The sequence below is a fragment of the Microtetraspora malaysiensis genome (assembly GCF_001528665.1).
In the GTDB taxonomy this organism is placed as follows: Bacteria; Actinomycetota; Actinomycetes; order Streptosporangiales; family Streptosporangiaceae; genus Microtetraspora_A; species Microtetraspora_A malaysiensis.
Genome location: NZ_BBYJ01000005.1, coordinates 335,917 through 391,198, shown reverse-complemented (window position 1 = coordinate 391,198; position 55,282 = coordinate 335,917). Strand labels below are relative to the sequence as shown.

The window sequence follows — 55,282 nt, the reverse complement described above, 5'->3', positions numbered from 1 at the left end:
CGACGGTGAAGTTCAACTTCGGCTCCAGCGCCACGCTGGCCCAGCAGATCACCCAGGACGCCCCCGCCGACGTGTTCGCCGCCGCCAGCCCGGCGACGATGAAGACCGTCACCGACGCCTCCCTGGCCGGCCAACCGACCACGTTCGTCCGCAACAGGCTGGAGATCGCCGTACCGGCCGGCAACCCGGCCAAGGTGAACGGGCTGAAGGACCTGGCCGACCCGAAGACCAAGGTCGCGCTCTGCGCGGAGCAGGTCCCGTGCGGAGCGGCCGCCGTCAAGGCGCTGGACGCGGCCGGGCTCACGGTCACCCCCGTCACGCTGGAGCAGGACGTCAAGGCCACGCTGACCAAGGTCGAGCTGGGCGAGGTCGACGCCGCCCTCGTCTACAAGACCGACGTGATCGCGGCCGGGGACAAGGTCCAGGGCATCTCCTTCCCCGAGGCAGAGAAGGCGATCAACGACTACCCGATCGCGGCGCTGACCAAGGCGCCCGCCGGCGACCTGGCCAAGGAGTTCGTCGACCTGGTGCTGTCGCCGCAGGGCAGGGACGTGCTGACCAAGGCCGGGTTCGACGCCCCCTGAGAACGCCGTGACACTGTCCACCCGGTCCACCCCGCCGACCGCTCAGGGCGAAGCCCGTCGCCGTCCCGGGCGGTCCGGCGTGTCCGGGCGTGTGCCGTGGATGCTGCTGGTTCCCGCCGTCGTCGGCATGGCCTTCCTGGTGCTGCCGCTCGCCGGGCTGCTGGCACGCGCCCCCTGGGCCACGCTGGCCCGGCGGCTGGCCGAGCCGCAGGTGCTCGAAGCCCTGCGGCTGTCGCTGCTCACCGCCACCGCCGCGACGGCCGTGTGTCTGCTCCTCGGCGTGCCGCTGGCCTGGCTGCTCGCCCGCGTCGACTTCCCCGGCCGCCGCCTGGTCCGCGCGCTGGTCACCGTCCCTCTCGTGCTGCCGCCGGTGGTGGGCGGCGTCGCGCTGCTGCTGGTGCTCGGACGGCGCGGCCTGATCGGCCAGTGGCTCGACGACGCCTTCGGCGTCACGCTGCCCTTCACCACCGCGGGGGTCGTCGTCGCCGAGGCGTTCGTCGCGATGCCGTTCCTCGTCATCAGCGTCGAGGGCGCGCTGCGCGCGGCCGACCGGCGGTTCGAGGAGGCGGCCGCCACCCTCGGCGCCTCGCGCTGGACCGCGTTCCGCCGGGTCACCCTGCCCCTCATCGCCCCGGGTGTCGTGGCCGGAGGCGTCCTGTGCTGGGCCCGCGCGCTGGGCGAGTTCGGGGCCACCATCACCTTCGCCGGCAACTTCCCCGGCAGGACCCAGACCATGCCGCTCGCCGTCTATCTCGCCCTGGAGACCGAACCCGAGGCCGCCATCGTCCTCAGCCTCGTACTGCTCGCCGTCTCCGTGATCATCCTGGCCTGCCTGCGCGACAAGTGGGTGAACAGCCCGTGACCCGGCCCACCGCACTCGACGCGCGCCTTGTCGTCGCCCGGCCCGGCTTCACCCTCGACCTCGACCTCCAGGTCGCCGCCGGCGAGGTCGTCGCCCTGCTCGGCCCGAACGGCGCGGGCAAGACCACCGCGCTGCGCGCCCTCGCCGGGCTCACGCCGCTGGCCGAAGGGGGCCGCATCAGCCTCGACGGCCACCCTACGCACACCCTTCCGGCCGAGCGACGGCCCGTCGGCATGGTCTTCCAGGACTACCTGCTCTTCCCGCACCTGTCCGCGCTGGACAACGTCGCCTTCGGGCCGCGCTGCCAGGGCGCGGGACGCGCCGAGGCCCGCCGCGCCGCCGCCACGTGGCTGGAGCGCGTCGGCCTGACCGACCACGCCTCCGCCAAGCCCCGGCACCTCTCCGGCGGCCAGGCCCAGCGGGTCGCCCTGGCCAGGGCGCTCGCCGTACGGCCCCGCCTGCTGCTGCTGGACGAGCCGCTGGCCGCGCTGGACGCGCACACGCGGCTGGAGATCCGCTCCCAGCTCCGCCGCCACCTGTCCGACTTCGACGGCGCGACCGTCCTGGTCACCCACGATCCGCTGGACGCCATGGTCCTGGCCGACCGGCTGGTCGTCATCGAGAACGGATCCGTCGTCCAGCAGGGGACGCCGGGCGAGGTGGGCCGCCGCCCGCGCACCGACTACGTCGCCCGCCTGGTCGGGCTCAACCTTTACCGAGGCCACGCCGACGGCCCGCGGGTCACGGTCGAGGGCGTCCAGTTCAGCGTCGCCGAACGCCTCGACGGCCCCGCCTTCGTCGCCTTCGCGCCCTCCGCCGTCGCGCTCTACCGCTCCCGGCCGGACGGCAGCCCGCGTAACCTCTGGGAGGCCGTGATCGACGGCGTCGAACGCCACGGGGACAACATCCGCATCCACCTCGACGGGCCGATCAGCGCCTTCGCCGACGTCACCCCCGCCGCCGTCGCCGACCTGGACCTGGCCCCCGGCCGGCGTGTCTGGGCGTCCGTCAAGGCCACCGAGACCCACGCCTACCCGGCCTGACCCGGCCCTATCGCCCGGGTCGCGGCGGGCATGGATGAGGCCGCCGCCCCGCGGAGCACCGCAGGACGACGGCCCCGGTCTCAGGTTGTGGACCGCGCGCCCCGGATCGGCGCGTCACGGTCCGCGGTCATGCGCGGCTACCACCGCCAGTGGCGGAAGCGCCAGCCGCCATCCCAGTGACGGTGCCCGCCCCAGTGGCGGTGACGCCAGCCGCCGTCCCAGTGACGGTGCCAACGCCAGTGCCGGAACCCATGGCACCGGCCGTGCCAGCACGGGCTCCCGTGCGTGGCGGATGTCGTGGTCATCGTGGTGGACGCGGGCACCGCCGACGTGGTGGCGACCGTCGCCGCGGGTGCCGCGCTCACCGGTTGCGCGGGCAGCGTCACGGGGACGACGAGAGCGGAAGCCGCCATCGCCCCCGCGGCCAAAGCGTGCCTCATCATGAGCGATCACCCCGTGTCGTGATGGTTTCGGCTGCCAGACCCGGCCTGGCTACGGAGCGTCGATTCGGTCGTACGGGAGCCGTACGAAAGTCGCCGAAACGGCGTGCCCATCACTTTCACGCTAGGCACGCCGGACGGCCGGGCGCATCCAAGGGAGGCAAAACCCCTGTCGAGAGTGGTTGCCCCAAAGCCGGAGAACCGTGCTTGACGCAGGACGCCCTTTCGGCCCGCGTTCCGGAGCGATCAGGCGAGCGTGAGCTGGCGGGCGGGGGAGCGGCGCCGCCGCCAGCGGCGGTCGCCCCGGCCGATGCCGTACGTCTCGGCGAGGCCGCGCACCTGGGCGGCGATCCGCGCCCGATAGCCGGCTTCCGCGGTGGAGCCCCTGCCGTACAGGGCCTGGTAGCGCGGCAGGAGGCCCGGGTGCTCGCGCTCCAGCCAGGACAGGTACCACTCGCGGGTGCCCGACGGCAGCCGCAGCACCATCGGCGTCACGCTCACCGCCCCGGCTTCCGCCGCCCGGCGCACCGTGGAGCGCAGGTGATCGGGGGAGTCGGTGATCAGGGGGAGGATCGGCGCCATCAGCACCCCGCACGGGATGCCCGCCTCGTTGAGCGCGGCGCACACCTCCAGGCGACGCTGCGGCGTCGCGGCGCCCGGCTCGACCGAGCGGCGCACCCGGTCGTCCACGAAACCGACGGGGACCGTCGCGCGCACCGGCGCGACCTTGGCCGCCTCCCGCAGCAGGTCGAGGTCGCGCAGCACGAGCGGGCTCTTGGTCATCACGGTGAACGGGTTCCCCGCGTCGGCGAGCGCGCGCAGGATCGGCGGCATCAGCCGGTAGACCTCCTCCACCGGCTGGTAGCAGTCGCCGGCCGCGCCGAGCACGACGGGCTCGGCCTCCCACCGCGGTGACGCCAGCTCACGCCGGAGCCGGTCGGCCAGGCCGGTCTTCACCACGATCGTGGAGGCGAACCCAGCGCCCGCGTCCAGGCCGATCCCGCGGTGGTCGCGGCGGGCCGCGCAGTACGCGCACGCGCCCTCGCACCCCCGGTAGGGGCTCACGCCCCACCGGTACGGCAGCTCCGCCGCCCCCGGGACCCGCTCGACGGCCGTCCGCGCCGCCACCTCATGGCAGGTGACGCCGCCGATGGCCCGGGTGACCGCCTGCCGCTCGATCCGGGGGCGTTCGACCGGTGGGGACGCGCTCCCGGCGTCGAGGAGCGACTCCTGCACCGCTCGCATGAGGTTCAGTAGAACACGCATTCGACGGCTTTGCCAGGCGAATCGGCGGTCCCGGCCCCTACGAGGCCATGGAGATGTTCCAGAGATCGGCGTACCGGCCAGCGTGGCGCAGCAGCCGTGCCGCGGATCCCATCCCGAAATCGGCATCCGGGTGGCGGATGAGGATCGCCCTCTCCGGTCGTCCGCACCGAAGATCACCAGCAGCGACCTCACCTGGAGCTCCCACGCCGCCTCGGCACGAGAGCCGATTCCCGGCGACCTGGTTGGGCCAAATACGCTGCGGACCATGGACTTCCATGTGAGCCTCGCGGGCCGGGGTGACCTCTCCGCCCGGATCTACCGGCAGATCGTGGACGCCATCCTCGACGGGCGCCTCCGGCCGGGCGAGCGACTGCCGCCGTCCCGCGAGCTGGCCGGGCGGCTGGAGGTGTCGCGCAACACGGTGGCCCTGGCGTACGAGCGGATGGCCGCCGAGGGCTTTCTCGAAGGCCGGGCCGGGGCGGGGACCTTCGTCACCCAAAAGGCGCTGCCCGGCCGCCCGGCCGCGTACGGCGGGGCATCGCCGCGACGGCGGAAGGCGGGCGCGGTGGCGCCGCGCCGGCTGTGGCAGGAGCTCACGACCCCGGTCGGCGGGGACGGCGGCGCCCCGCCCGGCTACGACTTCCGGGTGGGCGCGCCCGACCCGCGGCTGTTCCCGCTCGCGACCTGGCGGCGCCTGGTGGCCGGCGAGCTGCGCCCCTCCGTCGTCCACGCCGCCGCCTACGGCGACCCGTCCGGGCACCCGGGACTGCGCGCCGCCATATCCCGCTATATCGGGATATCGCGTTCGGTGCGGGCCGAGCCCGACGACATGCTGGTCACCCAGGGGGCCCAGCAGGCGCTCGACCTCGTCGGCCGGGTGCTGATCGAGCCGGGGGACCACGTGGCCGTCGAGGAGCCCGGCTATCCCCCCGCCCGCCTGCTGTTCCGCTCCCTCGGCGCGCGCGTGACCGGGGTCCCGGTGGACGCGGAGGGCCTGGACGTCGCCGCCATCCCGGCCACCGCGCGCCTCGTCTACGTGACGCCGTCCCACCAGTTCCCGCTGGGCACGCCGATGTCGCCCGAACGCCGGGCCGCCCTGCTCGACTGGGCGGAACGACGCGGCGCCACCGTGATCGAGGACGACTACGACAGCGAGTTCCGGTTCGGGGGACGGCCGCTCGAACCACTGCACAGCCTTGACCGCGCCGGCCGCGTCGTCTACATCGGATCGTTCTCCAAGACCCTGCTGCCGACGCTGCGCGCCGGCTTCCTGGTCGCGCCCGCGTCGCTGCTGCCCGCGCTGCGGCGCGCCCGGCAGCTCGCCGACTGGCACGGCGACGTCGTCACCCAGTCAGCGCTGGCCCGGTTCATCGACGAGGGGATGCTCGGCCGGCAGATCCGCAAGGCCACCCGCGAGTACGCCGTCCGCCGCGACCTGATCCTCACGACGCTCCGGCGTGACTTCGCCGGCCTGCTCCAGGTGATGCCGTCCGCGGCCGGCCTGCACCTGTGCGCCCGGCTCGTCCCGTACGCCGACGAGGACGCGGACCTCGGCGCGGTGATCGCCCGCGCCCGGGAGGCGGGCGTCGCCGTGGAGAACCTCGCCGCCTACTGCGGGGAGCGTCCGGCGCGCCACGGGCTCGTCCTCGGCTACGGCGGGATCCCGGCCGAGCGCGTCGAGGAGGGCCTGCGCCGGCTCCTGGCCTGCTTCCCACCCCGGCGGACCCGCCCGGAGCCGTCCGCCGGTCGCGACGCGGATATCCGGCCCACGTGAACGGGGTTGCCGTCGTGCTCGCCGACACGCCTCAGCCGCTCGGCTGCGTGCCGCCGGTCTGGCCGCCGAAGGAGCGGCGGTAGGCGGCCGGCGTGGCGTGCACCATGGCGTGGAAGCGTCTGCGGAGGTTGGCCGCAGAGGACAGGCCGACCCTGGTGGCGATCGTCTCCACGGGGAGGTCCGTCTCCTCCAGGAGGGCGCGAGCCGCCATCACACGCTGCTGGAGCAACCATCGGCCGGGGCTGGTGCCGAGCTGGTCGGCGAATCTCCGGGCGAGGGTTCGCGGTGAGATGTTGGCCTGGGTGGCGAGGTCGCTGACGGTGACGGGCTCGTGCAGCCGCTCGGTGGCCCAGTCGAGGACAGGGGCCAGGGACTCCGTCGGGCGGTCGGCATGAGGTGGAGCGGCGTACTGCAGCTGCCCGCCCTCGCGATGCGGCGGCATGACCATGTGCCGGGCGATCTGCGCGGCGTGGGCTGCGCCGTGATCGGTTCGGGCCAGGTGCAGGCACAGGTCGATGCCGGCGGCGGTGCCCGCGCTGGTGGCGATGTCACCCAGGTCGATGTAGAGCGCGTCCGGCTCGACCTGGATGTCGGGGAAGCGGGTGGCGATTTCGGCGGTCATCCGCCAGTGGGTTGTCGCCCTGCGGTGGTCCAGCAGTCCTGCCTGGGCGAGGAGGAAGGCGCCGGAGCAGATCGCAACGAGGCGGGCGCCGCGCCGGTGTGCCTGCCGTACCGCGTCGATCACGGTGGGCGGGGCGGGTTGTTCGCGGTGCTGCCAGCCGGGGATCACCACCGTGTCCGCGACCTCGAGGGCCGACAGTCCGTGGCTCACCGCCATGTCGTAGCCGGCCAGGGTCGGCACGGCGCCCGGGCGCTCCGCGCACACGTCGAACGCGTAGCGGGAGGGTAGACCGGGCCGACTCATGCCGAAGACCTCGGCGGCACACGCCAGCTCGAACGTGGACTGCGGTGGCAGGACCAGGGCGACCACGCGGTGAACACTCATGGCAGAAAAGTATCTGCCGGCGTCATTCCTGACGCTGGTGCGGAGCGAGACCTCCCGTGACGATTGGCTTCATGACGCAAGAGTTCAGTGATGTCCAGGTCCTGCACGTTGACGAGGTCGAACCGGTGGAGGTCGTTCCCGGGATCGTTCGGCGGCGCTTGCCGGCCACCGAGTGGGCTCGCGGGTGGATGTACGACTTCGCTCCAGGGACGGAGTGGCCCGAGGTGGACGTCCACGAGGGCGAGGAACGCTATTACGTGGTGTCGGGGGAGTTCATCGACCGAGGGCGGCGCCTCGGGCCGGGCAGTTATGTGGTGTTCGCGCCCGGCAGCACGCACCGCCCGCGTACGGAGACCGGCGCACGCATGATCGGAATCAGCATCCTCACCCGCTAGGAACCGCGTCCCGATTAGCGAAGCAGCAGACCGTGGGGACTGTCTGATCATTCCTGCCATCGTCGGCTAGACCCGCCGCATGACGTGCAGCAGGTATTCCTTACGGTTGATCGGATTGAGATCCGACCGCGGTCGGCTCGGAGGCGCGCCACGGACCGGTTCGTAGTGGTCGAAGGCGAATTCCAGCACACCTTCACCGCGCGTCAGCGCGTACAGCTGTCGCTGCAGCTCGTGCACCCGAGCCGCCGGGATCTCACCTTCGAGCACGCACGCCGGACCCCGTATTTCCGGAACTCGTGGAACGGCACGCAACCGTGCGAGCACGGGCAGGATCGCTCCGACCGTGTCTGCCGGGACATCGAGGTGGAAGCGGTGGACCGGCTCGCACACGACGGTTCCGGCCTGCTGCAACGCGCTCATCAGCACCAGCGGCGTCAGGAGGCGGAAGTCCCTCGCGGTGCTCTCCGGGGACGTGTAGCCGGACTGCGTTATGGTGACCGTGCAGTCGGCGACCTGCCATCCCCGGAGGCCTTGGCGCAGGGTTTCCCGCACCGTGTTCTCGATCGCCTTCTGGAATTCCTCGACCGCCTTGTAGATGAAGAGCGGAATCGACCCGACCTTCACTTCCAGCTTGACGCCCACGCCGGAACCCGCGGCGGCCGGTTCGATCCGCAGCCCGACCGTGGCCAGGAACGGGTTGGGCTCCTTGCCGAGTACTTCGACGGCCATCCCGGTGCCGATCGGCCGTTCGACGCAGATCGTCGTCGTTTCGCGGAAATCGACGTCGATGCCGAAGTCGGTCGCCAGTGTCTCCTGGATGACCTCCTTCTGCACTTCGCCGTAGAGCGAGAGGAACAGCTCCTGCCGGAGGTCGTCCTGCCGCAGGTTGATCAGCGGGTCCTGTTCGGCGAGCTGGGTGAGCGCGACGTGCAACGCCCCCTTCTCCTCGGGGCGTCGGGGAACGACGGCCGTTTCCAGCGTGGGCGGGGCGAACCGGTGGCACTCCGCGGCCGTACGCGATGTGCCGATCGCGTCGCCGACCCGGACATCGGCAAGTCCCCAGAGTTTTCCGATCTCTCCCGCGGTGACCGACGCACGCGTGACGGCCGACCCGCGATCGAAGACATGGACCGCGGTGACCTTCCCCTCGTTGTCCCCGCGGAGTCGCAGTCGATCTCGCGTTCGGACGGTCCCCGAGAACACGCGGACGTAGGCGATCTTCTCGCCGGCTGGACCCCGCTCGACCTTGAACACGGTGGCGGAAACAGGTCCGTCGACGTCGCCTTCGGCTGCGGGCAGAAGCTCAGTGATACCGGTGATCAGCGCGTCCACGCCCGCACCCGTGATCGCCGAACCGAAGAACACCGGATGCGCCAGGGCCCGCTTGGTCTGCGCCGCGAGCTCGTCCCGGAGCCGGTCGTACGGAACCGCCGTCTCGTCGTTGACGTACGTGGCCACGATCGCATCGTCGTGGCCGGCCAGTAGATCGGTCAGCGCGGTGGTGAAGGCGTCGTCGGCCGCGCCGTACGTTGTGAAGCCGGCGGCGCGCGCGCCGAGGTCGCGGACCGATCCCATCGGCATGATGGCAGGCGTCAGTTTCGCTGAGATGTCCCGCAGGACGCGTTCATCTTGGGCGCCGCCGCGGTCGATCTTGTTCACGAAGATCAGGGTGGGGATGCGCAGCCGCCGCAGCGTCCGCATCAACACCCGGGTCTGCGCCTGCACCCCTTCAACGGCGGAGATCACTAGTACGGCGCCGTCAAGCACGCTCAACACTCGCTCCACCTCGGCGATGAAATCCGGGTGGCCGGGCGTGTCGATCAGGTTGACCGTGACGCCATCGATGGCGAAGGACACGACGGCGGACTTGATCGTGATGCCGCGTTGCCGTTCCAGCGCCATGGAGTCGGTCTGGGTGCTGCCGTCATCGACGCTGCCGATCTCGTCGATGACACCGGCGGCGAAGAGCAGCCGCTCGGTCAGGCTTGTCTTACCGGCGTCTACATGCGCCAAAATCCCTAAGTTCAGCGTTTGCACGAAGCGTCATGCCCTCTGGATCGGTGGAAGCTCTCTTCTGGGTGGACATGAACGCTTCGCGCATTTCCGGCTCCTCGCTCGATCGGCTGTTCGTCGGGAGTACAACAGACGGCGCCCCGGGGGGCAACCCATTTGCTGGTCATCTCAGCGGCCACCGTCACAGCCCGGTCAGCCCGCTGACCTGCGCCGTTCTAGGAGACGCGGGTGGAGGCCATGATCCAGTTGGTCTCCCAGGACTGCCCGCCGTCGTAGGAGAACGCCTGCTCCCACCGGCATGAATCCGGCGTGATCCGGGACCAGAGGAACCGCACGCGGATCGGGCGGCCGTCGTCGGTGTCGTCGGCGTAGAAGGTGCCGACCCCGTCGACGAACCGGCCGACGACCGGAACCGGATCGAGGCCGCGCGTGCTGTTGATCCAGTGGATGGACCACTCGTCCCGCTCGGCGTCGTACAGGCGGATCGTCGCGCCGTCGAAATCCTTGGTGGGGAAGGTGATCTCGTCGAAGTTGCCCGCGCCGCCGAACACGCTGTGCGCGACAGACCTTCCGGGAAACTCCTCCCACTCGCTGCTGCCGGCGCCTCGCTTCACCAGCCTGCGGTTGGCCACGTTCCAGGTGCCGATGTAGAAGTCGAAGTCGTTCACAGACCCACCGGTCCTTCCGGGCGCGTGTTGGCGAGCAGGCAGGCGCCGGTGTCCGCGCCCCTGTGGAGGACGACCCAGCCGGCGGGGGAGTCGTCGGCAGGCGGAGGCACGAGTCGCGGCGGGAACACGTCCGCCTTCTCGACCTCGGGCTCGGTCTCGTGGCCGGGCCGGTCGACGTGGTCGCGCTCGTAGGTGCGGCCGCCGACGATAACGGGGTCGAGCGGCCGCATGGTCTTCTCGATGAATGCCATGAAGCGGACCGTATGAGACCTCCACTGACACGTATTGTCAGTGGATTCGAGCTTCTCGTCGAGCCGCTACACGCCGCTGGCATCCCCCTGTACGGCGACGCCGGACACCATGGCGGCTACCGGCTTCTCGACGGCTTCAGCGCCCGAGAGGAATGGCTTCCCTCTTCGTGGTTTTATCGTTACGGTTCGTGTTGCGGTGGCGGGACTGAACGCACCCGGTATGCCGGGGAACGGCTCTCTGGTCTGTTATCGACATCGCAACGCGGCGTGGTTCGCCACGCTGGGCAGTGAGTCACGCTGCCGTACGCGGCCTGAACCGTCGAATCCATCGATGGCGAGGAGCTGCAAGCTCGGTCGTTTACGGCCGAGAAGCTGACTGTCCGGGAAAGTGCGTCAGGGAGTTGAGGACCGGGACGAGGTAGTGCTCCTCGCGGTCGAGGTGAGTGATGAGCTCGACCGACAGGCGTTCCAGATCCGTATGGAAGTCGGGGGCGGAGGGGGTTGCGGAGACCTTGCGGAGATCGGCCAGGAGGGACGCCATGATGCGGTGATCTGAGGTCAGGCGATCCAGCACCTCGGACAGTTCGGGATGCTCCTGGGCCAGGAAGGGGAAGACCGACCGGCCCTCGGTGGTGTGGTGAGCGTCCAGGGCCTCGCTGCCTCGTCCACACGGCCGGGCCTTGGGATGACCCGGCCGTGGCGACCTCAGGAGGTCAGGGCGCGGCGCAGTGCCGCGGCGAGGTCGGCGATCTGCCGCTGAGACACCTCGGCGGACAGGATCGCCTGTGACCCGTGGAAGGTGCCGGGCCACTGGTGCAGCTCGACCGACACGCCCGCCTGCAGCAGGCGCAGCGCGTAGCCGATGCCTTCGTCGCGGACCGGGTCGAACTCCGCGGTGGCGATGTAAGCGGGCGGCAGGCCGGACAGGTCAGCGGCCCGTGCCGGCGCGGCGTACGGCGTGGCGGGCGCCGAGCCCAGGTAGTGCCGCCACGCCGTGGTGATCTTGTCGCGATCATGCCAGGGCGTATCGGTGAAGTGCCGCTGCGACCACGTCTCCTGCCGGTCGTCGAGCCCAGGCTCGTTGAGCAGTTGGAAGCGAATCGGCGGCCCCTGCTCAGCACGCGCCCGCAACGCCACCGCGGCCGCGAGGCCCGCGCCGGCACTGTGACCTCCGACCGCGATCCGTTCCGGGTCGATGCCGAGCTCTGCGGCGTGCTCGGCCGTCCAGCTCAGCGCGGCGTAGGCGTCGTCCAGGGCGGCCGGGAACCGATGCTCGGGGGCCCGGCGGTAGTCCACCGAGATCACCATCGCGCCGGAGCCGTCGGCGATCCGGGCGGCCCACGGGTGCTCGGTGTCCAGGTCACCGAAGACCATTCCGCCGCCGTGCAACCAGACGATGGCGCCCTGGGCCTGGCGCGGGCGATAGATGCGCACCGCCACATCCGGATCGGCGGGCACCGTACGGTCCTCGATCTCCATGTCCGCGGTGTCCGGCGCCGGCCTCGCGGCGGCGCGCTCGGCGAAGTTCTTGCGCGCGGTGACCGGGTCGGTCAGGTCGGTTTTCGGGAGAAATGGGATGAATGCTTCCAATTCGGGATCCATGCCATCCATCCTCATGACCGCCCCCTCCGAGATCATCCGCCATCCGTCGGACATCTCATCCCGATCACGCACCGATCGGCGCTTATCCTCCAGCCGTGGAGGCCCTATCCTCCTGCCATGCAGGCCCTGGTCGAACATCTGCCGCACCTGGATTCGCACGTCCAAGGCACGATTCGCGTCGTCGCGTTCTACGACACACTGATGCGCCGACGAGTGGATCTGCCGGCGCTCGCCCGGGCCTCAGCGGGCCTGGCCGAGTGCGCGGTCGGGATTCGGCTCCACGGCACGGGGCGGATGATCCGCATGGCGCCTGATGGCAGACAAGCAACCGCTCCACCGCCACCCCCGTCCACGACGGCGCCGATCACGCTCGATGAGGAGGAGATCGGCACGGTGTGGCTGGAACGCCCCGGCCCGTCGAGCCCGCTCGACGAAGTGCTGCTGGACCGGCTCGCCATCGCCGCCGCGGCGGTCGTGGAGAGGTACGGCCCGGCCCGCACCACCATGGCCGACCCCGCCCTGGTCGAACTGGTGATCAGCTCCGAAAGCGACGAGGCGGCCAGAGCTCGGGCGCTGCGGCTCCTGGGTTTCGCCGCCGACCTGCCGATCCACGTCGTGGCCGTACGGTCACAGCTTCCGCTCGATCAGGTCGGCGGCCTGATCTGCCCGGTCCGCCTGGTCAAGGCGGCGCCACTCGCCGACATGGGCGTCATCCTGGCCACCACCGTGGACCCGGCGCGGTTTCCGGCAGGCGTACGCGCGGGCCTCGGCGCCGCCGCGAGCCCCGACCGATCCTGGCAGCAGGCCCGCACCGCCCTCCGCTTCACCACCCCACGCCAGCCAGTCGTCCACTACGACAGTCTGGGCGCGATAGCGCTCCTGGCCGAGATACCCGCCGACGCCGCGCGCGGCAACGCCGACGTGGCCGCGATCGCCCGAATCGCCGGCAACCCAGAAGATCTGGAGACGCTGGACGCCTACTGCGAGACCGGCTCCCTACGCCGGGCCGCTGACCTTCTCCACCTGCACCACAGCAGCGTCGCCCGCCGACTCGACCAGATCGGAAAGACCCTGGGTATCGAGCTCACCGAGCCCACCGGACTGACACGGGCCAGGCTCGCCCTCACCGCACGACGACTGCTCAACGACTGAGGCGGAACGCAGGGCGGCCCACTCGCCCCTGTCCCGGGTCAGCGTGAAGAAGAGATGCAGCAGTGCTGTGCCGCCACGCCGCCGGCGAATCCGGCGAACAGAAACGGCGGGGCGGCCCCGGCCTGTACTCGCAGTCTGCCCCTGGAAGGCCTGTGCGGGCCTGTCACGCGCCCTAATTAATCACGATATTTCCACTAAAGTGGGACGAGCGTACCGTTTTTGTGGAGGTTCCCCCATGGCCTGGCTCCTGCTCGCCGCCGCGATCGCCTCGGAGGTCGTCGCGACCACCGCGCTCAAATTCAGCGACGGGCTGAGCCACAAGGGGTGGAGCGTCGTGATGATGGTGGGCTACATCGCCTCGTTCGTGTTCCTGGCCAGAGCCCTCAAGCTGCAGATGCCGCTCGGCGTGGCGTACGCGGTGTGGTCCGGAGTCGGCACCGCGGTGATCGCCGTGATCGGCATGCTGTTCCTGGGCGAGAACATGAATCTCGCCAAGATCGGAGGCATCCTGCTGATCATCGGCGGCGTCGTGCTGCTGAACCTGGCGGGTGCCCATTGACCGGCTCGACCCCGAGCGGGGATGGCGCGAAGGCGCGGCGCAAGCCCCAGGAGAGGGCGCTGCGCCGCAAGGAGGCACTGGTCGAGGCGGCCGTCACGCTGCTCGGCGAGGGCGGCTTCACCGCGGTGACCCACCGGGCGGTCGCCGAGCGGGCGGGCATCCCGCTCGCGGCGACCAGCTACTACTTCACGTCCCGCGACGAGCTGGTGGCGCGGGCCTTCGCCGTGCTCGTCGAACGCGATCTGCGGCTGATGCGGGCCTCACTCACCGAGGAGGCGGCCACCGGCTCCCTGGTCGAGCTGGCGCAGGCGTTCCTACGCGCGTACGCGTCGGACCGGGGCCGCCAGCTCGGGCTCTGGGAGCTGTACCTGCAGGCGGGCCGCGAACCCGCCCTCCAGGACATCGCCCGGAACTGGACGGACGGATGGCACGACATCGTGCGGACGCTGCTGGAGCGGGCCGGGTACCCCTGCGGCGCCTCCGAGGTCCACTTCCTCGCGACGCTGGTGTCCGGACTGTGGCTGGAGCTCCTGGTCGAGGACCGGCCCGGAGCCCTGGACCGGGCCGGGGAGATGGTCGCCCGCGGCCTGCGCGCGATCTCCGCCTGACGGACGCCCGCGGGCCGGTCCCGGCTTACCCGAGCAGCGCCCGGCGCGAGCTCCCGCCACGTCTCCGTGGGCGGCGTCGCCGGATCCGCGGACAGCATCCGCGGCACACATGGCCGGCGCCCACATCTCCGGAGAACCTCTCCGGTTGACTGTCGCAAAGGGCGACGCCCCACCCGAGATGACCGAGAATGGGACGATGACAGCGGACGGCCTGATCAGCGCGCGGCGGCGCTCGGACGCGCGGAGAAACCACGACCTCATCATCACCGCGGCGCGGGAGACGTTCGCCCAGTCGGGGCCCGACGCCTCCCTCAACGAGATCGCCCGCCGGGCCGGCGTGGGGCCGGGCACCCTCTACCGTCACTTCCCCAACCGCTCCGCCCTGCTGACGGCGGTGCTCCAGGACCGGATCGACACCCTGCGCGAGCACGCGCGACGGCTGCTGTCCGCGGAATCCGCCGACGAGGCGCTGGCCGAATGGCTCCGCGCGTTCCTGGACCACGCCCGGGTCAACCAGGGCCTCGCCTGCACCCTCATGCTCGAGGAGCGGGACGCGCCGGGCCTGGACTGCCAGCGCGTGATCGAGGAGGCCGCGGCGGCCCTGCTCTCCCGGGCCCAGCGGGACGGCGCCGCCCGCCCCGACCTGACGCCCGGCGACCTCGTTCAGCTCGTCGTCGGCATCGCCCTGTCCACCGCCAGGAACGACGACGACCCCGGCCGGGCCGACCGCCTCCTCGCGCTCGTCCTCGACGCCGTACACGCGCGCCCGCAGCGCGAGGCCGACGCGTAAACCGGGGGTCAGCGCCCCAGCTCGGCGATCAGCTTCCGATACCGGCGAAGGCCGACTTGGGCGTGTAGTCGTCGGACATGAGGCCGAACCGGTGGAACAGTCCCGGCTGGGAGCTGTCGGCGTCACGCAGCGCGAAGTGGGGGTAACCGCCGACGTTGGCCTCATCTCGGCAGCCGTTGATCGCACGGACGACGGTCGCCACACCCGCGCCTGCCGTTCCGGCGTACGCTCCGGGCCGGTGGGCCAGCCGTTCCCGGTGACGTGCAGCGGAACGGCGGGATCGATGCCCGCCGGGGTGAGACGCTCGGACCGGTGCAGACGGAGTAGGCCGGTGACGGCGTGGTGCAGCCGGTCGGCGGGCACCGGCATGCAGACATCCGGGAAGTCGACCGGCTGGCGTACGGTTCACCGAGGAGCGCCGGGCTCGCGCTGGATGTGCCACAGCGCCACCAGGGGACCGCCGCCAGGAGAACCAGGCCTACCGGGGGTACGGGGGCTGGTCGGTGGCGCAGTAGCGGCACTTCGACGCCGCCACCGGCAAGTCGTCCGACAGGCACGCGGGGCAGGTCTTCGCCGGCTTCGGGTCGCCGAACACCGTGACGCCGCGCCGGGCCTGGACGCGCTTGTAGGGGATGACGATCAGGAAGTAGACGACCGCCATGAAGAGGACGAAGTAGATCATCGCGGAGATTAACGCGCCGATGTTCAGGTAGGTGGCCGGGTTGCCGGACTTGCCCAGCTGCCAGCCCAGCGCCGGCGCGTTGCCGCCCTGCGCGACCGTGATGATCGGATTGATCACGTTGTCCGTGAACGCCTTGATCAAGGTACTGAACGCCAACGCCGTAATCAGGCCGACCGCGACCACGATCACATCGCCGCGCATCAGGAAATTCTTGAAACCCCGCAACACCGAGCCACCCTCACTCTCGCCGACGATCATCCGGGTATGCCCAGCCCACGCGGGCACGCCCACCACCAGGACGACCTCAGAACCCCCTGGTCCTGGCCGTACCCGCCCTGTCGGCCGCCACTCTGCGTGATGGTGCCATCGCACGCCATGCCTATGAGCAGAACGGCGGCGTCGATTCGGCCCGCCCCTCGGGTGCGCTGGCCGACTTCCGCCGCCACCTGAAGCCATACTGGGACATCCCGGCCGCCCGGGAGTTCCTCGAGCACACCGCCTGAGCGCGGCTGGCCCAGGACTACCGGAGAGCCATCGCAGGAGTCTTCACCGGCGGCTTCGGCCCTGACCTGTCCTTCTCGAGGCGGGAGGACCCGACCGCTCTGGTAGTGTTGCCGTCCCCAGCGACGATCCCGAACGCGAGGAGGTGAGCCCCATTCCGCTGTACCAGGCAGGGTGCTCCCTTCTCACCGCCGTCCGGCTCGTCTGACCGGGCACGCGGGAGCGCCCCTCGGCTTCCGAAAGGCTCCCATGTCGGCTTCGCCGTCGCTTTCCTCCATGTCACACATTGTCACCACCCTCCGCTCCGCGGGATGCGTCTTCGCCGAGGACGAGGCACGGCTCCTCGTCTCGGCGGCACCCACCCCGGCCGATCTCGCCGCCATGGTCGACCGGCGGGTCCGCGGCCTGCCCCTCGAACACGTCCTCGGCTGGGCCGACTTCTGCGGCGTGCGCATCGCGGTGGACCCGGGCGTCTTCGTCCCCCGCCCGCGCACCCAGTTCCTCGTCGGTCAGGCGATCGCCCTCGCCCGGCCGGGCGCGGTCGTCGTCGACCTGTGCTGCGGCACGGGCGCGATGGGCGTCGCCCTGGCCGCCGCCGTGGACGGCGTCGAACTGCACGCCGTCGACATCGACCCCGCCGCCGTGCGCTGCGCCCGGCGCAACCTCGCCGCCGCCGGCGGCCACGTCCACGAAGGCGACCTGTACGCGCCGCTGCCCGCCACCCTGCGCGGACGGGTCGACCTCCTGATCGCCAGCGCCCCGTATGTGCCGACCGAAGCGATCGGGCTGCTGCCGCCGGAGGCCCGCGTCCACGAGCCGAGGGTGGCGCTCGACGGCGGCGCGGACGGCCTCGACGTCGTTCGGCGGGTGATCGCCGACGCGGCGCGGTGGCTCGCCCCGGACGGTCACCTCCTGGTCGAGACGAGCGGACGCCAGGCCGCGCCGACCGCGCAGGCCGTGGCCCGCGCCGGACTGGTCCCGCGCGTGGCCGCCTGCGAGGAACTGGACGCGACGGCCGTCATCGGCGCCCGCCGCGGGTGAACCTCACCGGCCGAGCGCGGCCCGGCTCGGGGCGCCGACACGGGAGCCGCCCAGATCGGCGCGATCCCCGGCGGCCCGGCCCCCGGCCCAGCCCGACCAGTCGCTCATCGTGCGCCGCCCGGCGCGGCGCACATGGGGGAACATCCGCTCGTACTCCCGACGCACCTCGGCGACCCGGTCGCGCAGCACCAGCTCGGTCGAGCGCCCGCCGCCCGGCGCCCCCGCCCGGTCGGCGTCCATAGCGGCCGCCTTCTCGGCCGCGCGCAGCCGCTCACAGACCCGGTTGGCGTATCCGGCCATCCAGCTCTTCCGGAAGCTGATCGTGGTGTGCCCGGACGGCACCGGCTCACGCACGACGGCGGAGGCCATCTGCAGGCAGAGGGAGGTGAAGAGCATCTCCACCAGGTCGAGATCGGACCGGAAGCCGATGACCTGAACTCGCGACACCGCCCCGACCTTGCTGTAGATCGTGCGGCAGCGCAGCGCGGAGGCCACGCCCGCGAGCAGGGAGCGCCGATCCGGCTGGTACGGATTGCCGATCTCGACGGTCAACTGATCGACCTCGTCGCGCACCTGCCCGGCGTCGGCCAGCACGGCCTGCTCGACCCCGTACGCCGACATGAGGGCGCACGCCCTCTCCAGGTAGACGGCGGCCTCGGCCGCGCCGGTGTTGGGATGCTCGGCCACCGCCAGGAGCTTTCGGATCAGCTCCAGCTTGCGCTCGGGAATCTCGTTCACGGTGGCCACCCCTCCGATGCCGACGACAACGGGCGCAACGTTACGGGACGCTACCGACAGTTACGGATCCTGTCTGAGGCGTAGGGGTCAGTCGAGTGCCGCGGCAACGACAGCCGCGCGTGCGCCCTTTCGCGGCGGGCCGGCGGCGGGTCCCGGCCGGTCGACGTCGATCAGTTTTTGGACTTCGTCCCCCGGCACAATGTGATCGGCACCGCAGCTGAGGGTGCTAGGCTCTCGGACGTTTGATGTTGGATCGGCATGAGAGGGAGGTGAGGTTTGATGACCGCGGTGAAGACCGCTGCCGTGCGCAGCGCCCGGACCATCCTCACGTCCCGGGTCCCGGTCTGACCTGCTTCTTCCCCCAACCTTGAGCTGTCAGGCTCGCCTATGGGGGTGGCGTCCGCGTCTCGTCGGGGCCCCTTCTCCGCAAGGTGTCTCACGTTGCCACATACCTTCACGGATCCATCCGGCCTGTCCCGGTACGGGTGGACCGACGCACTCGACCAAGACTTCACCGAACACTACGAAGCGGGCCTCCTACCGGCCCGGATCTCACGCGTCGATCGCGGACTGTGCTCGGCGATCACCGCGTCTGGCCCGGTGCGGGCCACGTTCGCGGCGCCGCACGGGCCCGACCCGCTCCTGACCCCCTGCACCGGCGACTGGGCCGCGCTGCGCCCGGGCACCGATCCACACCTGGTGGCCCTGCTTCCGCGGCACAGTGCGATCGTGCGCTCGCCGGCGTCCGGGTCCTCCCATGGGCAGGTGCTCGCCGCCAACATCGACACCGTCGTCATCGCTCTGTCCCTGGCCGTTCCCCTGGACGCGGCCAAGTTGGAACGGCTGCTCGCCCTGGCCTGGGAGAGCGGGGCACAGCCGGTGATGGTCTTGACCAAGGCGGATCTGGTCGCCGACCCCGAGGCCGCATACGCCGAGGCGGGCGCGCTGGCACCCGGCGTGGACGTCCTGGTCACCAGCGTGGCCACGGGCCGGCACATCGACGCGCTGGCCGCGCTGTTGCGCGGTACCACCGTGCTGCTCGGGCCCTCGGGCGCGGGCAAGTCCAGCCTCGGCAACGCGCTGCTCGGCGAGGAACGCCTGGCCACCGGCGCCGTACGGACCCAAGACGGCAAGGGCCGCCACACCACCGTCAGCCGCGAACTGGTCCCCCTTCCCGGCGGTGGTGTCCTGATCGACACCCCCGGCCTGCGCGGCATCAGCCTCCACGACGCCGCCGACGGCCTGGAGCAGGTCTTCGCCGAGATCGAGCACCTCGCCCGGGCCTGCCGCTTCAGTGACTGCGCCCACGACAGTGAGCCGGGCTGCGCGGTCCAGGCCGCCATCCGGGCGGGCGAGCTGCCGCAGCGCCGGCTGGACAGCTATCGCAAACTGCGACGCGAGAACGCCTGGGCCGCCTCACGCACTGACGCCCGGCTGCGCGACGAGCGCGCCAGGCGGCAGAAGGCCATCACCAGTCATCTGCGCGCGACCTACAAGTTCCGGGATCAGCAGCCATGACCGGCCGCGTCCCGCCGGTCTCCGGGTCCGCTCAACGTCCACCAGGAGCACACACCACCATGCCCGACAGCCTGCCCGGCGTGATCGGCGACCCCGCAGTGGCGGCGTTTTCCCTGCGCCGCGAGCACGTCGCGGACTATCAGCACACCGACTACGTCCTGCGACTGCGGGAGAACGAGGAAGCGAACCCGACCATGACCACCTCTTGGACCGCCCGCCCCGAGACCGCCGGCGATGTCGCCGCCATCCGCGACATCAACCTCGCCGCCTTCCCCACCCCGCACGAGGCCGACCTCATCGAGGCTCTGCGGGCCGACCCGCAGGCGTGGATGCCCGGCCTGTCCTGGCTGACCGAGTCGCTCGGCGGCGACCTGTCCGGATACGCGCTGCTCACACGCTGCCACGTCGGCGACTCCCCGGCGCTCGCGCTGGGCCCGTGCGCGGTCAGGCCCGAGCACCAGCGGCGGGGCGCCGGTTCCGCCGCCATCCACGCCGCCCTGCGCGCCGCCCGCGAGCAGGGCGAGAATCTGGTGGTCGTGCTCGGCCACGCCGAGTACTACCCGCGGTTCGGCTTCACCCCGGCCTCCGGGTTCGGCATCCGCCCGCCCTTCGACGTCGAGGACAAGTACATGATGGCGCTCGCCCTCGACCCTGAGCGGCCGGTCCCGAGCGGCGTCATCCGCTACCCGGCGGCGTTCGGCGTCTGATCTCCCGCTCCTTGCACGTGCCGAACGGCCCCCACGCTGCGTGGGGGCCGTTCGTCCGCCGGAAAATCGGACCGTGATACCGGCATAAAAGCGGGCACGCTGCACGTCCGGGACGGCGCCCAGCTCGCCGTCGCCGTCTACGAAGGCGAGCTCATCACCATCCCGGATGGCCGCCGGTAGCCGGTCAGCCCTTTTCCGAACGGCGGCCTATCCCGTCGAGCATGAGGGGCAGGAAGCGCTCCGGAATGACGCCCGGGTGGCAGGCGAACACGTTGAGCAGATCCATGAGGTCACCGGTGCCGACATCTGAACGCATCGCACCGTCCACCTGCGCCTGCCGTACCAACTCGTCGAGTCGCCGCGTCAGCGCCTGCCTCGCCTGCGGCGCTGAGGTCCCGGCCAGCGCGGCCGCGATGGCACCGCGACTCTTCTCCACGCTGTGGACGACGAAGGCGCGAATGGCCGCCCACGCGTCAGGCTCGGCCGCCGCGGCGCGGTCGAGGGCGTCCATGAGCTCGTGAACGTACTGCTCCGCCAAGGCGGCGAGCAGCACGCCGCGGTCGGGAAAGCGCCGATAGAGCGTGCCGACCCCGACGCCGGCCCGGCGGGCGATCAGCTCCATCGGCGCGTCCGTGCCGCGCTCGGCCACCGCGTCCCGCGCGGCCTCCAGGATCCTGTCCCGATTGCGGCGTGCATCGGCGCGCATTGAACTCCCCATAACTGGACGACAAGCTTCCGCTTAGTATAGAAGAGGAAGCCAATATTCCGCTTAGGGGGTTGCGCGATGATTGTGGTGACAGGTGCGACAGGCACGATCGGGCGTGCGCTGATCAAGGAGCTCGGCGGTGCGGCGCGAGCCGTGGTACGGCGCGCGGAACAGGGCGAGGAACTGGGATGCGACTACGTGGTCGGTGACCTGGAGCGGCCGGAGAGCATCCCGCTCGGGCCGGGTGACAGGCTCTTTCTCAACAGCGGGCTGTGGCCGGGTTTCGTGCGAGCGCATCAGGCGGTCATCGATCATGCGGCGGCCGCGGGAGTGGCGCAGGTGGTGACCGTCTCCGTGCGCGGCGTGACGTCGAGCAGCCTGCTCGGGTTCGGCATGCACGGACAGGTCGACGAGCATCTCAAGGCCTCAGGAGTGCCGTGGTCGATCCTGGCGCCTGTCGGCTTCATGCAGAATCTCGCGGGCGACGTCGACGAGGAGGGGCGGATCTTCGGCTCGTACGGCAGAGGCAGGGTCGGCTACATCGACGCGCGTGACATCGGGGCGGTCGCGGCCGTGCTGCTTGCGCGTCCCGTCGGGGCCGACGCCACCTACGAGCTCACCGGGCCGGTGGCGCCTACGCAGGACGAGGTCGCCGCCGAGCTCACCCGAACACTCGGCCGGCCCGTGCGTTACGTGGACCTGCCGGTCGAGGAAGCCGCCACTCACCTGGAGAAGCGCGGCATGCCCGCCCAAGCGGCCCGTGACCTGTCCCGACTCATGTCGCAGATCGGGGATGGCCGCTGGGCGAGCACGACCACGACCGTGGCCGACATCCTGGGTCGCCAACCGCGTTCGCTGCGGGAGTTCCTTGGGTAGCCGTGCGAAGCGGCGGCCGAGGGACGAGGGACAGGACCCGGCCGCCGCTCCTGCTCCGGCGGCCGGATCCGCTCCCGCGCCGTAGGCGCCCGGCCGGACAGCCGGTCAGGGGCAGAGCAGGCGCTCCATGCGGCGGGCGGCGAACCACAACCCGGCCGCGAGCATGACCAGGAGGTAGGCGGCGTGCCCCAGCAGGCCGGGGCCGTACACGCCCAGGGACAACCTGCGCACCAGCTCGACCGCGTGGTAGAGCGGGGTGATCTGGATCAGAATCTCCGCCCACGCCGGGTAGTCCTGCACCGGGGAGAACGTCCCGGAGAACAGGAACATCGCGAACTGGCCGGTGGTCAGCAGGTCGAAGTCCTGCCAGCCGCGCATCAGCGTGCTGATCGTGAGTCCGACCGCGCCGAACGCCAGGCTCACCAGGATCGTCGCCGGGAAGGCGGCCAGCGCGCCGCCCACCGGCGCCAGGCCGAGCGCGACCATCACGCCGAGGAAGATCGCGGTGTAGAAGGAGCCTCGGACGGTCGCCCACGTCAGCTCACCGAAGGCGATCTCCACCGGCCGCACCGGCGTGGCGAGCACCGCCTCGTACGTCTTCACGTACTTGAGCTTGAAGAACACGTTGAACGTGGTCTCCGCCAGCGCCCCGGTCATGGCCGACACCGCGAGCATGGCCGGGGCGACGAAGGCGGCGTACGGCATGGTGCGGCCGTAGACAGTCAGATCGCCGACCAGCGCGCCCACGCCGACGCCGATGGACAGCAGATACAGCAGCGGCTCGAAGAAGCCGGAGACGAGCACGATCCAGTAGGCCGGGCCCGAGCGCAACGCGCCGACGTTGCGGCTGATCACCGCGCCGACCCGTGTGGTGGAGAGCCCCGGACGGGAGGCGCGCATCGACCTCGCGGCCGCCAGAGTGGTCAACATCAGTCCTCCAGCCTCCGGCGGAACCGGCGTGCGGCGAGCAGCGTGCCCGCGACGGCCCACACCAGCAGGCAGCCGACGTGCGCGGCGACCGGCCACGGCGGCGCGGTGCCGAGCGTGGCCGAGCGGCACAGCTCCACGGCGTGCCACAACGGCGAGACGTACGCCACCGGCCGGATCAGGCCGGGGAGCTGCTCGATGGGGAAGAAGACGCCCGAGAACAGCGACGCGGGGATCATCACGAAGCGGAACAGCAGCGTGAAGTGGCTGTCGCTGTCGATGCTGGCCGCGAACGCGCTGACCGGCGCGGCGGTGGCCACCGTCAGCAGGGCGCAGACGAGCGGGACCGTCACCGCCCACGGCGAGCGCAGCGCGCCGAAGAACAGCACTACCAGCAGGAACGCCAGGACGGCGGTCGTCACCCGGAACAGCAGGTAGAGCAGGTGGCCGGTCAGGATGTGGTTCGGCTGGACCGGGGTGGCCCGCATCGCGTGGAACGCGCGCGACCACTTGAAGTCGCCGAGCACGGGGTAGGTCGACTCGCCGAGCGCCATCTGGAACGCGGTCGAGGCGACCACGCCGGGGACGATCCACGACAGGTAGTCGACGCCCTTGACGGAGCCGACGTATCCACCGACGCCGATGCCGATGCTGATCACGAAGAGCACCGGAAGGACGAACGAGGAGAACACCGACGCCCGCCACAGCCTGCGGTAGAGCGTCAGCTGCCGTTCCAGGACGGCGATGCTGGGACGGACGGTGCCGGCGGTCATGTCAGTCCACCAACGTCCGGCCGGTGAGGTGGAGGAACACGTCCTCCAGGGTGGAGCGGCGGATCAGCACGCTGGAGGGCGTCAGACCGCGCTGGTGCACCTCGGTCAGCGCCGCGTCGCCGTCGTCGGCGTACAGCAGCACCCGGTCGGGCAGCGGGTCCACCCGCTCGCCGATCCCGCTCATCTTCGCCGCGTAGTCGGCGTTCAGGTCGAGGCCGTCGGGGAAGCGCAGCTCGACCACCTCGGCCGTGGAGTACGTCTCGATCAGCGAGCGCGGCGACCCCTCGGCGACGATCTTTCCGCCGTCCATGACCACGAGCCGGTCGCACAGCTGCTCGGCCTCGTCCATGTAGTGCGTGGTGAGCACGAGCGTGGTGCCGCGCTGCTTGAGCCGGAACAGCCGCTCCCACAGCAGGTGTCTGGCCTGCGGGTCGAGGCCGGTGGTCGGCTCGTCGAGCAGCACGATGTCCGGCTCGTTGATCATGGATCGGGCGATCGTCAGGCGGCGTTTCATGCCGCCCGACAGCGGCTCGACCATGCTGCCCGCCCGGTCGCTGAGCTGGACGAAGTCCAGCAGCTCATCGGCCCGCCGCCGCCCCTCGACGCGGGACAGCCCGAAGTATCGGGCGTAGGTGGTGAGGTTCTCCCGCACTGTCAGGTCGGGGTCGAGGTTGTCCAGCTGCGGGCAGACGCCCAGCCGGGCGCGGATCCTGGTGCCGTCGCGCACCGGGTCCATCCCCAGGATGCGCAGCTCGCCTGAGGTGGGCGCGGACACGCAACTGATCATCCGCATCGTCGAGGACTTGCCCGCCCCGTTGGGCCCCAGGAAGCCGAACGCCTCGCCCGGCGCGACCTCGACGTCGATGCCGTTGACCGCGGTGAAGTCGCCGAAGCGTTTGACCAGGCCACGGGCGAAGATCATTGGTTGCTCTGCCACGTGGCAAGACCCTAGTGAAGGGCACCGACATTTCCGCAACATGTTTTCCCGCGCCGCGCGCAGGCGTCGGCGAGTACGGCCACCGGCCGGGGCCACCGGATCGCCGGGGCGTACTTCAGTGGCAGGCGTAGGTCGGGCTGGTGTCCTTCACCTTGCCATCGGTGCCGATGAGCTGCCAGGAGAACGTGCTGTCGGTGAACGTCAGCTTCACCACACCGCTCGTGCCGCTGAGCCGGAACCGGCTGTTGGGCCGGACGTTCTTGATCTTGTACGATTCGGCGCCGCCCATGCCGCCGAGCAGCTCGACCGGGCCGTTCGGGTCGGCCTTGCCTGAGGGGTTCTGCGGGCCGAACCGCTCGTAGTGGTGGTCGTGCCCGTTGAGCACCAGGTCGGCTCCGTCGTCGTAGAGGATCTGCCAGACGGGCCGGCTGACCGGGTCGTCGCCGTGCTCGCCGGAGCTGAACAGCGGGTGGTGCCAGTACGCGGCGACGCAGCCCCTGGTGGTGGCGGCGAGGTCGGCCCTGAGCCAGTCGATCTGCGCGGTCCGGTCGAAGAGGTTGGAGTCGAGGGCGATGAAGTGCCAGTTGCCCCGGTCGAAGCTGTACCAGCTCTTGCCGTTCGGGAACGCGATCGCCCCGAAGTAGGACTTGTAGCCGGCCTCGAACCCGGCCGGGTCGTAGCTCTCGTGGTTGCCCGCCGTGGGACGGGTCTTGTTCTTGAACTTGCCCCAGGTCGTGTCGTAGTACTTCCGGTAGTCGTCGATCGTGCCGCGGTCGTACTGGTTGTCACCCATCGTGAGGACGAACTCCGGGTTGATCGCCTGGACCTGCGCGGCCGTTTTGGCATGGGCGCAGGAGCTGGAGCTCGCCGTGCACTGCGCGGCGATGTCGCCCGCCGCCACGACGGTGAACGTGCCTCCGCGGGGGGACGGCGAGGCCGATAGCGAGGGGGAGGGGGAGGGCAAGGCGGCCGGGGTCACGCTCGGCGACGGGCTCGGCGAGAACCCGGCGTCGGCGCGATCGGCGGCCGTGAGCAGTCCCGCGAGCAGGGCCACGACGGTGGGGACCACGCCAAGGCGGGCAGGCCGTCCGGCCCGGGAGCGCGGCGGGGAGAAGGGGTCGGGCAGAGGCAGGGACACGGCTGTCTCCCGGGGGTGAGCGACCATGACGGACCACGTGGACGGACCATAAGACGGGTTCGTGGGCCCGGCGACGCCGTGGCGGGACCGTCCCGGAACGGCCGGCCCGCCGTCCACTGTGAGTCGCCTCGACGTCGGCAGCCTCACAGTAGTGGCGCACGCGCCATCCGCCCACCTCGGCGGCGTCCGCGTTGAGGACGACAAGGCCTCGGCCACCCCCGTTGAACAGGGCCGATGCGCCGGTGCCCGAAGTCAACGCCGATCCGGGTTCTTGCGGAAACTCGCAACCCACGGCCGACCGCCATGGCCGTCCGCAGGTCTCCGCCGTTGACTGGCTGCCACCCCTTCGAGAAAGGAAGCACCATGAACAGACTGATCGCCGCAGGCGCGCTGTGTCTCGGGCTGGCGCTGGCGCCGACCTCGGTGGCCAACGCCTCGGCGGCCGCGGTCCGCGACCCGTACGGCCACACCTTCCCGGGCTGGGTGAAGGCACGTAACAACGCGCCTCTGGCGGTGTACTCCTCCTCCAACTTCACCTTCCAGAAAGGCTGGCTGGACACCACCACAAGCGGCTTCCTCTGCAAGACCACCACGCGGAACACGCCGGACGGGCAGCCGATCTGGGCCTATTACACCCAGGGCGACAGGTATCTGCCGGGCAAGGGAGCCCACAACTCTTGGGGGTTCGTCTGGGCTAGCGGCAATGTATTCCTCTCGCCCAACGCGCTGCCCTGGTGCGGTTTCAACAGCGTGCCGGCCTGACAGACGGGACGGCCCCACGCCCTGACCCGCGTCGGTGGCGCGACCCGTGTCCCTCATGAGCGAGCGACGTCGCCGGAGGCGGCATGACTTGCCTGGCCGATGTGGCCCCCGCCCGTGCTCACCCACTTCGGGATGCCGGCGGACGCCGACCTCGCCCAACGGACGCCGCTGCTGACCGGGCCGACGGCCGTACCCGGGACAGGCCCACCACACGGGCCTGTCCCGGGAACGCGCCGAGGCGGCGCTGACTCTGCCGGATCCCGGGCACGTGACGCCGCGTTCCGGCGGCCGGCTCGCCCACCTAATCCTCGATCGCGTCCAGCCTCCGCCGGAGGTGCGCGCGCTCGGGCTCGGTGCCCGCCAGTTCGAGGGCCTGGCGGTAGGCCGCGGCGGCCTCGGAGAATCGGCCGACCCGGCTCAGCAGATCCGCCCGCGCCGCGGGGTAGGGGTGGTAGCCGCGCAGCCGCGGCTCGCCGGCCAGCTCGTCCAGCAGCGCCAGGCCGGCTTCCGGGCCGTCACGCATCGCCACCGCCACGGCCCGGTTCAGCGCGACGATCGGAGACGGGACGAGTGCGAGCAACACGTCGTACAGCGCCACGATCTGCGGCCAGTCGGTGGTGTCGAGGCTGACGGACTCGTCGTGCAGGGCGGCGATCGCGGCCTGCACCCCGTACGGGCCCGGCGGCCCGCCGGTCAACGCGACGGCCACCAGGTCACGGCCTTCCGCGATCATGCCGCGGTCCCACCGGGCACGGTCCTGCTCGTCCAGCAGCACCACCTCGCCGTCCGGGCCGCTGCGCGCGTCCCGCCGGGCGTGGACCAGCAACATCAGCCCGAGCAGCCCGGCGACCTCCCGTTCAGCGGGCAGAAGACGGCGCAGGATGCGCCCGAGGCGGATCGCTTCCTCGGCGAGGTCGAGCCGCTGCAGACGCGGGCCCGAGCTGGCCACGTACCCCTCGGTGAAGATCGAATACACCACTTGAAGCACGCCCGGCAGCCGCCCCGGCAACTCGTCCGCACCGGGCACCCGGAACGGGATCCGGGCGGCGCGGATCTTCTTCTTCGCCCGGGTGATCCGCTTGGCCATCGTCTCCGGGGGCACCAGGAAGGCCCGCGCCACCTCCGGCGTGGACAGCCCGGCCAGGCAGCGCAGCATCAGCGCCCCCCGGTCCTCGGCCGCGAGCGCGGGGTGGGCGCAGGTGAAGAACAACTGCAGCCGCTCGTCCGGCAGGCCGCCGTCCGCGTCCTGGGCCGGTGGGGGCTCCGCCCGCTCCGCCTCCACCCGCAGCATCGCCAGCCGCGCGGCGAGAGCCTGGTCACGCCGCAGCCGATCGACCGCCCTGCGCCGCGCCGTTGTCATCAACCAGGCTCCGGGTTTCGGCGGGACGCCGTCCACCGGCCAGCGCGCCAACGCCGCCTCGATCGCCTCCGACGTGACCTCTTCGGCCAGGTCCAGATCACCGAAGCGGCGGACGAGCGCGGCCAGCAGCCGGCCGTGCTCCTCGCGGAACACCGCCTCCACCGAGGCCACACCGTCCGCCCGCTCGTCACGCACAATCAGACCCCGAAGTCGGCGACCGGCCGCACCACCACCGAGCCGCTACCGAGGGCGCCGGGGCAGCGGGCTGCCCAGTCCAGCGCGGCGTCCAGGTCCGGCACGTCGATGACGTAGAACCCGCCGAGCACCTCGCGCGTCTCGGCGAACGGCCCGTCCGTCACGGTCCGCTCGCCGTCCGGGCTGACGCGCACCATCGTGGCGGTGACCAGGTCCGCCAGGGACTCCCCGGAAACGAAGATCCCCGCGTCCTTCACCGCCTTGTCGTAGGCCACCCAGGCCCCGAAATCGCTCTCGGCGGCCTCGCCGTTCTCGGCGACCTCGCCCGCCTGGATCAGCAGCATGTACTTCATGATCGGCTCCCTCAGTGTTCCGTTGTCTCGTCGCGCGGCGGGATCGCCGCATGCCATAACTACGAACGGGGCACTGCCAGATGGACATCCTCCGGAAATTATCTCGCGACCGGCTTCGGCGGCCTCGACCCGGGCAGCGGCCACACGGCGCTCCGGCTCTCCCCGGTGACCGGCGGGGGCCGGAGTCCAGGGCGCGCCGCACCGCCGGGGTTCGCGGTTGGGCCAGACCTCGTGCCACCGCAGCCGACGAGGTCGGCTACCGTTGCCGACGGTCTGTCGCGGCGGCATGCGGGTCCGGCCCGTTCGCGTACGGTGACGGCGGGAAAAGGGGTGAGCCGATTGGGCAAGGCGACGACCGCCGCCGCGGTCCCGGACGAGCTGCGACGCCGGCTCGGGCTCTTCGACGCCGTGGTGATCGGCCTCGGGTCCATGATCGGCGCGGGGATCTTCGCCGCACTCTCCCCGGCTGCGCGCGCGGCCGGATCCGCGCTGCTGCTCGGACTGGCCCTGGCCGCGGCGGTCGCCTACTGCAACGCCACCTCCTCGGCCCGGCTCGCGGCCCGCTACCCGGCCTCCGGCGGCACCTACGTCTACGGCCGCGAACGCCTGGGGGAGTTCTGGGGATACCTGGCCGGCTGGGGGTTCGTCGTCGGCAAGACCGCCTCGTGCGCGGCGATGGCCCTGACCGTCGGCTACTACGTCTGGCCTGAGCAGGCGCACGCGGTGGCCGTGGCCGCCGTGGTCGCGTTGACCGCCGTGAACTACGTCGGGGTGCACCGGTCCGCCTGGCTCACCCGCGTCAGCGTCGCCGTCGTCCTCGCGGTGCTGACCACCGTGGTGGTCGCCGCCCTCACCTCCGGCGCGCCGGACGCGTCCCGGCTCGGCCTCGGCTCGGACGCCTCACCCGGCGGGGTGCTGCAGGCGGCGGGCCTGCTGTTCTTCGCGTTCGCCGGATACGCGCGCATCGCCACGCTCGGGGAGGAGGTCCGCGACCCCGCGCGCACGATCCCCCGCGCCATCCCGCTGGCGCTGGGCATCGCCCTGGTGGTCTACGCGGCGGTCGCGGTCGCGGCGCTGAGCGTACTGGGCGCCGAAGGAGTCGGCGGGGCGGCCGCCCCGCTGGCCGAGGTCGCCCGCGCCGCCGGGCTGCCCGGCCTGGTGCCGCTGGTACGCGTCGGCGCGGCGGTCGCCGCGACCGGCTCGCTGCTCGCGCTGATCCTGGGGGTCTCCCGTACGACGCTGGCCATGGCCCGCGACCGGCACCTGCCCGGCGCCCTCACCGCCGTCCACCCGCGGTTCGGCGTGCCCCACCACGCCGAGCTGGCGGTGGGGGCGGTCGTGGCCGTGGTGGCGGGCCTGGCGGACCTGCGCGGCGCGATCGGGTTCTCCTCCTTCGGCGTGCTCGTCTACTACGCCATCGCCAACGCCAGCGCGGTGACGCTCATCTCGGCCGGAGCCCCGCACCGGCGGGCCGTGCCCGTACTCGGCCTGGCCGGCTGCCTGATCCTGGCCTTCGCCCTTCCGCTCTCGTCGGTGGTCGCCGGAGCGGTCGTCCTGGCCGTCGGGGCCGCCGCATACGGCCTGCGCCGTCGGGGGCCGGGCCGGCGAGGCGGTTAGGTCGTGTCTGACACTCCCTAGTCCGAAGGCAGGCTGGCCGCTCACCCGGCCTCCCGGCTGTCACCCTCCCACCGGGAAGTTGCTGCGGAAGGTGTTGTGCGGGTCCCGGTGGCGTTTGACGGCGCGCAGCCGGCTCAGGGTGGTGGAAGTGAACGCGTCGGCCGCGGTCTCTCCGGGATTGAGGAAGGTGAGAGGCTTGCGGCCGCTGACGGGAAGTGCGCCGGCGAGAGCACGCTGCTTGTCCGCGATGGCCCGGGCCGTCGCCGGGTCGGTGGGGACGCCGAACAGGTAGAGCGCGTAGGGCGCGGCCAGCGGGCCGTGCGGGCTGTCGGAAGGGCGGGCGAACGCGCCGCCCAGGTGCCGGATCTGGACGCTCAGCAGCGGCGCGATCGGGTCGGCGAGCAGCGTCTTGGCCGCGACGTCGTCCAGGTCGGTGAGGAGTTCGCCGCGCGACAGCCCGGGTCCCGGGTCGGTCGGTTCCGCAGTGATGGTCCCGAGTTCGGAGACCGCCATGACCCGCCTGCCGTCCGACAGCGGCCGGGGCAGGCGGTCCAGCGGGGCCAGCAGGTTGCGTGCCTGCTCGGCGCCGCCGAGGTAGGTGGCATCGACGGCGACCATGGGGTCGGAGCCGGGGAAGTGCAGCAGGTCCAGCCACACGGTCAGCTCGTCCGGGGCGGTCGCGGTGATCTGCCGGTAGGCGTCCATCACCTCGGGGGCGTGCTCGGCCGTCCACACCATGCGGCCGCCGTACAGGCGCGGCGCGTCGTGGAGGGTCAGTTCCAGGCCCGTGACGATCGCGAAGTCGCCTCCCGCGCCGCGCAGGGCCCAGAACAGGTCGGGGTCGGTGCCGGCGGTGACGTGCCGTCGGTGGCCGTCCGCGTCCACGAGGTCGAACGCGCTGACGCTGTCGGCGACCCACCCGTACGCGCGGCCGAACCAGCTCAGCCCGCCGCCGAGGGCGACGCCGGTCACGCTGACGACCGGGGAGCTGCCGGGCAGGCCGGTCAGTCCGTACGGCGCGGCGGCGGCCTGCACCCGGCCGGAGGACACGCCGGCGCCGATGTGGGCGCGGCGGGCGTCCGGGTCGATTCGCAGGCTGTCGAGCCGGGCGGTGCGCAGCAGGATGGTGCCGTCGGTACGGCCGGTCGCGCCGTGCCCGTTGGGCTGTGTCGCGATGCCGAGCCCGGCGGTGCGGGCGTACCGGACGAGCGCGGCGACGTCGGCGGCGTCGGCTGCTTCGACCACGGCGGCCACCGGCTGCTCGACCGCCAGGTTCCAGGGACGGCGCGCGGCGTCGAAGCCCGGGTCACCGGGCAGCCGGACCTGACCGCGGACGACGGTGCGCAGGGTGCTCAGAACATTCATGATTTCTCCTTATCCGGACGTGTTGTGGGTCAGTGCCGCCCCTCGGGGGACGCCCCGGAGTCACGCGGTGGCGTGCTCGCCCCGCTCGGTGAGGGCGATCTGGCGGCGGGCGGGGCTGAAGCCGAGGGCGACCAGGGCGGTCAGGGCGGCGATCATCGCGGTGCGGGTGCCGCGGACGGTGGCCAGCCGTCCGGCGAGTTGGGATCCGGCGACGATGGCGGCCATCGGCACCAGGAACGCCAAGCCGGTGCGCAGGGCGTCGTATCCCTGCACGATCTGGAAGTAGACGGTCAGGAAGTACAGCAGGGTGCCGAAGGTGCCCATGTACAGGAACGTCACCAGCACACCGGTGCCCAGGTCGCGGCCGCGCAGCAGCCCGAGCGGCAGCAGCGGGTCGGAACTGCGGGCCTCGATCACCACGAACCCCGCCAGCAGTGCCGCGCCGAGTACCCCGGCGCCCGCCACGGCCGGCGTGTTCCAGCCGGATTCGGGCCCCTGCACCAGGGCGAACACCACCAGCGTGGTTCCGCCGGTGGCGGCGAGCGCCCCGGCCAGGTCGAACCGGCGGCCGCTCGCCCGCGCGGCGTCGTGCGGGACGAGAGTCAGGGCGAGCAGGGCGGCCGCGGTGGCCAGCGGCACGTTGACGTAGAAAACCGCCGTCCAGCCGAACGCATCGGTCAGGATTCCGCCCAGCAGCGATCCGAGGATCATGCCGCTGCCGCCGGCGGTGCCCCACACCGCGAACGCGCGGTTGCGTTCGCGGCCTTCGGCGAATCCGGTGGAGACCAGCGTCAACGTGGCCGGGAACAGCAGCGCGCCGCCGAGCCCCTGCACGGCACGGGCCACGACCAGAGGCAGGGGCCCGCCGGCCAGGCCGCCCGCCAGCGACGCCACCGCGTACAGCGCCAGTCCCAGCATGAATATGCGGCGTGGCCCGAACAGGTCCACGGCGCGGCCGCCCAGCAGCAGGAAACCGCCGAACGCCACCGCGTAGGCGCTGATCACCCATTGCATGGTCTGCGCCGAGAAGTGCAGGGCGTCGCCGATCTCCGGCAGCGCCACGTACACGATGTTGTAGTCGAGGGAAATGATCAGCTGGGCGAATGCCAGCAGCGCCAGCGCGAGATGTGGGCGAGGGAACCCGGCCCGGGCCGGGGGGACGGTGGACATCAGAAAACACCTTCGTGAGACATCGGAGGAGACAGGCGTGGTGTGCGCGGTGGCGCACGGGATGACCGCGCGGTGACCCGGCCGCTGAAGCCGATGGGGATCCCGTGCAGGTCAGAGTGGTGGTTGAGCGGTTCCACTCTCGATCCGGGACCGATGGGGATCAATGCGCCGCTATGCAATGATCATCAAGCGTGAATTAACGATGGGAGGATCATGCTGGAGCGGCACGAGGTGGAGGCGTTCCTCACTCTCGCCGAAGAGCTGCACTTCGGCCGCACCGCCGAGCGGCTGCACGTGTCCACCGCCCGGATCAGCCAGACGATCGCCAAACTGGAGCGCCGCGCCGGGGTGCCGCTGTTCAATCGCACCAGCCGCCGGGTGGAGCCGACGGCGGTGGGCAGGCGGCTGTACGAGGACCTGCGTCCGGCCTGGGATCAGATCACCAGCGCGTTCGAACAGGCCATCGCCAGCGGCCGCGGCCTGACCGGAACGCTGCGGGTCGCCTTCGTCGGCGCGGCGGGCGGGCAACTGCTGGCCGGAGCCACCGAACTGTTCCAGCAGCGCCAACCCGACTGCGACGTCCGGCTCCGCGAAGCGCAGATGGTCGAACTCATGCCGTGGCTGCGCGACGGCGAGATCGACCTGGCCCTGGGCACCTTCCCCTTCGACGAGCCCGGCATCGCCACCGGCCCTGTCCTGATATCGGAGGCGCGCATGCTCGCCGTCCCCATCCGGCACCCCTTCGCGCGCCGTTCGTCGGTCTGTCTGGAAGATCTGGCCCGGGCCACGCTCCTCCAACTTCCCGACACGCTGCCCGACTCCCTCCGCGACGACCGCACGCCACGTACGACGCCGTCCGGACGGCCGATCGAGCCCGGCCCCTCAGCCGCCACCTTCAACGAGATGCTCACGCTCATCGGCGCCGGTCGCGGCGTCTTCCCGGTCGGAGCCCATGCCCGGCGCTACTACGCCCGCCCCGACGTCGCCTACATCCCCTTCGATGACGCCCCGCCTCTGCGATGGGGCCTGCTGTGGCGGGCCGACAACGCGACCGCACGCGTTCACGCCTTCACCCAAGCCGCGTACGACCTCATCAACGATCACGTCGCCGATTAGCGGAGCGTTACCACCTGGTCGGCATCTTGCCCGGTCTCGACCGTCCTCCGGATATCCCGGCGCGCACCGCGGCGCGGCGGCTTCAGCGCAGCAGCACGTCGGGCGTGATCGGCAGATCCCGCACCCGCACCCCGGTCGCGTTGTGCACCGCGTTGGCGATCGCCGCCGCGGCGCCCACGATGCCGATCTCGCCGATGCCCCTGGCCCCCAGCGGCCCGGCGTGGACGTCCTCCTCATCCAGCCAGACGGCGTCCACGTCCACCACGTCGGCGTGGGTGGCGATGTGATACTCCGCGAGATCGTGGTTGATCACATGGCCGGTGCGGTGGTCGAGCACGCCCCGCTCGTGCAGCGCCATCGACAGCCCCATCGTCATGCCGCCGATGAACTGCGACCGCGCCGTCCGCGGGTTGACCACCCGGCCCACCGAGAACACCCCCAGCATCCGCGGCACCCGCACCTCACCGGTGTCGGCGTCCACCCGGACCTCCGCGAACTGCGCCCCGAAGGAGTGCATCGCGAACCGCTCGGCGTCCGGATCGTCCGGCATGTCCGCGCCAGCTTCCGCGCCCGCCGGCGGCTGCTCCCCGTACACGTGGCGGAACGCCCGGCACGCCGCGACGACCGCCGACCCCCAGCTCGTCGTCCCCGACGACCCGCCGGCCACGGTCGCCGCCGGAAGATCGCTGTCCCCGATCTCCACCCGCACCGCGCGGAGGCGGCAGCCCAGCGCGTCGGCCGCGATCTGCGTCAGCGCCGTCCAGGCGCCGGTGCCGATGTCGGCCGCGCCGATCCGCACCGTGTAACGGCCGCCCCCTTCGTACTCGACCACCGCCCGCGACCCCGGCAACCGGTAGTACGGATAGGTCGAGGCGGCCACCCCCAGACCCACCAGCTCGCGCCCGACCAGGCGGGTGCCGGGCGCCGTGCGCTCGGCCCATCCGAAACGGGCCGCGCCCTCACGCAGGCACCGCACCAGATGGCGCCCCGACCACGGCCGGCCGGACTCCGGGTCCACCTCCGGATCGTTGCGCGCCCGCAGCTCGATCGGATCCAGCCCGCACGCCTGCGCGAGCTCGTCCATCGCCACCTCCAGGGCGAAGAACCCCGGTGCCTCGCCCGGCGCCCGCATCCACGACGGCACCGGCACGTCCAGCGCGGCCAGCCGGTGCGAGGTCCGCCGGTTCGGCGCCGCGTACATCATCCGCGCCCCGACGGCCGTCTGCTCCGCGAACTCCTTGATCGCGGAGGTGTGCTCCACCACCTCGTGCGCCACCGCCGTCAGCCGCCCGTCCGCACCGGCGCCCAGCCGTACCCGCTGGATCGTCGGCGTACGATGACCCGCCAGCGCGAACATCTGCTGCCGGGTCAGGGCCAGCTTGACCGGCCGCCCCGGCACCGCCCACGCCGCCAGCGCCGCGAGCACGTTGTGCGCGTGCGGCATCCCCTTGGACCCGAACCCGCCGCCCACGTACGGGGAGATCACCCGCACCCGTTCCGGCGGCAGGCCGAAGACCTGCGCCAGCGTCGAGCGCACCACATGCGGGCCCTGCGTCGAATCGAACAGCGTCAGCCGCGCGCCCTCGGCGAACCCGCCGCCCGGAGCCCGCTCACCCGGATCCCACACCGCCACGCTGACGTGCGGCTCCATCGGGCTGTTGAACTCCATCGGCGTCGTGTAGGCCCGGTCCACGGTCACCGCCGCCGCCTCCATCGCCGCGTCGACGTCGCCCTCGTCGGTGTCGCTCACGAACCCCCCGTTGACTTGCTCCGGCGCGTACAGGCCGGGCCGGTCGGCCCGCAGCTCGGTGTCGTGCGGCCGCTGCTCGTACTCCACCCGCACCAGACCGGCCGCGTACCGCGCGGCCTGCGGCGTCTCGGCGACCACCACCCCGACGAACTGCCCCCGGAAGCCGACCTCGTCCGACTGCAGGACCGCCAGCTCGGCATCCCCGGTGTCGGCCAGGCGCGCCGCGTCGCGGTGGGTCACCACCGCCAGCACCCCCTCCACCCCGGCCGCCGCCGCGGAGTCGATCGAGGCCACCCGGCCGCGCGCGATCGTCGCCTGCACCGGGAACGCGTACGCGGGATCGGTCACCGGCCGGTCATAGGTGTAGCCGGCGCGGCCGGTCACCTTGGCCGGCCCCTCCACCCGGGCCGCGGGCGTGCCCACCGCTTCCCGCCAGACCGTCATCGCCCCTCCTCGGCCAGCGCGCGCAGCGTCGCCACGACCGCGTTGCGCGTCATCGCCACCTTGAACGCGTTGCCCGGCAGCGGCCGCGCCGCGGCCAGCTCGGCCTCGGCCGCCCGGCGGAAGGCGTCCTCCGTGGCGGGGCCGCCGCGCAGCTCCGCCTCGGCCCGCGTCGCCCGCCACGGCTTGTGCGCCACGCCACCCAGCGCCAGCCGTACGTCCCGCACCAGGCCGCCGTCCAGGTCGAGCGCGGCCGCGACCGACACCAGCGCGAAGCTGAAGGAGGCCCGGTCGCGCACCTTCCGGTACGCCGAACGCCGCGCGAACGGCAGGTGCGGCAGCTCGACGGCGATGATCAGATCGCCGTGTTCCAGCACCGTGTCCCGCTGCGGCGCGTCCCCGGGCAGCCGGTACAGCTCGGCCAGCGGCAGCGTGCGCGCGCCGCCCGGCCCGAGCACGGCCACGACGGCGTCCAGCGCGACCATCGCCACCGCCATGTCCGACGGGTGCGTCGCCACGCAGTGCTCCGACGCCCCCAAGATCGCGTGGTAGCGGGTGTACCCGCCCGCCGCCGAGCACCCCGACCCCGGCACGCGCTTGTTGCACGGCGTGGTGACGTCCTGGAAATAGGGGCAGCGGGTGCGTTGCAGCAGGTTGCCCGCCGTCGTCGCGACATTGCGCAACTGCCCGGAGGCGCCCGACAGCAGCGCCCGCGCCAGCACCGGGTAGCGCTCGCGGACCAGCGGATGCGCGGCCAGGTCGCTGTTGCGTACGGCGGCGCCGATCCGCAGGCCGCCCGCGGTCTCCTCGACCCGGTCCAGCGGCAGCCGCGACACGTCCACCAGCAGATCGGGCCCGGCCACGCCCAGCTTCATGTGGTCCACCAGGTTTGTGCCGCCGCCCAGGAAGGCCGCGCCCGGCCGCCCCGCCACGGCGGCCACCGCCTCGGCCGGATCGCCGGCCCGCAGATACTCGAAGGGGATCACGACTCGGCCTCCTCCCGCAGGGCCGCGACGATGTTGACGTAGGCGCCGCACCGGCACAGGTTGCCGCTCAGCCGCTCCCGGATCTCCTCGTCGTCCAGCGTGACCGGCCCGGTCAGGTCATCGGTGACCTCGCTGGGATGCCCGGCCTTGACCTCCTCCAGCATGCCGACCGCCGAGCAGACCTGCCCGGGGGTGCAGAAGCCGCACTGGAAGGCGTCCTTCTCCAGGAAGGCCCGCTGCACCGGGTGCGGCTCGCCCTCCTGCGCCAGCCCCTGCGCGGTGGTGACCTCGGCCCCGTCGCAGGTCACCGCGAGGATGAGGCAGCTCACCACCCGCCGCCCGTCCAGCAGCACCGTGCACGCGCCGCACTGGCCGTGATCGCACCCCTTCTTGGGCGAGGTGACCGACAGGTGGTCGCGCAGCGCGTCGAGCAGCGTGGTGCGGGTATCGAGCGCGAGCGGCCTGACCCGGCCGTCCACCCGCAATGTGATCCGAGCGTCCATGGTCGCCTCCCGGCGGACCTCACCTCCGCTCCCGGCCGGGGCCCCGGCGGCCCGGCCTCGGAGCGGCTCCCGAAGGCCCACCGTGCCCACCCGGCGCGCGACTAACGCCCGGACCGCTGATCGTGGCCTGACCCTGCACGCCCTTGGCGGCGCCTTGCCTATTCCCGCCTTCCCCGCCTTCCCCGCCTTCCCTGGCTTCCCGGCCCGGCGCGCCCCGATCAGTCGAGCCGGCGCAGGCCCTCCAGAACGCACCGGAGCGTACGCGCGTCCGGGCCGTCGGCGCGCTCGGCCACCCGCGCGTGCCGCAGGCGCCGCGGGAGCGTCGTGCTCGGCCGCCGTACGGGCGGCGCGGCGGAAACCGGGGAGGGGGCCGGGCTCACGGGCACGGCGACCTCACACCAGACGATCTTGCCGCGGCCGGGCGCGGTGCGCTGCCCCCACGCCGTGGACAGCGCGCCGACCAGCGTCAGCCCGCGCCCGCCCTCCCGCAGCTCGTCCGGCGGATCGGCCCGCTGCGTGGCCGGCGTCTGCGCGCTGACGTCCCACACCTCGATCACGAGGCTGCGGGCCGACAGCACCAGCCGCAGCGCGACCATCCGCAAGGCCACGGGGAACACCGAGGAGGCCACCGGCAGGCCGGCCACCGCCTCCGTCGCCCGCACGGCGTTGGTCACCAGCTCGGACGTGAGCAGCTCGACCGTGTCGGTCAGCTCCGGCAGCCCCCACCCGGCGAGCTGCGCGCGGACGAAGGCCCGCGCCCGGCGCGGTGTGGCGGCGGACGCCCCGAACACCCGGTCGGCCGCCCGCGCGCCACCGCGCGCCGGGAACGGCGAGGTCAGCATTCGCGGGACATTCCGCGTACCGGCCGGCGGTCGGGGGCCGGCGGCATCGGCGCTCGGGCGGGCCGGGGGAGCAGTCGCGCAAGACGCATGACACCGATCATGTGGCAGCACCCGCCCCGGCGGTACCTCGTTGACGAGATCGGTGGAAAAATCTCACCCCGGCCCGTGTCGCCGGGTGTTCCGTCAGGGGGCCTTGCTGCGGTGATAGTGGCGGGCGACGCGGACGCGGTTGCCGCATCGGGAGGCCGAGCACCAGCGGCGCCGGGGGTGCGCGGGCAGGAACAGCATCACGCAGTCGTGGGCCTCGCACTGGCGGACCTTGGTGACGCCTGGATCGACCAGCAGGTCGGCGGCGGCCTCGGCCAGCGCCGCGGCGAGCCGCACCCCGACCGGCCCTGACCGGCCGCGGCGCGTCACGACCGCCACCCCCTCCCAGGACAGCTCGTTGATCGCGGGCGCGGCGCGCTGCGCGTCGTTGAGCGCCGCCAGATCGGCGGCGTCCGGCGCTTGACCCTGCCGAACGCGGTCGAGTGCGCGGGCGGTGTGGTCGCGTACCGCGTGCACGGCGGCCAGATCCGCGACGGTGAGCTCGGCGGTGCTCGCGTCCGGCAGCCGTCCGGCCTGCAGTTCCAGCCAGGCGCGCAGAGCGTCGGGGGTGGCGATCAGATCGCCGACGGCCGGGCGGGTGTTGACCAGGTCCAGCGCCAGGGGCTCACCCGTCAGGGGAACGACGTCACTCACGCACCTAATGCTATCCCTGCCGTTGAGACATTAGAAAAGTGATCGCTGTAACCAGCGACTTCATCGCTCTGCGCCCCGAGACCTCCGGTGCCGAGAGCACCGTCCGTGGCCTGCCGACCCCGCCCGGCGGAAAACGGATGGCTTCGCGAGGGCTCACCTGATTACGGTCTGCGGCATGGACGATCCTGACGGCTACTTCGGAGAAAACGTCGCGGCGACCTACGACGAGGCGGCGGCCGACATGTTCGAACCCGCCGCCGTGGACCCGGCGGTCGAGGTTCTGGCCGAGCTCGCCGGCGACGGCCGGGCGCTGGAGCTGGGCATCGGGACCGGACGCGTCGCGCTGCCGCTGTCGCGCCGCGGCGTCCCCGTCCACGGCATCGACCTCTCGCGCGCGATGGTGGCCCGGCTCCACGCCAAGCCGGGCGGTGACGCGATCGGCGTGACGATCGGCGACTTCGCGACCGCGAAGGCGGACGGCGCGTTCTCGCTCGCCTACCTGGTCTTCAACACGATCATGAATCTGACCACCCAGGACGCGCAGGTGGCCTGCTTCCGCAACGTCGCGGACCACCTCGCCCCCGGCGGCCGGTTCGTCATCGAGGTCATGGTCCCCGACCTGCGCAAGCTGCCGCCCGGCCAGAACGCCGTGCCGTGGCGCACCGGCCCGGAACTGTGGGCGATCGACGTGTACGACGTCGCCACCCAGGCGATGAGTTCCAACTATGTCGAGGTCGTCGACGGCCGCGGCGAGTATCGGTCGATCCCGTTCCGCTACGTCTGGCCGGCGGAGCTCGACCTCATGGCCCGGCTCGCCGGGATGCGGCTGCGCGAACGCTGGGGCGACTGGGATCGCGGCCCCTTCACCGCCGACAGCACCAGCCACGTCTCCATCTGGGAGAAGCCCGCCTGATCCCCGCCGCGCATGAACGCCGTGGACCAACCTGACGCGGGCTGACAGGTATGGCCTGAATACTCACCACCAGACCGGCGCCGGCCTTCGGCGCCCGGCCGGACCCCATCCCACGACATGAGCGAGACGACGATGACCACGCGCGCGACCGGAACGTTCGAGATCACCGACTGGACCGAGATGGCCACCGACCAGCGGGAGGGCGCGACCATCACCCGGGTGCGCATCACCAAGGAATTCCAGGGCGACCTCCGGGGGACCAGCACCACCGAGATCCTCACCGTCGCCACTGACGCCGGCCCCGCCGCCTACACCGGGATCGAGCACGTCCAGGGCAGCCTCGGCGGCCGCACCGGCAGCTTCGTCCTGCAGCACAGCGCCGGCGCCGAAAACGGCGAGCAGTGGATGCGCTGGCTGATCGTCCCCACCTCCGGCACCGGCGAGCTCGCCGGCCTGCGTGGCGAGGGCAAGATCATCCTCGAGAACGGCGGGCACTCCTTCGTGCTGGACCACGAGATCGACTGATCCCCCGACCGCGGCGGCCGGCGTCGGCGCGGGGCCGCCGGCCAGGGCGGCCGCGCGGGCCTGGACGACCGGGGAGGGGCCAACGGCGCTATTCGCCGCGGCGGTGGGCCGCCCCGGAGGAGGGCCCGAGGGGAGCCATCCACAAATTTACACTTTTCGATGCTGGTGTTAAATTTGTAGACATGCCGAAGGTCTCCTCCCCCCAGCTCGTGTTCGACGCCGCCTACCGCTGCTTCTGCCGCAACGGCTACCGGCGCACCACGGTCTCCGACATCGTCGAAGAGGCCCAGATGTCGCGCCCGACCGTCTACAAGTACGTCGGCAGCAAGGAAGAGGCGATCGTCAGGATCGTCCAGTCCCGGCTGGACGGGGCCCGCGAGGCGGCACGGACGGCGGCCGAGGCCGCGGGCACGCCCGAGGAGAAGGTCCTCGCCGTGCTCGCGGTGAAGCTGGACGTCGCCATCCGGCTGTGGCACGACAGCCCCGCACACGCCCAGGAACTGCTGTCGGCCGCCACCGCCCAGGCGCCCCACCTGGTCACCACCTACACCGCCCACCTGGCCGAGCTCCTGATCTCGGCCCTGTCCGATGCCACCCCCGACACCGCGAAGCAGGCGGCCGCCGTCCTGCTCACCTTCACCCGCGGCCTGGAGGAGGACCTGCGCGACGCCGACGCCGTACGCCGCGAACTGCGCGCCGGCACGCGGATGATCATCCGCGGGGCACTCGCCCGTCCCATCCCCACCCCGGCCTGACCACCGGCAGGCCACCGGCGGAAGGCACCACCGTGAGCAGCACCGTCCCCACGTACTACCGCGACCAGCAGGCCTGGCGCGACCTCCAGCAGTTCCTGCCCTCCCGCCTGCGCCTGACCGACGCCACCGCGCCCGAGGAGGAGTTCTGGGACTGGCGGGGGCACCGCGTCCACCTGGACCGCTACCGGACCCCCGACGCCAAGGCCAAGGTCGTCCTGCACCACGGGGTGGGCACCAACGGCCGCCAGATGTCCCTGGTGCTGGGCGCCCCGCTGGCGCAGCGCGGTTTCGAGACCGTCGCCCTGGACAACCTCGGCTACGGCCTCACCAAGGTCAGGCCCGGATCCACCCCGTCCTACGACGACTGGGTCGACCTCGTCGTCGACTTCCTCGCCTTCGAGCGGTCCCGCGACGACCGCCCCATCGTGCTGTACGGGCTCAGCGCGGGCGGCATGGTCACCTACCACGTCGCCGCCAAGGCGCCCCGCGGCACCCTCGCCGGCATCGTCGGCATGACCTTCCTCGACCAGCGCGACCAGCAGGTGCGCGACGAGACCGCCCACGACAAACTGACCTCGCGCGCGGGCATCCCCTTCTTCCACCTGCTGGCCAGGACACCTGCGGCCCGCATGAAGTACCCCATGACGCTGGCCGCCAAGATGTCGGCCCTCGCCAACGACCCGGCCGCACTGAAGGTGATGGTGAGGGACCGCACCTCTGCCGGGAACTGGGTCAGCGTCCGCTTCCTGGACCGCTACGGCGGCTACACCCCGACCGTCGAGCCCGAGGACTTCGACGCCTGCCCGGTGCTGCTGACCCAGCCCGCCGAGGACCGCTGGACCCCGCTCCACCTGAGCCGGCCGTTCCTGTCCCGCATCACCAAGGTCCCGGTCGACATCGTCATGCTCGAAGGCGCCGGCCACTACCCCCTCGAAGAACCCGGCCTGACGCAGATGCAGGACACCATCGCCGACTTCGTCACCAAGCACACCGTCTGAGCCGGCGCGCCACCGCTCGGCCCTACCCCTTCCTCGGCCCTCAGCGGCCGGGGAGCAGACGTCCACCCTTCGCCAGCGCGTAGGACCTGCCCCCCAGAGCGCGGTTCGCCGTCAGGTGAGAGTCGTAGCGTACGACGTGTCCGTTCCCGACGACGTTCTCCACGACCCCGCCCTTGATCCGCGCGCCGGTGAGCGCGCCGACCACGGAGTCGTCGGTCACCGACCATCGGCTCGAGGCGTCCAGCGCCAGCGCCGCCCGGGAGATCCGCCCCGTCAGCCGCGCGCTCCCGCGCAGCTCCACCGTCGCCGAGCTGGTCTCGTCCGTCATGACGTCGCCGTCGAGCGCGCTGCCCGCCACCGTCAGGGCCGCCCGCCCACGCCGCGTGACGTGCAGCAGCCGCCCGTCGTTGCGCACCCGCACCCCCCTCCGCACCGTGATCAGCCCGGTCGTGCCCCTCACCTGGAACGTGTCGCCCTTCTCCGCCATCAGCCGGCCGCCCTCCAGGGTCAGCACGCCGGGCCCCTGCCTCCGGCCGCCCAGCCGGAACATCCGGGCCCCGACCGCCCCCCGCACCACGCAGTCCTTGGCCGACAACGAGCTCGCCCCGTCGACCACCAGCCCTTCGCTCTGCTCCGCCTCCAGGCGCGCCCCGACGCACGTCACCGAGCCCATGCTGTACGCCCCGGCGGACAGGCGCCCGGAGGTGGCGAGCTCCCCGCCGATCACCGTCACCTCGCCGCCGCCACGCGCGGCGAGCACCGCGGCGGAGTGGATGCCCGAGGTCGTGACCTTCACCCTGGCCAGGGTCGCCCGGCCCCTGTCCGCCGCCGACGCGCCGTGGGAGTAGTCGGCGGACGTCTCGATCGTGCCGCCCGTCATCGACACCGTGGAGCTCTCCCCGTAGGCGAACAGGCCGCTCGCGCCGGCGCTGTCCGTCGTCACCGACCCGCCCGAGATCTCGGCGGATCCGCCCGACTGGGCCAGCACCGCCGCGTTCACCCCGAAGAAGCCGCTTTCGCTGTTCGACGCGGAGTTCCCGGTCTTGTCGATCTGCGGGTTGGTGAGCGCCAGCCGCGCCGGGCCGGACACCAGGACCGCCGACTCGTTGGCCCCGTCGGCCTGGAAGCCGCCCTGGGAGCGGCTCACCGTGCCCTGGTTCACCGTGAACCTGCCCCTGGCCGCGAACTGGCGCGGCGTCAGCTGCGGGACCGGCGAGGCCCCCGGCGACACAGGAGAGACGGGAGAGACGGGAGAGGCCGGCGGCACGGGGGAGACCGGAGACAGTACGGCCCGCCGCCCGCCGTCCTCCGGCGACGGCACGACGGCCTGGCAGCCGCCCGCCAGCAGCGAGGCCGCCACCACCCGCGCCATGACCCGCCGTCCCACGATCCCCCTCCCGCCATATCGTTACTGTCCGTAATCGCAGGAGGTCATGCCGGGCGGCGATCAGGCGCCGTCCCGCGACGCCGCGTGCCCGGCCGCACCACCCGCCCCTCAGGGGCGCGGGATCACAGCCCCGACCAGTAGACCGCCGCCTGCGCCCGGCTGCGCAGGCCGAGCTTCGCCAGCACCCGGCTCACATGGGTCTTCGCGGTCGCCTCCGCGATGCCCAGCGACCGCGCGATCTCCGCGTTGGACAGCCCCCGGCCCAGGCCGGCGAGCACCTCGTGCTCGCGCGGCGTCAACGCCTCCAGCGCCCCGGGATCGGCCGCCGGAGCCCCGGCGAACGCGGCGATCAACTTGCGGGTCACCGACGGCGAGATCAACCCCTCACCCTGGGCCACCAGCCGCACCGCCGCCACGAGTGAGTCCGCGTCGGTGTTCTTCAGCAGGAACCCCGCCGCCCCCGCCCGCAACGCGCCGAACACGTACTCGTCGATGTCGAACGTCGTCAGGATGAGCACGTCGGCCACCCCGGCCAGCTCCCGCGTGGCCGAGATCCCGTCCAGCAGCGGCATCCGCACGTCCATCAGCACGACGTCCGGCCGCAGCCGCACCGCCATCTCCACCGCCGAGCGCCCGTCGCCCGCCTCGCCGACCACCTCCATGTCGGGCGCCCCCTCCAGGATGAGGACCAGCCCCGCCCGCACCGCCGCGTGGTCGTCGGCCACCAGCACCCGGATCACGACAGGCTCCCGTTCGCCCCGGCCGGAGCCACCGGCAGCTCCACCCGCACCCGCCAGCCCCGCCCATGCGGCCCGGCCTCGAAGCTCCCGCCGAGCAGCGTCGCCCGCTCCCGCATCCCCGCCAGGCCCGCGCCCGCACCCGGCAGCCCGCTGGGACCCGCCCCGACCTCGTTCACCACCGTCAGCTCCACCAGATCCGGCCGGTACCCGACCAGCACCCGAACACCCGCGCCCGTCCCGTGCTTCAGCACGTTCGTGAGCGACTCCTGCACGATGCGGAACCCCGCCAGATCCACCGCGGCCGGCAGCTCGCGCGGCGTCCCCGCCACGGCCAGCTCCACCGGGAACCCGGCCCGCTCGATCAACGCCTCGACATCCGACAGCCGCGGACGCCGGGCCTCGTCGACCTCCTCACCCTCCTCCCGCAGGAAACCGATCATCGTCCGCATCTCCGCCATCCCCTGGACGCTGTTCTCCCGGATCGACTCCACGATCCGCCGCGACGTCGCCGCGTCCAGATCGGCGCGGGAAAGCATCGCGCTCGCCTGGATCGCGATCGCGCTGAAATGGTTGGCGACCAGATCGTGCAGCTCACGCGCCATCCGGGCCCGCTCCGCCGACACGGCCGCCCGCCGGTCCAGCTCCGCCAACCGCGCCACCTGCTCCGCCCGCGCCCGCTCGTCCGCCGCCTGGTCCCGATGCTGGCGCACGATGATCGCCGTCGTCACCGGGACGACCCCCACCAGCGCCGCCTGGATCGCCATGGCGGCCAGCACCCGCCAGTCATGGATCGCCAGCGCCGTCCCCGCCCCCACCACGACCGCGCCCACCGACGAGACCCACAGCATGATCCGCCCGAGCCGGCGCGGCCCGTACAGCACACCCGCGTAGATGTTGTCCGTCACGATCAGCACGGTCGCCAGCGACGGGCCGAGCAGCACGTCACCGGCCAGCGCGACACCCCCCAGCGCCAGCGCCAGGACCGGCGCCCGCCGCCGCACCGCCACCCCCGCGCACGTCACGGCCAGCGGGATCGCCAGCACCGGCGCGGCAAGCCCCCGGTGCACGAAGGCCCCGCCGGCAACCAGGACCAGACCCGCGGCGAAGGCGGCCACCGCCATCGCCGCGTCCTGCCTGGTTGGAGTCAACATCACCCCATCTCACCACGACCCGCCACCGGCCCCTTCCCCCTCCGGTACGGCGCCGCCGTACACCGAAGGATGTAGCGACATTCATCACCGGCGACGACGACCGCCGCCGCCCCGGCACACCACCCTGGATCGTGGAGGTGGTGAGCGAGTGCTCGCGGTGATCATCGGATGTGAAGTCGGCTTCTGGGTGTTCCTGGGCCTCGGACTCCTGGCGCGCTACCTGCTGCGCATGCGGCGCACCGGCGCGGCGCTGCTGCTGGCCGTCCCCCTGCTGGACCTCGTCCTGCTCGGCGCCACGGTCATCGACGTGCGCGGGGGAGCGGCCACCACCTGGCAGCACGGCCTGGCCGCCGCCTACCTCGGGTTCACCGTCATGTTCGGCCACCGCACCATCCGATGGGCCGACGCCTGGGCCTCCCACCGCCTCGCCGGCGGCCCCCCGCCGGCCAAACCACCGGCCGGCGGCATGGCCCGCGCCCGCTACGAATGGATCGTGTGGCTGCGCATCCTCGCCGCCTACGCCATCACCTGCGCCCTGCTGTTCGCGATCATCTGGCTGGTCGGCGACCCGCCGCGCACCGAGGCGCTGACGCAGTTCATGCTCGGCGTGGCCAAGGTGCCGCTGTTCGCCCTGCTGTGGCCGATCAGCTACACCCTCTGGCCCAAGAAGGCGACCCCCGGTCGCTGAAACCCGCTATGACAGGCCCGCCGCGTCCCTGGCCGCCGCCACCGCGGCCTGGCCCAGGCTGATGCCGCCGTCGTTCGGCGGCACCCGGCGATGAGTCAGCACCCGGAACCCGCGCTCCTCCAGCCCGCCCACCACGCGGGACAGCAGCAGCCCGTTCTGGAAGACGCCCCCCGACAACGCCACCGTGCCCAGCCCGCTCCCGGCCCCGCCCGGCCCGGCGCCCTCCCGCACCAGCGCGCACGCCGCCACCGCCGCCGCGGCCAGCCCGTTGTGGAACCGCGCGGACACCACCGCCCCGTCCACGCCGTCCAGGACGTCGGCCACCACCGCGCGCACCAGGTCGTCCCCCCGGATCACCAGCCCCGGCCCCGCCTCGACCCGGGCCGCGTACGCGCCCTCCTCGGCCAGGTCGGCCCACCGCTCCAGCCCGGCCGCCGCCTGCCCCTCGAACGTCACGCCGTCGCGCACCCCGACGATCGCCGCCACGGCGTCGAACAACCGCCCCGCGCTCGACGTGAGCGGCGAGCCCACCCCCGACCGGGCCACCGCCACCACCCGATCCCACAGGCCGGCGTTCCGCTCCCGCACGGCCAGCCCCTCCGGCGGCGCCCCCGCGAACGCGGCGTCCAGGTACGCCGCCGCCATCCGCCACGGCTGCCGCACCGCCGCCGCACCGCCCGGCATCGGCACCACCCCCAGGTGCGCCACCCGGGTGAACCCCTCCAGATCGGCGACCAGCACCTCGCCACCCCACAGCGTGCCGTCCACGCCGAACCCGGTCCCGTCGAACGCCACCCCGATCACCGGTCCCACCTCGCCCGCCTCCGCCAGGCAGGACGCGATGTGCGCGTGATGATGCTGGACCGCGACCAGATCCACCCCCTCCAGATCCAGCGCGTACTTGCTCGACAGGTACTCCGGATGCGGGTCGTGGGCCACCACTCGCGGATCCACCCCGAACAACCGCCGGAAATGCCCGATCCCCTCCACGAACGACCGCAATGTCTCATAGCTCTCCAGATCGCCCACATGCGGCGACAGGAACGCCCGCTCACCCCGGACCAGGCAGAACGTGCTCTTCAGCTCCGCACCGCAGGCCAGCACCGCCCGCCGCGCCGGCAGCGCCAGCCGTACCGGCAGCGGCGCGTATCCCCGCGACCGCCGCACCGGGATCTCCCGCCCGCCCGCCACGACGACCACCGAATCCTCCGCCCGCGCGTGGATCTCCCGATCATGGACCAGGAACGCCTCCACCATCGCGCCCAGCCGCTCCACCGCCTCCCCGTCCCGGTGCACGATCGGCTCGTCCGACACGTTCCCGCTGGTCAGCACGTACGGCCGGGCCAGCTCCGCGGCCAGCAGATGATGCACCGGCGTGTACGGCAACATGACCCCCAGCCGGCCCTCACCCGGCGCCACCTCCTCCGCCACCTCCTCCGCCACCCTTTCGGCCACCTCCGCGGCCACCGACGGGCGCCCCGCCGCGGCGTCCGCGCGGCGCGGCAGCACGACGATCGGACGCGCGGGGGAGACCAGCAGCCGCTCGGCCTCCCCACCAACCACGCACAACCGCCGCGCCGCCGCCACATCCGCGACCACCACCGCGAACGGCTTGTCCTCCCGCCGCTTGCGCGACCGCAGCACGGCCACCGCCGCCGCGTCCGTCGCGTCCACCGCCAGGTGGTAACCCCCCAGCCCCTTCACCGCCACGACACCGCCCGACCGCAGCACCGCGACCGCCCCGGCCACCGGGTCACCGGCCACCTCACCGCCCCGCCCGTCCAGCAGCCGCAACACCGGCCCGCACCGCGGGCAGCACACCGGCTGGGCGTGGAACCGTCGATCACCCGGATCCCCGTACTCCGCCGCGCACGCCCGGCACATCGGGAACGACGCCATCGTCGTCGCCGCCCGGTCATACGGCACATCCCGCACGATCGTGTACCTCGGCCCGCAGTTCGTGCAGTTCACGAACGGATGCCGATACCGGCGGCACGACGGGTCGAACAACTCCGCCAGGCAGTCCGCGCACGTCGCCACGTCGGGGGACACCAGCGTCCGCCGCCCGCCGTCCCGGCTCGGCACGATGCCGAACCCGCGTGCGCACCGCTCACCCAGCACCGGGATCGCCGTCACCGAGATCCGGTCGATCACCGCCAGCGGCGGCGCCTGACCGGGCAACTCGCGCTGGAACCGCGCGACGTCCTCGGCCGCCCCCTCCGCCTCGATGAACACCCCGCGCCCGTCGTTGCCGACCCACCCCGACAACGCCAGCCGCCGGGCCAGCGCGTGCACGTAGGGCCGGAACCCCACCCCCTGCACGATCCCCTCGACCCGGATCCGCACCCGCTCCGGATCCCCGCCCCGGCCGGCGGCCTCCCCGCTGCTCACCCGGCCATCCTCACCGCCGCGCCCGGCCGCGCCCGCCGCCGCCACGCCCGCCCCGACCAGTGCCCCACGGCACGTGAGCAGACCTTTACCCCCGCCCGGCGCTCCAGGTCCGCCCCCGCCGCGACCACGAAACGTAGCCTGACGGCCACGCGGAACAACGGAGCGTACACATGTCTGTCGCAGCCACCATGCAGCTCGCCCTCCGGGACGCCTTCCTCCGCCGGGACTCACCCGGCCACGCCCTCGCCCGGGACTCCACCCGGGTCGCCGAAGCCTGCCAGGCCATGGCCGACCGCTTCCGCCGCGGCGGGAAACTCATCGTCTTCGGCAACGGCGGCGCCGGCGCCGACGCCGCCCACATCGCCGTCGAGTTCATGCACCCCGTCACCGTCGGCAAGCGCGCCCTGCCCGCCCTGGCCCTCAGCAACGACGCCGCCACCATGACCGCGATCGGCGTCCGCGAAGGCCTCGCCGAAACCTTCGCCCACCAGCTCGCGCACTGGGCCGCCCCCCACGACATCGCCCTCGGCATCTCCCGCGACGGCCGCTGCGCCAACGTGCTGCGCGGCCTGCGCACCGCCGCCGACCGCGGCCTGCTCACCGTCGCCCTGCTCGGCGACGTCCCCCCGCCTCCGCAGGGGGAGTCGCCCCGCATCGACGCCGACCACGTCCTGCTCGCCCGCTCCACCGACCCGGCCGTGGTCAAGGAGATCCACGTCACCGCCTACCACCTGCTGTGGGAGCTCGCCCACCTCTTCCTGGAACACCCCGCCGCGCAGCAGCCCGCGAGCGACACCCAGCCCCTCGCCCCGCCCCACACCCAGCCCCGGCCCGTGACGGCCGAACAGCGGCCCCCGGCCTGCGACGACACCTGCACCTCCTGCACCACCTGCGCCGACCAGGCCACCCCCGCCACCGTCGTCCAGCTCCTGCACGGCGGACTGGCGCTCGCCGACACCGGAACCGGGACCGGCACCGAAGAGATCAGCGTCGCCCTCGTCGACGCCGCCGTCGGCGACACCGTCCTCGTTCACGCCGGAGAGGCCATCGCCGTCATCACGAAAGGAACCGACCATGGCCGTCGTTGACGAGCCGCCATCGGAGGAGATGCGCGGCCTGTACCCCTTCCTCTATCCCGACCAGGACCACCTGCGCTCCGTCCTCGCCGAGGCCCAGCGCTCCACCGAGGCCAAGGCCGCCGAGATCGTACGGCTCCGCCGCCACCTCGCCGAACTCGACGGCGACCGCCTCATCGCCTGCGCCCAGGAGATGGCCACCCGCTTCGCCGCCGGAGGACGCCTGTTCACCTTCGGCAACGGCGGGAGCAGCACCGACGCCCAGGAGGTCGCCACCGCCTTCCTCCACCCCGACCCGCCCGCACGCCCGCTGCCCGCCCTCGCCCTCACCAGCGACGTCGCCGTCGTCACCGCCCTGTCCAACGACGTCGGCTTCGACGTCGTCTTCGCCCGCCAGCTCGCCGCGCTCGCCCGCCCCGGCGACATCGCCCTCGGCCTGTCCACCAGCGGCGGCTCCACCAACGTCGTCCACGCCTTCCGCGAAGCCGCCCGCCTCGGCCTGCTCACCGTCGGCCTGGCCGGCGACCGCGGCGGTCGGCTCGCCGAACTCGGCCTGCTCGACCACCTCTTCGTCGTGCCCTCACCGTCCGTGCACCGCATCCAGGAGGCGCAGACCACCCTCTACCACGTGCTGCGGGAACTCACCCAGCACGCCCTCGGCGCCTCCCTGCCCGCCTGACCCGGCCCATCCGGTTAATCCCGGGCTGATCTCGGGCCGATCCCGGCTGATCAAAATGCCCTGACCGGAAATTTCCCGATCACAGCACCACCGCCCCCACCGGCCGGGAATGACTACGCAACGTAACCATTCGCCACTCCCGGAACGGGGTGACCACCGTGCACGAAATCGGGATCGCCGAAGCGATCCTCGACGCCGTCGAGAAGCGCGCCGCCGGCCGGCCCGTGCAGCACGCCCGCGTCCGCGCCGGCGCCCTCCTGCGCATCAGCGAGCCCGCCATCAACCAGGCCTTCGCCATGGTCTCGGTCGGATCACCCGCCGAAGGCGCCCGCCTCGAACTCGTCATCATCCCGGCCCGGCACATCTGCCGCACCTGCCGCCACGTCACCACGTCCGACGACGCCTTCGCCTCCTGCGGCGGCTGCGGCGGCATCGACATCGTCACCGAAGGCGGCGACGAACTCATCCTCGAATCCATCCAGACCACGGAGGCCGACCATGTGCCTGGGCATCCCCGGCGAGATAGCGGAGATCCTGCCCGACCATCCTGACCTCGCCATGGTCGACATCAGCGGCGTCCGGCGCGCCATCAACATCGGCCTCCTCGACCGCGAGGACCTCGCCCCCGGCGACTGGGTCCTCATCCACGTCGGCTTCGCCCTCTCCAAGATCGACGAAGAGGAGGCCGCCGCCGCTCTCGACTTCCTCAACAGCATCGGCGACCCGTACGAGGACGAGATCGCCGCCCTCCGCGAATCCACCATCGACCAGGGGTGACACCCGATGCGCTTCGTCGACGAATACCGCGACGCCGGGCAGGCCCGCGCCCTGTCCGGCCAGATGGCCGCGCTCTGCCGCCCCGGCCGCACCTACAAGTTCATGGAGGTCTGCGGCGGCCACACCCACACCATCTACAAGCACGGCCTGGAGGACTACCTCCCCGACGCCGTCACCCTCATCCACGGCCCCGGCTGCCCCGTCTGCGTCATCCCCATGGGACGCCTCGACGACGCCATCCACATCGCCGAGCAACCCGGCGTCATCATGGCCTCCTTCGGCGACATGATGCGCGTCCCCGGAGGCCGCGGCTCCTTCCTCGACGCCAAAGCGCGCGGCGCCGACATCCGCATGGTCTACTCACCCCTCGACGCCCTCAAGATCGCCAGACAGAACCCCGGCAAACGCGTCGTCTTCATGGCCATCGGCTTCGAGACCACCGCCCCCTCCACCGCCATGACCGTCCTGCGCGCCGAAGCCGAAGGGATCCACAACTTCTCCGTCTTCTGCAACCACGTCACGATCATCCCGGCGATCAAAGCCATCCTCGACTCACCCGACCTGCACCTCGACGGCTTCATCGGCCCCGGCCACGTCTCCGCCGTCATCGGCTGCCGCCCCTACGAGTTCATCGCCCACACCTACGGCAAACCCCTCGTCGTCACCGGCTTCGAACCCCTCGACGTGCTGCGCTCCGTCTACCAGATCCTCACCCAGCTCGCCCACGGCCGCAGCCAGGTCGAAAACCAGTACGCCCGCGTCGTCCCCTGGAACGGCAACCCCAAAGCGCTCAACGCCATCAGCCGCGTCATGGAACTTCGCCCCTACTTCGAATGGCGCGGCCTCGGATCCATCTCCCACTCCGCGCTCCAGATGACCGAGAAATACGCCGCCTACGACGCCGAACGCCTCTTCCACATCCCCGGCGTACGCGTCGCCGACCCCAAGGCCTGCCAGTGCGGCGAAGTACTCAAAGGCGTGCTCAAACCCTGGGAGTGCAAGGTCTTCGGCACCGCCTGCACCCCCGAGACCCCCATCGGCACCTGCATGGTCTCCTCCGAAGGCGCCTGCGCCGCCTACTACAACTTCGGCCGGTTCTCCCGCCAGCGCGTCAAGGAGGCGACCAGCCCGTGAACACCGACCCGAGCGAGGAGACCACCGCCCCCTGGGCCGAGACCGCCGTACGCGAAGCCGGCCACCTCCACCGCCCCACCCGCGAAGACCAGGTCCTCGAACGCATCGAACGCGCCCGCCGCGGCAAAGCACGCATCAGGGAAGAACTCATCACCCTCGCCCACGGCGCCGGAGGCAAGGCCACCCACACCCTCATCGAAGCCGTCTTCCTCGAGGCGTTCCGCAACCCCCTCCTGGAACCCCTCGCCGACGGCGCCGTCACCGGCGACCTCGCCCTCACCACCGACGCCTACGTCGTCAAACCCCTCTTCTTCCCCGGCGGCGACATCGGCGACCTCGCTATCAACGGCACCGTCAACGACCTCGCCATGTGCGGCGCCACCCCCCGCCACCTCACCGCCTCCTTCATCCTCGAAGAAGGCCTGCCCATCGCCGACCTGCGCCGCATCACCGCCTCCATGGCCGCCGCCGCCCGCGCCGCCGACGTCCACATCGTCACCGGCGACACCAAGGTCGTCGAGAACGGCAAAGCCGACGGCTGCTACATCACCACCGCCGGAATCGGCGCCCTCGACCGCGGCGCCGCCCTCAGCGCCGCCTCCGTCACCCCCGGCGACGCCGTCATCGTCTCCGGCCCCATCGGCGACCACGGCATGACGATCATGCTCGCCCGAGGCGAACTCGACCTGGAAGCCCAGCTCACCTCCGACACCGCCCCCCTCCACGACCTCACCGCCCGCCTCCTCGCCGCCTGCGGCGACGCCGTACGCTGCCTGCGCGACGCCACCCGCGGGGGAGTGGCCACCGTGCTCAACGAGATCGCCGCCGCCTCCCGCACCTGCGTCGTCCTCGACGAGAACGCCGTCCCCATCCGCCCCCAGGTACGCGGAGCCTGCGAACTCCTCGGCATCGACCCCCTCTACGTCGCCTGCGAAGGCCGCATGGTCGCCGTCGTCGCCCCCCACCGCGCCGACGCCGCCCTCGACGCCCTGCGCTCCCACCCGCTCGGCGCCGACGCCGCCCTCATCGGCCGCGCCGGCGACGACCCACCCGGCCTGGTCCTGCTCAAGACCTGTTTCGGCGGCACCCGCATCGTCGACCTCCTCGTCGGCGACCCGCTCCCGCGCATCTGCTGACCACGCCCCGACCGGGACGGGACCGCGGGAAAGGAACCCCACCATGAGCACCCCGCGCATGCGCGCCGCCTACGTGACCGAACTCGGCCCCGCCGAACGCATCCACGTCGGCGACCTCCCGCTGCCCGAACCCGGCCCCACCGACGTACTCGTCCACGTCGACGCCGTCGCCGCCAACCACGTCGACACCTACGTCCGATCCGGCCTCTACCGCACCCCCACCCCCTTCCCGTTCGTCATCGGACGCGACCTCGCCGGCACCGTCGCCAGGACCGGACCCGGCGTCACCGGCTTCGCCCCCGGCGACCGCGTCTGGTGCAACAGCCTCGGCCACGGCGGCCGCCAGGGCTCCTTCTCCACCCACGCCGTCGTCCCCGCCGACCGGCTCTACCCGCTGCCGCCCGGCGTCGACCCGGTCACGGCCGTCGCCGCCCTCCACCCCGCCGCCACCGCGTTCCTCGGTCTCTTCCGCGACGCCCGCGTCCGCCCCGGCGAAACCGTCGTCATCGGCGGGGGAGCGGGCGCCGTCGGCTCCTGCGCCGTCACCATGGCCGCCCGCGCCGGAGCCCACGTCATCGCCACCGCCCGCCCCGCCGACACCCCCTACTGCCACGACCTCGGCGCCACCGAAGTGTTCGACTACCGCGACCCCCACCTGCTCACCCACCTCGGCAAGGCCGCACCCGACGGCGTCCACGTGTACTGGGACACCTCCGGACACCACGACATCCCCGGCGTCACCCCGCTCCTCGCCCGCGGCGGCCGCGTCCTGCTCACCGCCGGCATCAGCGCCCGCGCCGAGATCCCCGTCGGCTCCCTCTACACCAGGGACGCCCGGCTGCTCGGCTTCGCCCTCTCCAACGCGAGCGCCGCCGACCTCGCCGACGCCGCCGCGCTGGTCAACCGCCTGCTGACCGCCGGAACCCTGCGCGTGCGGATCGGCGACATCCTCCCCCTGGACCAGGCCGCCGAAGCCCACCGCATGCTGGAGGACGGCCAGACCACCGGCCGCGTCGTCCTGCGCCCGTGAACCGGACCCGGCCCGCGAACTCCTTCCATATCACCCAGTTATGGAAATTTGTAAGGTGTTCCGCTGATCCGTTCCGTGTCAGCTTGGGTGCAGTCAAGGCGCCCCGGGCCGGACCGCGCCCCCAGCTCACGCCGCCGGCCGCCACCCACACCCGCCGGCGTACCGCCGAGCGCGGCGCCCCGGACCGGGCCGCCTCACCCCCGACACCGAGAAGGCCACTGATGGACACCGAGAACACGCCCACCGAGCAGGGGCGCAAGGGCATCACCCGCAAGACCCTGCTCAAGGCCGCACTGGTCGCCCCGCTCCCGCTGCTGGTCGGACAGATCCCCGCACTGGCCCGCGACACACGGGGGACGGGGGAGCCGCTGACCCCGACGCCGTACTGCTCCGACCACGACGACCCGACGGTCCCGCAGATCGAAGGCCCGTACTTCAAGCCCAACTCGCCGCTGCGCACCACCCTGGCCGGCCCCGGCACGCCCGGCGTCCCCCTCACGTTCACCGGCTACGTCTTCGGCCTCTCCTGCCAGCCCCTCGCCAACGTGCTCCTGGACTTCTGGCAGGCCGACGACAACGGCGCCTACGACAACTACGGCTTCACCTTCCGCGGCCACCAGTTCACCAACGCCCAGGGCGCCTTCACGCTCACCACGATCGTCCCCGGCCTCTACCCGGGCCGCACCCGCCACATCCACGTCAAGGTCCAGGCGCCCAACCGCCCGATCCTCACCACCCAGCTCTACTTCCCGGGCGAACCCCGCAACAGCACCGACACCATCTACGACCCGCGCCTGCTCATGAACGTCCGCAACGCCGGAGCCGGCAAGGAGGCCACGTTCGACTTCGTGCTCAACGTGCCCGGCGGCGGGCCCAGCCCCTCGCCGAGCGCGTCGCCCACCGCCTCCCCGAGCACACCCCCCGGCGGCACCTGGAGCGCCGGCACCGTCTACCAGGCCGGAGCCACCGTCACCTACGGCGGCGCCACCTACCGCTGCCTCCAGGGACACACCGCACAGGTCGGCTGGGAGCCCCCCAACGTCCCCGCCCTGTGGCAGCGGATCTGACGCACACCCCGCCGCCACACCGCCCAGCCGCCGGCCACGGACACCGGCGGCTGGGCCCCTCCCGCCGGCGCCCGGTC

At 72.3% G+C, this 55,282-nt stretch carries 58 protein-coding genes (1 of these 58 cut by a window edge); 30 read left to right on the top strand and 28 right to left on the bottom strand.

The features are described from left to right. From modA to AWQ71_RS41325, 4 genes are all read left to right on the top strand, one after another. On the top strand, positions 1-584 hold the 3' portion of the coding sequence (modA, locus tag AWQ71_RS04695) for a molybdate ABC transporter substrate-binding protein (RefSeq protein WP_067127124.1). Its footprint begins 211 nt before the window's first position; the window shows 584 of its 795 coding nt (coding positions 212-795); its start codon lies beyond the left edge, outside the window; it ends in the stop codon at positions 582-584. 100 nt (positions 585-684) lie between these two features. Beyond that, positions 685-1,446: a molybdate ABC transporter permease subunit gene (gene modB, locus AWQ71_RS04690; RefSeq protein WP_084258579.1), complete on the top strand. Its 762-nt coding sequence runs from the start codon at positions 685-687 to the stop codon at positions 1,444-1,446. After that, complete coding sequence (locus AWQ71_RS04685; RefSeq protein WP_084258509.1) at positions 1,443-2,489, top strand: ABC transporter ATP-binding protein; 1,047 nt, start codon at positions 1,443-1,445, stop codon at positions 2,487-2,489. The genes modB and AWQ71_RS04685 overlap by 4 nt, the downstream gene beginning before the upstream one ends. Positions 2,490-2,774: 285 nt before the next feature. After that, complete coding sequence (locus tag AWQ71_RS41325; protein WP_157570174.1) at positions 2,775-2,954, top strand: hypothetical protein; 180 nt, start codon at positions 2,775-2,777, stop codon at positions 2,952-2,954. A gap of 221 nt (positions 2,955-3,175) precedes the next feature. On the opposite strand, the gene AWQ71_RS04680 is transcribed toward AWQ71_RS41325, so the two are convergent. Further along, positions 3,176-4,174: a radical SAM protein gene (locus tag AWQ71_RS04680; protein WP_245658108.1), complete on the bottom strand. Its 999-nt coding sequence runs from the start codon at positions 4,172-4,174 to the stop codon at positions 3,176-3,178. Positions 4,175-4,460: 286 nt separating this feature from the next. Here AWQ71_RS04680 and pdxR point away from each other — a divergent pair, with 286 nt between their 5' ends. Continuing rightward, on the top strand, positions 4,461-5,969 hold the full coding sequence (gene pdxR, locus AWQ71_RS04675; RefSeq protein ID WP_067127118.1) for a MocR-like pyridoxine biosynthesis transcription factor PdxR: 1,509 nt from the start codon (positions 4,461-4,463) through the stop codon (positions 5,967-5,969). A gap of 31 nt (positions 5,970-6,000) precedes the next feature. On the opposite strand, the gene AWQ71_RS04670 is transcribed toward pdxR, so the two are convergent. Continuing rightward, positions 6,001-6,975, bottom strand: coding sequence for a helix-turn-helix domain-containing protein (locus tag AWQ71_RS04670; protein ID WP_067127116.1), 975 nt, complete (start codon positions 6,973-6,975; stop codon positions 6,001-6,003). Between the two features lie 71 nt (positions 6,976-7,046). Here AWQ71_RS04670 and AWQ71_RS04665 point away from each other — a divergent pair, with 71 nt between their 5' ends. After that, complete coding sequence (locus tag AWQ71_RS04665) at positions 7,047-7,370, top strand: cupin domain-containing protein (protein WP_067127646.1); 324 nt, start codon at positions 7,047-7,049, stop codon at positions 7,368-7,370. Between the two features lie 66 nt (positions 7,371-7,436). Here the strand turns inward: AWQ71_RS04665 and AWQ71_RS04660 are convergent, their stop codons facing one another. The 5 genes from AWQ71_RS04660 to AWQ71_RS04640 form a co-directional block, all read right to left on the bottom strand. After that, positions 7,437-9,407 carry an elongation factor G gene (locus tag AWQ71_RS04660; protein ID WP_067127113.1) on the bottom strand — a complete coding sequence of 657 codons (1,971 nt, stop codon included), beginning with the start codon at positions 9,405-9,407 and terminating at the stop codon, positions 7,437-7,439. A 191-nt stretch (positions 9,408-9,598) separates the two neighbouring features. Then, positions 9,599-10,051 carry a hypothetical protein gene (locus tag AWQ71_RS04655; protein ID WP_067127110.1) on the bottom strand — a complete coding sequence of 151 codons (453 nt, stop codon included), beginning with the start codon at positions 10,049-10,051 and terminating at the stop codon, positions 9,599-9,601. Further along, a complete protein-coding gene (locus tag AWQ71_RS04650; protein WP_067127107.1) occupies positions 10,048-10,302 on the bottom strand; it encodes a hypothetical protein in 255 nt (84 codons plus the stop codon). The genes AWQ71_RS04655 and AWQ71_RS04650 overlap by 4 nt, the downstream gene beginning before the upstream one ends. 358 nt (positions 10,303-10,660) lie before the next feature. After that, positions 10,661-11,113: a hemerythrin domain-containing protein gene (locus AWQ71_RS39830; RefSeq protein WP_084258577.1), complete on the bottom strand. Its 453-nt coding sequence runs from the start codon at positions 11,111-11,113 to the stop codon at positions 10,661-10,663. After that, the gene (locus tag AWQ71_RS04640; RefSeq protein WP_084258575.1) at positions 11,008-11,904 is read right to left on the bottom strand and encodes an alpha/beta hydrolase; all 897 of its coding nucleotides are present in this window, start codon (positions 11,902-11,904) and stop codon (positions 11,008-11,010) included. The genes AWQ71_RS39830 and AWQ71_RS04640 overlap by 106 nt, the downstream gene beginning before the upstream one ends. Before the next feature lie 117 nt (positions 11,905-12,021). Here AWQ71_RS04640 and AWQ71_RS04635 point away from each other — a divergent pair, with 117 nt between their 5' ends. The 4 genes from AWQ71_RS04635 (at position 12,022) to AWQ71_RS04620 (ending at position 15,013) form a co-directional block, all read left to right on the top strand. After that, positions 12,022-13,056, top strand: coding sequence for a PucR family transcriptional regulator (locus AWQ71_RS04635; protein WP_067127104.1), 1,035 nt, complete (start codon positions 12,022-12,024; stop codon positions 13,054-13,056). Between the two features lie 235 nt (positions 13,057-13,291). Beyond that, on the top strand, positions 13,292-13,615 hold the full coding sequence (locus tag AWQ71_RS04630; RefSeq protein ID WP_067127101.1) for a DMT family transporter: 324 nt from the start codon (positions 13,292-13,294) through the stop codon (positions 13,613-13,615). Further along, a complete protein-coding gene (locus AWQ71_RS04625) occupies positions 13,612-14,223 on the top strand; it encodes a TetR/AcrR family transcriptional regulator (RefSeq protein WP_084258503.1) in 612 nt (203 codons plus the stop codon). Before AWQ71_RS04630 ends, AWQ71_RS04625 begins: the two co-directional genes overlap by 4 nt. A 196-nt stretch (positions 14,224-14,419) precedes the next feature. Further along, positions 14,420-15,013: a TetR/AcrR family transcriptional regulator gene (locus tag AWQ71_RS04620; RefSeq protein ID WP_067127098.1), complete on the top strand. Its 594-nt coding sequence runs from the start codon at positions 14,420-14,422 to the stop codon at positions 15,011-15,013. A 28-nt stretch (positions 15,014-15,041) separates the two neighbouring features. On the opposite strand, the gene AWQ71_RS41320 is transcribed toward AWQ71_RS04620, so the two are convergent. Further along, positions 15,042-15,215: a hypothetical protein gene (locus AWQ71_RS41320; protein ID WP_157570173.1), complete on the bottom strand. Its 174-nt coding sequence runs from the start codon at positions 15,213-15,215 to the stop codon at positions 15,042-15,044. A gap of 276 nt (positions 15,216-15,491) precedes the next feature. After that, entirely contained in the window at positions 15,492-15,953 is a 462-nt protein-coding gene (locus tag AWQ71_RS04615; protein ID WP_218001639.1) for a large conductance mechanosensitive channel protein MscL, read from the bottom strand. Between the two features lie 492 nt (positions 15,954-16,445). Between AWQ71_RS04615 and AWQ71_RS04610 the strand changes: the two genes are divergently transcribed. Continuing rightward, the gene (locus AWQ71_RS04610; RefSeq protein WP_067127096.1) at positions 16,446-17,237 is read left to right on the top strand and encodes a putative protein N(5)-glutamine methyltransferase; all 792 of its coding nucleotides are present in this window, start codon (positions 16,446-16,448) and stop codon (positions 17,235-17,237) included. A 3-nt stretch (positions 17,238-17,240) separates the two neighbouring features. Here the strand turns inward: AWQ71_RS04610 and AWQ71_RS04605 are convergent, their stop codons facing one another. Further along, complete coding sequence (locus AWQ71_RS04605) at positions 17,241-17,975, bottom strand: DUF2786 domain-containing protein (protein ID WP_067127634.1); 735 nt, start codon at positions 17,973-17,975, stop codon at positions 17,241-17,243. Between the two features lie 441 nt (positions 17,976-18,416). On the opposite strand from AWQ71_RS04605, the gene rsgA reads away from it, so the two are divergent. Together rsgA and AWQ71_RS04595 are read left to right on the top strand one after the other, a co-directional pair. After that, complete coding sequence (gene rsgA, locus AWQ71_RS04600; RefSeq protein ID WP_067127093.1) at positions 18,417-19,493, top strand: ribosome small subunit-dependent GTPase A; 1,077 nt, start codon at positions 18,417-18,419, stop codon at positions 19,491-19,493. Positions 19,494-19,552: 59 nt separating this feature from the next. Next, the gene (locus tag AWQ71_RS04595; RefSeq protein ID WP_174550671.1) at positions 19,553-20,200 is read left to right on the top strand and encodes a GNAT family N-acetyltransferase; all 648 of its coding nucleotides are present in this window, start codon (positions 19,553-19,555) and stop codon (positions 20,198-20,200) included. 184 nt (positions 20,201-20,384) lie between these two features. Here AWQ71_RS04595 and AWQ71_RS04590 read toward each other — a convergent pair whose 3' ends face one another. Next, entirely contained in the window at positions 20,385-20,906 is a 522-nt protein-coding gene (locus AWQ71_RS04590) for a TetR/AcrR family transcriptional regulator (RefSeq protein ID WP_084258498.1), read from the bottom strand. Between the two features lie 78 nt (positions 20,907-20,984). Between AWQ71_RS04590 and AWQ71_RS04585 the strand changes: the two genes are divergently transcribed. After that, positions 20,985-21,782, top strand: a complete 798-nt coding sequence (locus tag AWQ71_RS04585) for an NAD(P)H-binding protein (RefSeq protein ID WP_067127087.1) — start codon at positions 20,985-20,987, stop codon at positions 21,780-21,782. A gap of 105 nt (positions 21,783-21,887) precedes the next feature. On the opposite strand, the gene AWQ71_RS04580 is transcribed toward AWQ71_RS04585, so the two are convergent. From AWQ71_RS04580 to AWQ71_RS04565, 4 genes are all read right to left on the bottom strand, one after another. Then, positions 21,888-22,712: an ABC transporter permease gene (locus AWQ71_RS04580; RefSeq protein ID WP_084258496.1), complete on the bottom strand. Its 825-nt coding sequence runs from the start codon at positions 22,710-22,712 to the stop codon at positions 21,888-21,890. Continuing rightward, positions 22,712-23,482 carry an ABC transporter permease gene (locus AWQ71_RS04575; protein WP_067127084.1) on the bottom strand — a complete coding sequence of 257 codons (771 nt, stop codon included), beginning with the start codon at positions 23,480-23,482 and terminating at the stop codon, positions 22,712-22,714. The genes AWQ71_RS04580 and AWQ71_RS04575 overlap by 1 nt, the downstream gene beginning before the upstream one ends. A 1-nt stretch (position 23,483) precedes the next feature. Then, complete coding sequence (locus AWQ71_RS04570) at positions 23,484-24,419, bottom strand: ABC transporter ATP-binding protein (RefSeq protein ID WP_218001638.1); 936 nt, start codon at positions 24,417-24,419, stop codon at positions 23,484-23,486. Between the two features lie 115 nt (positions 24,420-24,534). Continuing rightward, entirely contained in the window at positions 24,535-25,557 is a 1,023-nt protein-coding gene (locus AWQ71_RS04565; protein WP_245658106.1) for a metallophosphoesterase family protein, read from the bottom strand. Positions 25,558-25,920: 363 nt separating this feature from the next. Between AWQ71_RS04565 and AWQ71_RS04560 the strand changes: the two genes are divergently transcribed. Then, positions 25,921-26,319 (top strand): hypothetical protein, encoded by a 399-nt coding sequence (locus tag AWQ71_RS04560; protein WP_067127079.1) that lies wholly within the window; start codon positions 25,921-25,923, stop codon positions 26,317-26,319. 301 nt (positions 26,320-26,620) lie between these two features. On the opposite strand, the gene AWQ71_RS04555 is transcribed toward AWQ71_RS04560, so the two are convergent. Further along, positions 26,621-27,874, bottom strand: a complete 1,254-nt coding sequence (locus AWQ71_RS04555; protein ID WP_067127076.1) for an RNA polymerase sigma factor — start codon at positions 27,872-27,874, stop codon at positions 26,621-26,623. 2 nt (positions 27,875-27,876) lie between these two features. Then, entirely contained in the window at positions 27,877-28,227 is a 351-nt protein-coding gene (locus tag AWQ71_RS04550; RefSeq protein ID WP_067127073.1) for a YciI family protein, read from the bottom strand. A gap of 330 nt (positions 28,228-28,557) precedes the next feature. Here AWQ71_RS04550 and AWQ71_RS04545 point away from each other — a divergent pair, with 330 nt between their 5' ends. Then, positions 28,558-29,844 carry an APC family permease gene (locus AWQ71_RS04545; protein ID WP_281195350.1) on the top strand — a complete coding sequence of 429 codons (1,287 nt, stop codon included), beginning with the start codon at positions 28,558-28,560 and terminating at the stop codon, positions 29,842-29,844. A gap of 60 nt (positions 29,845-29,904) precedes the next feature. On the opposite strand, the gene AWQ71_RS04540 is transcribed toward AWQ71_RS04545, so the two are convergent. Then, the gene (locus AWQ71_RS04540) at positions 29,905-31,209 is read right to left on the bottom strand and encodes an FAD-binding oxidoreductase (RefSeq protein ID WP_067127067.1); all 1,305 of its coding nucleotides are present in this window, start codon (positions 31,207-31,209) and stop codon (positions 29,905-29,907) included. A 60-nt stretch (positions 31,210-31,269) separates the two neighbouring features. Continuing rightward, positions 31,270-32,379 (bottom strand): MFS transporter, encoded by a 1,110-nt coding sequence (locus AWQ71_RS04535; RefSeq protein ID WP_084258492.1) that lies wholly within the window; start codon positions 32,377-32,379, stop codon positions 31,270-31,272. Positions 32,380-32,592: 213 nt separating this feature from the next. On the opposite strand from AWQ71_RS04535, the gene AWQ71_RS04530 reads away from it, so the two are divergent. After that, positions 32,593-33,495, top strand: coding sequence for a LysR family transcriptional regulator (locus AWQ71_RS04530; protein ID WP_067127064.1), 903 nt, complete (start codon positions 32,593-32,595; stop codon positions 33,493-33,495). Between the two features lie 82 nt (positions 33,496-33,577). On the opposite strand, the gene AWQ71_RS04525 is transcribed toward AWQ71_RS04530, so the two are convergent. The 5 genes from AWQ71_RS04525 to AWQ71_RS04505 all read right to left on the bottom strand — a co-directional run bounded on the left by AWQ71_RS04525 (position 33,578) and on the right by AWQ71_RS04505 (position 38,758). Then, positions 33,578-35,689, bottom strand: a complete 2,112-nt coding sequence (locus tag AWQ71_RS04525; RefSeq protein WP_067127061.1) for a xanthine dehydrogenase family protein molybdopterin-binding subunit — start codon at positions 35,687-35,689, stop codon at positions 33,578-33,580. Further along, entirely contained in the window at positions 35,686-36,672 is a 987-nt protein-coding gene (locus tag AWQ71_RS04520; RefSeq protein ID WP_067127059.1) for an FAD binding domain-containing protein, read from the bottom strand. The genes AWQ71_RS04525 and AWQ71_RS04520 overlap by 4 nt, the downstream gene beginning before the upstream one ends. Then, entirely contained in the window at positions 36,669-37,175 is a 507-nt protein-coding gene (locus AWQ71_RS04515) for a 2Fe-2S iron-sulfur cluster-binding protein (protein WP_067127625.1), read from the bottom strand. Before AWQ71_RS04515 ends, AWQ71_RS04520 begins: the two co-directional genes overlap by 4 nt. A gap of 218 nt (positions 37,176-37,393) precedes the next feature. Further along, a complete protein-coding gene (locus tag AWQ71_RS04510; RefSeq protein ID WP_067127056.1) occupies positions 37,394-38,017 on the bottom strand; it encodes an ATP-binding protein in 624 nt (207 codons plus the stop codon). A gap of 183 nt (positions 38,018-38,200) precedes the next feature. After that, the gene (locus AWQ71_RS04505; RefSeq protein ID WP_067127053.1) at positions 38,201-38,758 is read right to left on the bottom strand and encodes a CGNR zinc finger domain-containing protein; all 558 of its coding nucleotides are present in this window, start codon (positions 38,756-38,758) and stop codon (positions 38,201-38,203) included. Between the two features lie 175 nt (positions 38,759-38,933). On the opposite strand from AWQ71_RS04505, the gene AWQ71_RS04500 reads away from it, so the two are divergent. The 4 genes from AWQ71_RS04500 (at position 38,934) to AWQ71_RS04485 (ending at position 41,949) form a co-directional block, all read left to right on the top strand. Next, positions 38,934-39,671 carry a class I SAM-dependent DNA methyltransferase gene (locus AWQ71_RS04500; RefSeq protein ID WP_067127049.1) on the top strand — a complete coding sequence of 246 codons (738 nt, stop codon included), beginning with the start codon at positions 38,934-38,936 and terminating at the stop codon, positions 39,669-39,671. 117 nt (positions 39,672-39,788) lie between these two features. Continuing rightward, the gene (locus AWQ71_RS04495) at positions 39,789-40,196 is read left to right on the top strand and encodes a DUF3224 domain-containing protein (protein ID WP_084258491.1); all 408 of its coding nucleotides are present in this window, start codon (positions 39,789-39,791) and stop codon (positions 40,194-40,196) included. Between the two features lie 182 nt (positions 40,197-40,378). Then, on the top strand, positions 40,379-40,951 hold the full coding sequence (locus AWQ71_RS04490; RefSeq protein WP_067127042.1) for a TetR/AcrR family transcriptional regulator: 573 nt from the start codon (positions 40,379-40,381) through the stop codon (positions 40,949-40,951). Positions 40,952-40,983: 32 nt separating this feature from the next. Further along, positions 40,984-41,949 (top strand): alpha/beta hydrolase, encoded by a 966-nt coding sequence (locus AWQ71_RS04485; protein ID WP_067127038.1) that lies wholly within the window; start codon positions 40,984-40,986, stop codon positions 41,947-41,949. Between the two features lie 40 nt (positions 41,950-41,989). On the opposite strand, the gene AWQ71_RS04480 is transcribed toward AWQ71_RS04485, so the two are convergent. From AWQ71_RS04480 to AWQ71_RS44275, 3 genes are all read right to left on the bottom strand, one after another. Continuing rightward, entirely contained in the window at positions 41,990-43,336 is a 1,347-nt protein-coding gene (locus AWQ71_RS04480) for a hypothetical protein (protein WP_157570172.1), read from the bottom strand. A gap of 122 nt (positions 43,337-43,458) precedes the next feature. Beyond that, positions 43,459-44,076: a response regulator gene (locus AWQ71_RS04475; RefSeq protein ID WP_067127032.1), complete on the bottom strand. Its 618-nt coding sequence runs from the start codon at positions 44,074-44,076 to the stop codon at positions 43,459-43,461. Continuing rightward, a complete protein-coding gene (locus AWQ71_RS44275; RefSeq protein WP_067127029.1) occupies positions 44,073-45,227 on the bottom strand; it encodes a sensor histidine kinase in 1,155 nt (384 codons plus the stop codon). Before AWQ71_RS44275 ends, AWQ71_RS04475 begins: the two co-directional genes overlap by 4 nt. Before the next feature lie 148 nt (positions 45,228-45,375). On the opposite strand from AWQ71_RS44275, the gene AWQ71_RS04465 reads away from it, so the two are divergent. Next, complete coding sequence (locus tag AWQ71_RS04465; protein WP_067127026.1) at positions 45,376-45,915, top strand: hypothetical protein; 540 nt, start codon at positions 45,376-45,378, stop codon at positions 45,913-45,915. 6 nt (positions 45,916-45,921) lie between these two features. Here AWQ71_RS04465 and hypF read toward each other — a convergent pair whose 3' ends face one another. Beyond that, positions 45,922-48,306, bottom strand: a complete 2,385-nt coding sequence (gene hypF / locus AWQ71_RS04460) for a carbamoyltransferase HypF (RefSeq protein WP_218001637.1) — start codon at positions 48,304-48,306, stop codon at positions 45,922-45,924. Between the two features lie 170 nt (positions 48,307-48,476). Here hypF and AWQ71_RS04455 point away from each other — a divergent pair, with 170 nt between their 5' ends. The 8 genes from AWQ71_RS04455 to AWQ71_RS04420 all read left to right on the top strand — a co-directional run bounded on the left by AWQ71_RS04455 (position 48,477) and on the right by AWQ71_RS04420 (position 55,205). Continuing rightward, positions 48,477-49,394 carry an SIS domain-containing protein gene (locus AWQ71_RS04455; RefSeq protein ID WP_067127023.1) on the top strand — a complete coding sequence of 306 codons (918 nt, stop codon included), beginning with the start codon at positions 48,477-48,479 and terminating at the stop codon, positions 49,392-49,394. After that, complete coding sequence (locus AWQ71_RS04450) at positions 49,381-50,061, top strand: D-sedoheptulose-7-phosphate isomerase (RefSeq protein WP_067127020.1); 681 nt, start codon at positions 49,381-49,383, stop codon at positions 50,059-50,061. The genes AWQ71_RS04455 and AWQ71_RS04450 overlap by 14 nt, the downstream gene beginning before the upstream one ends. A 158-nt stretch (positions 50,062-50,219) precedes the next feature. Continuing rightward, positions 50,220-50,612, top strand: coding sequence for a hydrogenase maturation nickel metallochaperone HypA/HybF (locus tag AWQ71_RS04445; RefSeq protein ID WP_067127619.1), 393 nt, complete (start codon positions 50,220-50,222; stop codon positions 50,610-50,612). After that, entirely contained in the window at positions 50,560-50,838 is a 279-nt protein-coding gene (locus AWQ71_RS04440; protein WP_067127017.1) for a HypC/HybG/HupF family hydrogenase formation chaperone, read from the top strand. Before AWQ71_RS04445 ends, AWQ71_RS04440 begins: the two co-directional genes overlap by 53 nt. Before the next feature lie 6 nt (positions 50,839-50,844). Next, on the top strand, positions 50,845-51,972 hold the full coding sequence (gene hypD, locus AWQ71_RS04435) for a hydrogenase formation protein HypD (protein WP_067127014.1): 1,128 nt from the start codon (positions 50,845-50,847) through the stop codon (positions 51,970-51,972). Continuing rightward, a complete protein-coding gene (gene hypE, locus AWQ71_RS04430; RefSeq protein WP_157570171.1) occupies positions 51,969-53,108 on the top strand; it encodes a hydrogenase expression/formation protein HypE in 1,140 nt (379 codons plus the stop codon). Before hypD ends, hypE begins: the two co-directional genes overlap by 4 nt. A gap of 43 nt (positions 53,109-53,151) precedes the next feature. Then, positions 53,152-54,138, top strand: a complete 987-nt coding sequence (locus AWQ71_RS04425) for an NADPH:quinone reductase (protein ID WP_245658105.1) — start codon at positions 53,152-53,154, stop codon at positions 54,136-54,138. Between the two features lie 221 nt (positions 54,139-54,359). Next, positions 54,360-55,205, top strand: a complete 846-nt coding sequence (locus tag AWQ71_RS04420; protein WP_067127012.1) for a dioxygenase family protein — start codon at positions 54,360-54,362, stop codon at positions 55,203-55,205. The last annotated feature ends 77 nt before the right edge of the window (positions 55,206-55,282 follow it).

Excerpts from the sequence above, each read along its gene's own strand:
- hypD (WP_067127014.1), top strand. The coding sequence starts at position 50,845 with ATGCGCTTCGTCGACGAATACCGCGACGCCGGGCAGGCCCGCGCCCTG.
- AWQ71_RS04535 (WP_084258492.1), bottom strand. The coding sequence starts at position 32,379 with ATGTCCACCGTCCCCCCGGCCCGGGCCGGGTTCCCTCGCCCACATCTC.
- AWQ71_RS04670 (WP_067127116.1), bottom strand. The coding sequence starts at position 6,975 with ATGAGTGTTCACCGCGTGGTCGCCCTGGTCCTGCCACCGCAGTCCACG.
- AWQ71_RS04530 (WP_067127064.1), top strand. The coding sequence starts at position 32,593 with ATGCTGGAGCGGCACGAGGTGGAGGCGTTCCTCACTCTCGCCGAAGAG.
- AWQ71_RS04680 (WP_245658108.1), bottom strand. The coding sequence starts at position 4,174 with ATGCGAGCGGTGCAGGAGTCGCTCCTCGACGCCGGGAGCGCGTCCCCA.
- AWQ71_RS04425 (WP_245658105.1), top strand. The coding sequence starts at position 53,152 with ATGAGCACCCCGCGCATGCGCGCCGCCTACGTGACCGAACTCGGCCCC.
- AWQ71_RS04650 (WP_067127107.1), bottom strand. The coding sequence starts at position 10,302 with ATGGCATTCATCGAGAAGACCATGCGGCCGCTCGACCCCGTTATCGTC.
- AWQ71_RS04635 (WP_067127104.1), top strand. The coding sequence starts at position 12,022 with ATGCAGGCCCTGGTCGAACATCTGCCGCACCTGGATTCGCACGTCCAA.
- AWQ71_RS04630 (WP_067127101.1), top strand. The coding sequence starts at position 13,292 with ATGGCCTGGCTCCTGCTCGCCGCCGCGATCGCCTCGGAGGTCGTCGCG.
- AWQ71_RS04615 (WP_218001639.1), bottom strand. The coding sequence starts at position 15,953 with ATGATCGTCGGCGAGAGTGAGGGTGGCTCGGTGTTGCGGGGTTTCAAG.
- AWQ71_RS04540 (WP_067127067.1), bottom strand. The coding sequence starts at position 31,209 with ATGAATGTTCTGAGCACCCTGCGCACCGTCGTCCGCGGTCAGGTCCGG.
- AWQ71_RS04560 (WP_067127079.1), top strand. The coding sequence starts at position 25,921 with ATGAACAGACTGATCGCCGCAGGCGCGCTGTGTCTCGGGCTGGCGCTG.
- AWQ71_RS04665 (WP_067127646.1), top strand. The coding sequence starts at position 7,047 with ATGACGCAAGAGTTCAGTGATGTCCAGGTCCTGCACGTTGACGAGGTC.
- AWQ71_RS04575 (WP_067127084.1), bottom strand. The coding sequence starts at position 23,482 with ATGACCGCCGGCACCGTCCGTCCCAGCATCGCCGTCCTGGAACGGCAG.
- AWQ71_RS04440 (WP_067127017.1), top strand. The coding sequence starts at position 50,560 with ATGTGCCTGGGCATCCCCGGCGAGATAGCGGAGATCCTGCCCGACCAT.
- AWQ71_RS44275 (WP_067127029.1), bottom strand. The coding sequence starts at position 45,227 with ATGTTGACTCCAACCAGGCAGGACGCGGCGATGGCGGTGGCCGCCTTC.
- AWQ71_RS04585 (WP_067127087.1), top strand. The coding sequence starts at position 20,985 with ATGATTGTGGTGACAGGTGCGACAGGCACGATCGGGCGTGCGCTGATC.
- AWQ71_RS04500 (WP_067127049.1), top strand. The coding sequence starts at position 38,934 with ATGGACGATCCTGACGGCTACTTCGGAGAAAACGTCGCGGCGACCTAC.
- AWQ71_RS04495 (WP_084258491.1), top strand. The coding sequence starts at position 39,789 with ATGAGCGAGACGACGATGACCACGCGCGCGACCGGAACGTTCGAGATC.
- AWQ71_RS04525 (WP_067127061.1), bottom strand. The coding sequence starts at position 35,689 with ATGACGGTCTGGCGGGAAGCGGTGGGCACGCCCGCGGCCCGGGTGGAG.
- AWQ71_RS04620 (WP_067127098.1), top strand. The coding sequence starts at position 14,420 with ATGACAGCGGACGGCCTGATCAGCGCGCGGCGGCGCTCGGACGCGCGG.
- AWQ71_RS04595 (WP_174550671.1), top strand. The coding sequence starts at position 19,553 with ATGCCCGACAGCCTGCCCGGCGTGATCGGCGACCCCGCAGTGGCGGCG.
- AWQ71_RS04420 (WP_067127012.1), top strand. The coding sequence starts at position 54,360 with ATGGACACCGAGAACACGCCCACCGAGCAGGGGCGCAAGGGCATCACC.
- modB (WP_084258579.1), top strand. The coding sequence starts at position 685 with ATGCTGCTGGTTCCCGCCGTCGTCGGCATGGCCTTCCTGGTGCTGCCG.
- AWQ71_RS04455 (WP_067127023.1), top strand. The coding sequence starts at position 48,477 with ATGTCTGTCGCAGCCACCATGCAGCTCGCCCTCCGGGACGCCTTCCTC.
- AWQ71_RS04490 (WP_067127042.1), top strand. The coding sequence starts at position 40,379 with ATGCCGAAGGTCTCCTCCCCCCAGCTCGTGTTCGACGCCGCCTACCGC.
- AWQ71_RS04450 (WP_067127020.1), top strand. The coding sequence starts at position 49,381 with ATGGCCGTCGTTGACGAGCCGCCATCGGAGGAGATGCGCGGCCTGTAC.
- AWQ71_RS04550 (WP_067127073.1), bottom strand. The coding sequence starts at position 28,227 with ATGAAGTACATGCTGCTGATCCAGGCGGGCGAGGTCGCCGAGAACGGC.
- AWQ71_RS04590 (WP_084258498.1), bottom strand. The coding sequence starts at position 20,906 with ATGCGCGCCGATGCACGCCGCAATCGGGACAGGATCCTGGAGGCCGCG.
- AWQ71_RS04640 (WP_084258575.1), bottom strand. The coding sequence starts at position 11,904 with ATGGATCCCGAATTGGAAGCATTCATCCCATTTCTCCCGAAAACCGAC.
- AWQ71_RS04515 (WP_067127625.1), bottom strand. The coding sequence starts at position 37,175 with ATGGACGCTCGGATCACATTGCGGGTGGACGGCCGGGTCAGGCCGCTC.
- AWQ71_RS04610 (WP_067127096.1), top strand. The coding sequence starts at position 16,446 with ATGTCGGCTTCGCCGTCGCTTTCCTCCATGTCACACATTGTCACCACC.
- AWQ71_RS04510 (WP_067127056.1), bottom strand. The coding sequence starts at position 38,017 with ATGCTGACCTCGCCGTTCCCGGCGCGCGGTGGCGCGCGGGCGGCCGAC.
- AWQ71_RS04580 (WP_084258496.1), bottom strand. The coding sequence starts at position 22,712 with ATGTTGACCACTCTGGCGGCCGCGAGGTCGATGCGCGCCTCCCGTCCG.
- pdxR (WP_067127118.1), top strand. The coding sequence starts at position 4,461 with ATGGACTTCCATGTGAGCCTCGCGGGCCGGGGTGACCTCTCCGCCCGG.